This is a genomic window from Sulfurospirillum sp. (assembly GCF_036802865.1).
Classification (GTDB): domain Bacteria; phylum Campylobacterota; class Campylobacteria; order Campylobacterales; family Sulfurospirillaceae; genus Sulfurospirillum.
Genome location: NZ_DAIRVK010000006.1, coordinates 1 through 57,671, shown reverse-complemented (window position 1 = coordinate 57,671; position 57,671 = coordinate 1). Strand labels below are relative to the sequence as shown.

Sequence of the window (57,671 nt, the reverse complement as noted above, 5' to 3'; positions counted from 1 at the left end):
CCTCCTCTTTATACGCTACAAAACGATTGTTGTATGCATTAGATCATCAAAACCAATAACGCAACAACCAAACCAAGCGCTGCGGTTGTAAGACCTGTTGAAATTTTCTTAGTCATTTTTGGTAAACCATTCTCTTTGGTAATGCTCTCACCCACAACGATAACACCTACTTTTTTGCCATCCACATTCAGTAAAGGTTTAGCCAAAACAAAATAATCGTCATTGAGAAGATACTTATCTGCAATAATCTTATCAAAGTCCAATTCAGCGACCTTGCTTAAAAAAGTACTGTCTGCTCTTGTTTGCACACTCACTTCATTTTTACCAATTTTTTGATGTTTAAAAGTTTGCAATTTTTTCATATCTAAAAAATCTTTGTCCAAGAGAATCTGAAAGATTTTTCCATTGTTTTGGTAAGTATCAAATAAAAAATCTGCTGCACGTTTAACTTCTAAAATGCCGTTGGCTGTAGGATAAAGTGCTTTTAAAAACACTTGCCCATCTTGGTATTCAATCCCGCTAAGAGGCTGATTGGTAGCGACAACTTTACGTAAACTGTCCAGATCATAGGCTTCCGTCGTCAACACAGGCGAGGATGAAGAAGAGGCGATTTTGACAAAGTTTTTCGTATAAAGCTCTATCACGACACTGTTCTTTGCAATCACTTTCAAATTAGCATCCAACATATTGAGCTTTTCCATCATCGCAGTCGTATTATTCTGCAAATTAATCGCTGCAATAAACTCTGGGTTGGACAACAACATACTGCCGATGATCTCAAGATTAAAAAGAGAATCACCAATTTTTGAATCCAAGTCATTAAAGTAACTGGCGTTTGTCGCCTCATAAAGGTTCTTAGTCGAACGATGTGTCATTGAATTAAGATAATAAAGTGTGCTCAAAATACCAAATAATGCAAGTGCCGTAATGGTCGTAAACCAAAGTGCCTTACGTTTTTTAAGTCTTTCAAAGAAGGCTTGAAGTTTGAGTATCATACTAAACATTGCATCTCTCCATTTATAGCTTCTGTATTTAAATTTTTAGGTACTGTATTGTTATACATGATGATAACATTCTCTTTCTAAAATCTCTCTTCATGCCCATTTTATGGGCTTTTTAGAGAAAGATTGGAGTCTTTTTTTGATCGCTTGTATTGGGATATCCCAATCACCACGAAGACCTTGCCTAAATAAAACCAAACTGTCATACCACGGTGTTTTATCTCCTTCTGGCATCCAACGCCAATCTGCGGGCTTTGGAAGTAAAACCCATGCCTCTTTATGCAATGCACCACATAAATGCGCCACTGCTGTGTCCATCGTAATGACAAGATCGAGGGAGTGAATAACCTGCGCGGTTGCTGAAAAATCGCGCAAAGAAGCAGATAAATCAATGATCTTCTCCGCTAAGCCTTCCTTTTCTATTTCCAAAGCATCTTCCCCGACTTGAAGCGAATACCACGCAATGTTGGGGATTTCTAAAAGCGATCTCAAATTTGAAAGCCCAAGATATTTATTGTTAAAATCTTTATTGGTGCGACTGGAACTCCATACAAGACCGATGTTTAAATGCTCTGTATGAAAGCCTTGTGCTAGGGCTTCATGCTTTACATGTAAATACGGAAATAGATTTGGAATCGTCTCAAGCGTCGTTTTAAAATAAAAAGCAGCCGAGAGTAATGGCAGATAATAATCATGCTCAGGAATTGCATCTTCTTCGCTGTAAACAGCCTCTATTCCTTCGACCATCGTAAAAAGAGTGACCAATTCGGGGCGTGTTCGAACGATCACTCTTGCTCCTATTTTGACAAAAAGAGGTACATAGCGGATAAACATAATGTTATCGCCATAGCCTTGCTCATTTTGGAGAAGTACTATTTTTCCCATCAAAGATTCACCTCTCCATAGAGGCGTTTTATACGGATGAATTTTGGCAACCAATTCACTCATGTGAAGTCTATGCTCATAGCGCTTCCAACCATTTTCATAATTTCCAAAAAAGAGTTCCATAAGTGCCATATCAAAATTAGCGTTGGTATGATTGGGATTAAGCGTCAATGCTTTTTGATAATAAGGAATCGCCGCGTTATAATCTTTTGCCTCTTTGTAAACAGCGCCCACATTACTGTACGCATCTGCATAATCAGGATTAAGGGCAATGGAATGATTTAAATGTTCAAGTGCCCCTTTTAAATCGCCCATATTTCGGCACAAATTACCCAAGTTATTATAGACAGCAGCATCTTTAGGATTGAGCACTAATGCGCTCTTGTATGCCTCTAAAGCTTCGCTATCGCGTCCTAATTCTTTATACACAACACCTATATTATTGTACGCCTGTGTCTTTGCTGGATCGAGTGAAATGGCTTTACGATAAGGCTCTATGGCTTTTTCATAGATTTTAAAGGAGGCAAAAAGATTGCCCAAGACAAGATGTGCTTCATACTCTTCAGGGAATCGTTTAACAACCTCGTGAGCAATACTGAGTGCCTCTTGAGGCTTTTTGAGGAATTTTAAAAATTCAATCAGTGTTACATAATCATTAAGGTGATGGCAGAGGTTTACCACCGCAATCAGCATATCAAACGCTTCTTGATACCGTTTTTGCAACCGATACACCGAAGATAAATTCGAATAAAATGCCGCATAGCTGGGGTCTATTTCTATGCCTTTTTGAAACATTGCGATGGCATTTTCAAAAGAGGATTGACGCTTATACGCAATTCCCAAGTTGTTGATAACTTTAACACATGTCTGCTTTTCAAGTTCAAACATCAATGCTTTTTGGTAACAAGCAATAGCAGAAGTATTATCTGCATCTTTTAAAAAAAGATCTCCTGACATAATTAAAGCATTTGTATTAGCGTCCATGATTTCTCATCTTAGTTTATACTCTAAAACCCAAAGTATTCTACTAATTTCCCCTGCTTTCCAAGCAAGGAAAAATAATCTACAATGCGCGCTTTTTCACTGCGAAGCTTTTCAAGCTCTGCGCTATTAACTTGTCTTTGTGCTTGCAATAGCGTAACCAAATCTTGGCTGGAGAGCCTAAATTTTTCCCAATACGCCTCAGCCATTTTTTTGCTCGCATCAATCTCCATACTCAGCGTATCGACTGTTTTGGAATTGGTTTGAACCGAATTAAAAAGCTTTTGTGAATTCCATTTTGTGTCTTGTTTGGTATATTCAAGATTGTAAATCAATGCAGACGCTTCGCTCATAAGTTTGGCTGCTTTTGCTTCCGTCCTACCGCCATCATAAAGGTTATAGCTAAACGTTAACTCTGCAAGAAAATCACGATTTTTACCTTCAGATGGGTTAGATGTGGGGAGTCTATCATCCTTGTAACGCTTCGAATTTGTCATTGAAAAATCTATTTTGAGTCCATCGGTAGCATTATTAATGATCACATCTTTTTGCTTACCTTTGATTTGTGTTTCTAAAATATTAAGATCTGTATTACGTTTTTTAATATCATCAAAGAGTTCATCAAAATTGGAAAGCTTTGTTTCAAAGTTCATCTCATAAGGATTAAGATCTTCTACTTTTGAACTGGTTAAAAATTCATAATAATCTTTGGCGTTGTTAAAAGAAGATTCTGTATTGATCAATGCCGTTTTAGCATTGGAAACACTCGCTAAAATAGAGTTTTCATCTCCTGCAGTTGCAGCACCCAACTCTCTTTTAGTTTTAACAATATCAAGAATTTTGAGCAATTTATCGTAATTGCTTTTATTGACCTCAACAGCCAACCTTCCGTACGCAACACTAAAATAAGCATCAATAATTTTATTAATCTCTTCTTCCAATGTACCACGCAATCGCTCTTCTTGCTCTTTTTTTGTAATATACGTTCGCTCCACAGTTTCACTGTGCATGCCTGAAGAGTAAAGATTGTAAGAAGTGACAAGATCGCCTCTGGCTTGCCCATACTTTTGGGTATCAAAGCCACTGCTGTCTTTGGACGTTCCTGTTGAGGAAATATCTACTTTGGGTAAAAAGTCTGCATACGCTTCTTTCGTTGAATGCTCAGCTTGATAGATACGTTCTTGCGCTTGACGAATACGATAATTTGATTTGATCGCTACGGCAACAGCTTGTTTGAGCGTGACGTTATTGGGGTCAACGACTTCAGCGTCTTTTTGTGCTAAAAAGGCATTGAGTCTTGCAATGCTGTCTGCTTCATCAGCCGCAAACAGGGAAGTTAAAAAAAGACTGCAACCTAAAATCACAGTAAAAAAAGCATTAAAAAACTTAAAGCGCACTCGCATTCCTTACTTTACATCTACTTTAAGATAACCAAATTCATGTTGAATCTGACTTTGCTGTTTGTAGTTAATTTGAATTTTATTTTTTAATTCGGGTACCGCTTCAAGGCTATTTTTAAAACTAAGCACTCTTCCTAGCGAGATCTGTTTTGCTTGCGTTGAACTGATCAATTTTTTAGAATCCCCCACGCTAATCACAAATGTAGCATTGGGCTTTGTTTTAAGTATTTTTTCCATTGTTTTCACCAGTTGAGATAAAATATTTTTCGCGACAAAGTACTCGTTATCTTTGAAAACAACCATGAGGTCTGACTCTTTATAATCAACAGGGGACGGTTTTTCAACTGCTTTGGTAAGCGAACGCTCACCCACATCACTACTGCTTTGGCTTGTGGCTTCTTTACTAGGATCTTTTGCTGTTACAAATACAATATGAGAGGACTCTGCACTTTGCATTTGAGGGGCAACCTCTGCGGGGGCAGGCGATGCTGTCGCATTTTTAGAGTTAAATTGCATGTAATAACCCACATTGACAAACATGATTAACATAAAAAGAAGCAAAACAAGAATAACAGATGAAAAGAGATCAACGTAAGAGATAAAAGGGTTCATATCGCCTTGATCAGTACCAGCAGCCATACGTTAGTTCCTCAATTTTGCGAATTTTTATGAAAAAGTGAACTAAAGAAGCCTTTGATTTCATCGGCAACACCACCACCATGAAGCGTATTGTGTTTATCAAGACGATCAATGACTTCCTCAATATTTTTTAACGATTGTGCCATCGTTTCAAGATGTTGCTGTGTCTGTTCAATTTTCTGACTTAATTCTGCAACAACGTAGGTTTGTTTTTCATCACTGTGTTTAAAATAAGCCGCTTCAAACTCTTGTTTATGCTCCATCGCTGATTGATTCAATGATTCAATACGTACCAACTCAGCGCTTAATTCCCCGAGTAATTGCCTCTCTTGGTCTGCATTGATTTTTTGCGTTTCGTGAATATGTGTTGATGCTTTTAAAAGTTCTGCGCTAATGTGGTTTTCGGCTACAACACTCTGGCTGATCTGTTGTAATGTATTTTTTGTTTCACTTTGTGCGTTGAAATAACGTGTATGAAAATTCTCATGTACCCCTAAAAGCGTTACTAACGACTCTTTGTTAAGTGCCAATGCTCTTTGAACTTCCACAACAGCTTGCAGTGATTCATACGCAGACTCTTTGGATTCTGCTTTGAAAATCTCCTGAACATCCAAAAGCGTTGCTAATGTCTGTTTGGTTGTCTCAACAGTGGAAGCGATTATCTCGAAAACAACCTGTGCTTTGTCCTGATTTTCAACAATCACCTGATGTTCTTGTGAACGTTGAGTGCGTAAAGCTTCCAGTGTTGTGATCTCTTGGTTGAGTGTTACATCTAGTTTTTGAATCTGCTCTTGCAACACGCCATACGCTTTTAGTGTTTCATCAAAATGATGTTCTTGCGTAGAAGCAATGTTAAGTAACACTTGACCGCTCGTGTCTAATTGTCGATAAATCTCTAAAAGTGTTTGCGAGGCGGTACTTAGATTTTCTATCATATGGTCAAGTTTTGTTTCATGCTGATTTAAAACACCAACAACACGCTCAACACCATCTAAAACATTAGAGGATAACTGTTCTACCGTTTTAACTGTCTCTTGATGAATCGTTTCACTTTGAAGCAAATGTTGCTCATTAAGCGCTACAATCTTTTCAGATGTTTGATGGTGAAGTTCCATTTTATGGTGCATGTTGACAACGCCATTGTTGAGGGCTAAAAGTGTATTGCCACTTTGTGTCAGAAGGTGTGTATGCTCTTCCAGCATTGCTTGCATGACCACTTTATCTTCATGCAGTTTTAATGCTTTGGCCTCATCTGCTTTTTGAGCATATTCAAAAAATGCATCAAATTTGCGCAAAGAGGTCTCTTGCGAACCTGCAATCTTCTGAAATGTCACATGTTGTGCATCCATAAGCGTTTTCATTGATGTTAATGTTTCAGACATTGCATGAAAATTTTCATTGGATTTGGTAAGTTTAGAAATCTCACTTGTAAAATTATTCATCTGCTCAAGGAAAATATCCATAAAACTTTTACGCTGTTCTGGTAAATCTGTTGAGGATGACGCTGTGCTTCGACCCAGTACTTCAGGTGCAATATCAATAATACGGTCCTTGAGCCAATCCTCAACACCACTAATAAGGGTATCTTGTGAGCGAAATAAAATATAGCCATTGATACCTAAAATAACCGCACAGACAACCCCAAATAATGACGCGCCAAAACCAATAGCCATGCCAGAAAGAGGTCCAGAGAAATCTTGCATAATTTGCTTAATATCAATATCGCCATTAAGCCCTAAAATAATCTGTCCCATATTATCGATGGCTTCGACCAAACCTACGAAAGTTCCAAGCAATCCTATGAGCATCGCGGTATTAATAAAGAAGTTAATGTACGACTTTTGCTTGCGGAATTTCAGGTCAAGCCATTCGATGATGTTGCGTGACTCTTCTTGTGTAAAAAGCATTTTCTGCTGACTTTTACGCATCTTGAGCATATGTGCAATATTGGCGGGCAATAGAGAATCTATACTTTTGATGTAAAACTCATACCCAGTCTTCTTATACGCAAGAGCGCCAAATGTTCCACCAAGCATCGTAATGTCATATCCGCTGACAAATTGGTAGAGTGTTCCAACCGCTAAGAGACCTACAATTGCGGTACTGAAAATCACCGTTGCCATAAAAAAGGTACTGAGCAGTTCAGCGTTAGTGTAAATAACATAATCAATAAAGAGCCAGATAATAAAATACGCTTTAAGGACTTTAATTCGTTTCATGGGCGAAAATCACTTCTTTCTTAATTTTGCAACTTTGATTAATTTTAATAAATGTATGAATGCAGATTTTTTTACGTAATTAAATTAAAAACCTAATAATTCTATCAATATTTTTGTACGAGAACCCTTAATCAAAACCTAGAAGTTAAATTGTTACAAATTCATTTCAAGGATGCATACGCATATTAACGATTTTAACGTTGTTTTAAAGCACATTTGTTTTCGTATCCAAAAATTATCTTTGTTTCAAAAGTAATCTTTTCCTCTAAAGATTTTGCAGTGTATATCTATTATAATAGTAATAGAAAAATAGACGTCAATCTAAGGAGCAAAAACGTGTCAACCAGAATCGAACATGACCTTATCGGTGATAAAGAGATCTCTAATGAGTGTTATTATGGTGTTCAAACAGCGCGCGCTGTAGAAAACTTTCACATCACAGGCGTCACACTTGGAAGCTTCCCTACCTTTCTTGAATCCATCGCCAAGGTTAAAAAAGCCGCGGCTCTTGCCAATTACGAGTTGCAACTTCTTGCTGAGACTAAAAAAAATGCCATTGTTGAAGCGTGCGACGCCATCATTGCGGGCAAGTTCCATGATCAGTTTGTAGTCGACATGATCCAAGGAGGTGCAGGAACTTCTACCAATATGAATGCCAATGAAGTCATTGCCAATATTGGATTGGAGATTTTGGGGCATAAAAAAGGTGAATACACATTTCTTCATCCCAACAACGATGTGAACCTTTCACAATCCACCAATGACGCTTACCCAACTGCCCTTCGTGTAGCCCTCTATGAAAAGCTAGGTGAATTGGGCGAATCCATGGGTATCATCAAAAATTCTTTTGCAAAAAAAGCATTAGAATTTAAAGATGTCATCAAGATGGGTCGTACTCAACTCCAAGATGCTGTTCCCATGACGTTAGAGCAAGAATTTCGAACCTACGCCGTTATGATCGGCGAAGACATCCAACGCGTTCATGAAGCAAGGCAGTTGGTACGCGAAATTAACATGGGAGCAACAGCAATTGGAACAGGCATTAACGCGCATCCCGATTATGCCAAGACGGTGGAAGCCAAACTGCAAGAGGTGACGGGTCGTCCTTTCATTACTGCGGGTGATCTTATTGAAGCGACACAAGACACGGGTGCTTACGTGCAAATCTCGGGTGTACTTAAACGTGTTGCGACCAAAATGTCTAAAATCTGCAACGATCTCCGCCTTTTAAGCTCTGGCCCTAGAACAGGCTTTGGCGAGATTAATCTGCCTGCGATGCAACCTGGTAGCTCCATCATGCCTGGAAAAGTAAACCCTGTCATTCCAGAAGTCGTGAACCAAGTCTGTTTTCAAGTCATTGGTACGGACATTGCCGTAACACTTGCGTGTGAAGCAGGACAACTCCAACTCAATGTTTTTGAGCCACTGATCGCCTACAATCTCTTTAACTCTATTAATATGATGAAAAATGCTTTTGAGACACTTGCCTATACCTGTGTCGATGGCATAACGGCTAATCCTGAACGATGTAAGGCGCTGGTACTAAATAGCATTGGGCTGGTCACCGCACTCAATCCATACCTCGGGTATGAAAACTCTACGATCGTTGCCAAAGAGGCTTTGGAGACTGGCGGTTCAGTTTATGACATCGTTTTATCCAAGGGTTTACTGGATAAAGAACAACTGGATGAGATCATTAAGCCTGAAAATATGATACAACCCCATAATTTTGGTCTTTCTGAAAAAAGTAAATTCATTAAACTTTAAGATAGCAGGGGAACTTTCCCCTCTTCTTTGCCTTATATGTAACCTCTCGTATCACTTAATTTTTTACATCTTTTAATTAATTCTCTTACTTCAATATTTTTTAAAATATTTTCAAAAAAGTCATTTTCAAGTCTCTTTAAAGGTTTAAACTTTCATCACCTTTAAATCTTAAGGAGACAAAATGTCAACTAGAATGGAACACGATCTAATCGGTGATAAAGAAATATCTAACGAATGTTATTATGGCGTTCAAACAGCTCGTGCAGCTGAGAACTTCCACATTACTGGAATTACACTTGCAAAATTCCCAACGTTTATTACTTCTCTTGCAAAAGTAAAAAAAGCGGCAGCTTTAGCAAACTATGACCTTGGTCTTTTAGCTGAAAACAAAAAAAATGTGATTTGTGAAGCTTGTGACGAAATCATTGGTGGTCAATACCATGATCAATTTGTTGTTGATATGTTCCAAGGTGGAGCAGGTACATCAACAAACATGAACGCGAACGAAGTTATCGCTAACATCGGACTTGAGAAAATGGGTCACAAAAAAGGTGAATACAAATTCCTTCACCCAAATAACGATGTTAACCTTTCTCAATCAACAAATGATGCTTACCCAACAGCACTTCGTGTAGCTCTTTTTGAGAAATTAGGCGAGCTTACAGTTTCTATGAGCATTATCAAAAATTCATTTGCTAAAAAAGCACTTGAGTTTAAAGATATTATCAAAATGGGTAGAACTCAACTTCAAGATGCTGTTCCTATGACTCTTGAGCAAGAATTCAGAACCTATGCAGTTATGATTGGTGAAGATATCCAACGTGTTATCGAAGCGCAACAATTGATGCGTGAAATGAACCTTGGCGCAACTGCTATTGGTACAGGTATCAACGCTCACCCTGACTATGCAAAAACAGTAGAAGGAAAACTTCAAGAAGTAACAGGTCGTCCATTTGTAACTGCGGGTGATCTTGTTGAAGCAACCCAAGATACAGGTGCTTATGTACAAATCTCTGGTGTTCTTAAACGTGTAGCAACAAAAATGTCAAAAATTTGTAACGATCTTAGACTTTTAAGCTCAGGTCCAAGAACAGGTTTTGGCGAAATTAATCTTCCAGCAATGCAACCAGGTAGCTCAATTATGCCAGGTAAAGTTAACCCAGTTATGCCTGAGGTTGTAAACCAAGTATGTTTCCAAGTTATCGGTACAGACGTTGCGGTTACAATGGCATGTGAAGGTGGTCAACTCCAACTTAACGTATTTGAACCAGTCATTGCATTCAACCTTTTCAACTCTGTTAACATGATGAAAAACGCATTTGAAGCATTGGCAACAACATGTGTTGATGGCATTACTGCAAATCCTGAGAGATGTAAATCATTGGTACTTAACAGTATCGGTCTTGTAACAGCTCTTAATCCATTTATCGGTTATGAGAATTCAACTTCAGTTGCTAAAGAAGCCCTAGAAACAGGCGGTTCTGTATATGACATCGTTCTTGCACGTGGTCTTTTAGCGAAAGCTGAGCTTGATGATATCATCAAACCAGAAAACATGATTAAGCCTCGTACATACGATAAAAAATAGAGTTCTACTGGAACTCTTTACGTAGTTTTTTAGTGTTACCGTGCCACAAGGGAGTCGACAACTTCCTTTCCCACACTACTCCTTCCTTGTGGCACACAATTTCTTTGATCGTTTTTTGATGAGCGATGAAAGAAGTTTATGAAGATATATTAAAAGGAGTTTCCATGTTATGGTTAGAAGTTATCGTCGTTCTTGCCGCCATCTTTTTTGGTGCACGACTAGGTAGTATTGGTATCGGTTATGCTGGAGGTTTAGGTGTTTTAGTTTTAACACTAGGACTTGGTCTTAAATTAGGATCGATTCCTATCGATGTTATTTTGATCATTATGTCTGTTATTGCAGCCATCGGTGCTATGCAAGTTTCTGGTGGACTTGACTATATGGTCAGTATCGCAGAAAAAATCTTGCGTAAAAATCCTAAGCAAATTACGATTCTTGCACCTATCGTAACGTATATTATGACATTCTTAGCAGGAACAGGACATACTGCTTTTGCAACACTCCCTGTTATTGCAGAAGTGGCAAAAGAGCAAGGTATTCGTCCATCTCGTCCTCTAAGTATTGCCGTTGTAGCTTCTCAAATCGCTATTACAGCTTCACCAATTTCTGCGGCAGTTGTTTTTGTGAGCGGTGTTCTAGAAAAACAAGGTATTGGTTATTTAGAACTATTAGCTATTTTAATTCCTTCTTCTTTCCTTGCATGTATCGTTGCAGCATTTGTTGCTAACTTCTTGGGTAAAGAGCTTAAAGACGATGAAGTCTATCAAGACAGACTTGCAAAAGGTCTTATTAAAACAAGAGGCGCTACCAAAGTTGAAATTAAACCAGGTGCAAAACTTTCTGTTGCTATTTTCCTTATCTCTATCGTTGCTGTTGTTATCTATGCAACATTGATTAGTGATAAAGTTGGTGTCATCAAAAACCCTGTCCTTCCTAGAAATGAAGCCATTATGCTCTTTATGTTTGCAGCGGCTACATTAATTTCATTTTTCACTAAAATTGATACTGCGCAAGTTCTTAACTCTGCAACGTTTAAATCAGGTATGAGTGCATGTATTTGTGTACTTGGTGTTGCATGGTTAGGTGATACATTTGTTGCGAACCACATCAAAGAGATCAAAGCATTTGCAGGTGATTTACTTAACGTATATCCATGGTTACTTGCTGTTGTACTTTTCTGTGCAAGTACACTTCTTTATTCACAAGCAGCAACAGCAAAAGCGCTTATTCCAAGTGCTATTTTACTAGGTGTTTCTCCACTTACTGTTGTTGCTTCATTTGCAGCTGTTAGTGCGCTTTTCGTACTTCCAACATACCCAACACTGATTGCAGCAGTTGAGATGGATGATACCGGTTCAACACGTATTGGTAAATATGTCTTTAACCATCCATTTGTTATTCCTGGCGTTATCGCTATCGCTCTTTCTGTTATCTTTGCCTTCGCTATCGGCGGCATGATTCTGTAAAAAAGACCTTACAGGTCTCTTTTGATAACCGGCTTTGGAGTCTCCTCCAAAGCCTCCATTAAAAACCATAGAACTTAAACTTGCCTCATTGAGGTAAAGTGAATTTTGCCTTCTCGCTCGGGGCTTTTAGTCCCGATTTGTTTTACATGTCAAACAACTTTTTATAAGGAGAGTATTGTATGAATTTTTTTAACAAATCTATCGTAGCGTTGGCACTAATTGGTGCTTCTTCTTGTTTGATGGCAAAGCCTACTATTGCCATTTTAGCCACAGGCGGTACCATTGCGGGTGCTGGTACATCTGAGATCAAAAGTTCTTATTCTGCGGGTGCAGTTACTGTTGATAAATTGCTTGCAGCAGTGCCTGCAATCAATGACATTGCAACGGTTAAAGGTGAGCAAATTTCTAGCATTGGTTCTCAAGAGATGAACAACAAAGTTTGGTTGAAATTGGCTAAAAGAGTCAATGAGCTTCTTGCACAATCAGACATTGATGGTGTTGTGATTACTCACGGAACAGACACAATGGAAGAGACTGCTTACTTCCTAGATTTAACAGTTAAAAGCAAAAAACCAGTTGTTCTAGTTGGTGCTATGCGTTCAGGTACTTCTATGAGTGCTGATGGTCCTATGAACCTTTTAAATGCTGTTAATGTTGTTACAAGCAAAGAGACAGCTGGAAAAGGTGTTGTGGTTGTTATGAATGACGAAATCCACAGCGCACGTGAAGTGACTAAAGTGAATACAAGTTCAGTCAATGCATTCGCGTCTCCAAATGCAGGTAAAATCGGTACAGTGTACTATGGTGATGTTAAATACTTAATGCAACCAACACGTAAACACACTGTAAACTCTGAATTCGATATCAGCAAACTAGAAGACCTTCCACGTGTTGACATTTTATTTGCTCACCCAGAAGATACAGACAGTTTAGTAAAAGCTGCAGTTGCTGGCGGTGCTAAAGGTATTATTCACGCTGGTATGGGCAATGGAAATCCATTCCCATCTACAGAAGCTGGTCTTGGCGAAGCGGTTAAAAAAGGTGTTGTAGTCGCTAGAAGTAGTCGTGTACCAACAGGTAGCACAACACTTGAAGGCGAAGTGGATGATAAAAAATTTGGATTTATCGCAGTTGATAGCCTCAATGCACAAAAAGCAAGAGTACTTTTAATGTTAGGTTTAACTAAAACTAACGACAAAGCAGCTCTTCAAAAAATGTTCTTAGAATACTAAGACATTTTCCATCTCTCCTCTTGGGGAGATGGAGCCATTTCAGTTATATGTTATAATATCTATTAAAAAGAGAACACTCCTATGAAGAAGTTTGTGCTATTTTTAATGGTTTTTGTTTTCTTTTCCTCCCCTTCTCTTTTTGCTGCTGACGATAAAAAAATTCTTATTATTAACTCTTACCATAAAGGCTTTCAATGGAGTGATGATGTCCTAGCAGGAATTGAAGAGATTTTTTACAGTCGTACTGACATTACGACCAATATTTTATACATGGATTCTAAGCGCATTAACTCTGATGCGTATTATGCAAAACTTCTCGAGCTTTATAAGCTTCAACTCAAAAATCAAAAATATGACCTCATCATTGCTATTGATAAATTTGCCTATGACTTCCTCATCAAATACTATCATGAGCTTTTTACAACGGAACCTATTGTCTTTACAGGTCTTGAACAATTTGAACTTGAAGAGATTCAACAACAAGGTTTAGAAGATCGTATCTATGGAATCTTGGAAAAGAGGGCTATCCCTGAAACAATTCCTATGATCGCTCATATGATGCCGAACCTCAAAAAACTGTATCTCGTCAACGATGCTAGTGCGAATGGTGATGACAGTGAACCTTTTATTCAGCAAGCAATGGAAGAGTATAAAGATAAATTCCAAATCGAATATATTCGACAATCAACACTTGAAGAACTCGAAGAGCGTTTCTCGACACCTAAGGATGATGAAGCAGTTTTCTTTATACGCTTTTATAACGACAAATATGGCAATCTCTATAAAAACAGCCAAATTGCCAATATGATTGATAAAAGTGCTTTGCCTGTTTTTGTAACGGACACACTTTTCATAGGCAAAGGAGCACTGGGTGGAAAGCTTGTGCCTACGAAAAACATAGGCACAGATACCGGAGAAATGGCGATTAACGTACTAGATAAAAAAATTGACCCCTTACACGTGCAAACAATGATAGAGTATCAATATGAGTTCGATGCTCAAAAAATTAATCAATTTGAACTTTCACCGTATGCTGTCAGTAAAGAATTTGAACTTGTTAATGCCCCTCCAACTTTTTTTGATAAACACCGAAAATTCATTGATGCTGTTTTTTTAATTTCACCTTTTTTGCTCTTTTTGATTGCATGGCTTATTCACAACATTTACATGCGTATTCGTAGTGAAAACGAGCTCAAAGCCATTGAGCTTCAAAAAAACAAACATCAGCAATTTATTATTCAACAATCAAAATTGGCAGAGATTGGTGAAATTTTCTCTTCCATCGCACATCAATGGAAAAATCCACTGGTTGAGATAGCAACCATTACGCAAGAACATTTTTACAACAGTAAAGATGGGAGCAATGAGCAAAATAATCAATACGTACATGACATCATGGTGCAAGTACGTTATATGACCGATACGATCAATGATTTCCAAAAGTTCATTATGCCCTCCACCACTAAAACTGTCTTTGATGTCAGTGAAGCCATTGAAACTATGCTTAAAATCATCAATCACAACATCAAATACAATTACATTGATGTCAAAATTGATATCAGTCATTCAACCAACCTTATAGTAAGTGGTTATAAAAATGAATTTATGCAAACACTACTCAATGTTGTCAATAATGCTAAAGATCAAATTAAAGAGATGCGTGAAACAAAACATATTAAACGTGGTTATATTTTTATTCAAATTTATAACCATGCTAAAAAAGTCATTATTGATATTAAAGATAATGGAGGAGGAATTCCTGCTGAAAAGTTAGCCAATATCTTTGATGCATACTACACCACAAAAGATCATGGTCATGGTATTGGACTTTATATGTCAAAACTGATTATTGAAGATAAAATGGGTGGAAAAATTCAAGCAAGCAATACCCATGAAGGTGCGTGTTTCACTATAACACTAGGAAATGTAACATGAAAATATTAGTTTTAGAAGATAATGAGCGTTTAGCCAATGTCATTAAAAGTGTGCTCATTAAAGAGGGCTATCAGGTTGATCTTTTTATGGATGGAGAGCAAGCATTGGATGCCTTGAACCGAGGTTATCATTGTTTTATTTTAGATATCAATGTCCCGTCTATTGATGGACTCTCCATTTTAGAGACTATCCGTATTTATCACAAAGATATCCCTGCTATCATTATGAGCTCAAACCATGATCTGGAAAAAATCCAAAGCTCCTATGAAATCGGTTGCGATGACTATCTCAAAAAGCCTTTTTTTATTTATGAGTTAGTGCAAAAAGTCAAAAAGCTCTGTCATAAACCCTCTTCAACGATTGCTTTATGGATCGGATACAGTTATGACTATGTCAATCACCGCTTGTTTGACCCCAATAATGAAGAGATAAAACTTGCCAAAAAAGAGGGGATGTTTTTAGACCTTTTCATTAAAGATCGCCACCGTGTCATCACCTTTAATGAGTTAGAAGAATATGTCTGGGAAGGCGAAGAAACGAGCGTTCTCAATATGCGAGCCCTCATTAAGCGCTTGCGTAAAAAACTCCCTGAAGGTGCTATAGAGATGATTAAAGAAGTGGGATACCGCTTAGGTGAACTATAAAACTTACGAAGGGTCGCGGTAGTAGAGTTTGGTTTTGTCTTTTTGATACGAACTGTAGAGTTTTTGAAACTCTTTAAAAACTTTGGCAGAGTAAGGATTGTCATTGATCTTGCCATTGTAAGCATTGATGGCATCTTTGTTATTTTTATGTCTCGCAAAACATGTTGCTAAGATGTAAGCGCCTACTTGGATGTTTATTTTTGGTTCAAACAGATCATACAACGAGATATTGGCTTTATCCAAAAGAGGCTTGTGAATCGAGTTAATCTGCATAATGCCCATGTCAAAACGTGGGTAGTTATTGGTGTAGAGAAAATGCACCACATGACTGGCTTCGTACTTATTTTTGCTTTTAATCGCGATGACTTGGGAGTACTGCTTACTCTCAATCCCTTTTTGTTTTAAAAACAGACTCAAATCTTGTGCTTGTTTGGGAGTCATCTTACTTGCCGTAAAGGCAACCACATAACGGTCAAGATCGCTTTCAACTTTAGCAATAGAATACAAAAGACGTGGCTCAATGCCGTAAATCTGCCCTACTTTCACCCAAATATTTTCACCCTGATTTGCCTGCGCCGCCCATAAAAAAAGAGGAAAAAAAATGAGCATAATGACACGAAACATTTTGACATTCCTCCTTTCTTACAGTTTCTTTCATTATAAGTTAAGCTAACTTTATTCTCTATAAAGCATATCTTAGTTAGAATATTTTTCCTTTTACGGGGGGTATGTGACTCTGGTGTGCACCACGGCCTTCAAAGCCGATTGGGTGGGCGGTTGACCGTTTGCCGGTAGGTTCGATTCCTACACCCTCTCGCCAAGTTGAAATCTGATACACCCGCCAACTTTCAAACAACAAAAAAATATACTACTTGAAATGCCTGATTCCTAAAGATTTACAATTAATAATAGGTCTAAATGAGCTTAGATAAAGAGTAAAACTGAAGCCAATCACCTAGCTATTTCTCATACATGCCAATATTATCAGATCATGGAGAAGGTTCAAGGATTAAATAAAGTCGTCTCAGATGCTCTCACAGAGCTGTTACCACTAGCAAGGCAGTATGATAAGATGTTAGGGTGAGGTAAGGGGCAGACTATTTGTCTGCTTTAGCCTTTACTTCTTGATGAATACTCCCAAAGCTCTTTTGAAATATTTTCCTCTTTTCTTCTTTTTTCTTTGCTTCTATTTTTTCATCCAAAATAACTTCTATCCCCATTTTTAATGTATCAAAATACTTCAAACATTCATTTTCGGTCAGTTCATGGATTCCTTTACTAACAATACTATAATACGTTTTATGTTCGACTAGAGTTTTAGGTAGATAGTTAGACAACAATTCTATTCTTTCATCCATTCTTTTGTGAATAAAGTCATCTTCAGTTATAGCTTTGTCTTCGATAGCTTTATCTCTTGCTTGAAAAATAAAATCTTCAAAAATCCTTCTTAGATAAACAAATGAACCAACACCTACACTATGACTAGCCAAACCTATTGCTTTATGAAACTCTCTTCCTTTATCTTCACCAAGCTCTTTTTTATACTCGTTAAGCTCTGTATTATTTTCTAAATCAAGTATTGTTGGGAATTGTTCTACTTTTTGAATAGTATTATTATAAATAGTAAATGTAAAATATATTCTGTGTTCATGGTTATGAGTACAGTAAAATTCTAATGTATACGTTTTATTTTTAGATAGATATTCTTCTCCATTTTTACGTGTAATGTATGTAGAAAAGTCAATAGGACGGGTACTATTAAGAGGTATATGTTATTAAATCCTTACTTTTTATTCTATCATTTCTAAAAGTTCTATCTTGTTTACATTGTGGGCAGTAGCATTGAATTGCATCATTAAAAAACTCTAAATCTCTTAATCTTATATAATCATTGTCATTTTTTACATTAAATGGAAATTCTTGGTACAAATGAGTTTTTAAGAAAAATGTCTCAGCATCAGGTATCTTACTCTCAACGTCTGTATCTTTTTCAGCCATTTTATAATCCTAAAGTTTTCTTTTGATTATATTCCAAAAATCTTAAGCCTATGGGTAATATTGCAATATGAAATAATAAGCACTTTTGCAACAGATGTTTATGTAAAAAATCAAAAAAATGACCCATTTTCAAAATACTTGGGTAAAATAATGAAAAAATTACCCATGTTTATATGATATGGGTAATTTGATACAAAAATGACGCACATTAAAGGGGTTTCATGGCTGATGAGTACATTCCCGCACTGCTTCCGCTCACCATTGAGTTAGAGACAAAAGCGATTCTTAAAAAAGTCATCACCGCGAATCGTGCCTTAGCCGAACTCAAAGGCGTAGCGAACTCCATCCCCAATCAGCACATCTTAATCAATGCCCTCTCTTTGCAAGAAGCCAAAGACTCTTCGGAGATTGAAAATATCATCACCACGCACGATGAATTGTACCGCGCGAGTGTGAGCAGTGCCGCTATCGCACAACAAGCCAAAGAGGTACAACGTTACCGTGAGGCACTTTATACGGGGTTTTCGTTGATTGGGGAGCATCGTTTATTGCTCAAGAAGCATATCATCGAGATACAAAAAGTGTTAGAGGGCAATGATGCTGGTATGCGTTCACAAAGTGGAACGGTTCTTAAAAATGAACAGAGCGGCGAAGTCGTTTTTATGCCACCACAAAATCCACAAACCATCCATACTCTGATGGATAATTTGGAGCGCTACATCAACACGCCCAAGCTCGATGAGCTTGATGCGCTCATCAAGATGGCGATTGTGCATTATCAGTTTGAGGCGATTCATCCTTTTTACGATGGTAACGGAAGAACGGGGCGCATCGTCAATATCCTTTTTCTAATGCTCAGTGGACTTTTAGAGATACCCATTTTGTATCTTAGCTCTTACATTATCAAAAACAAGTCGGATTATTATCGTCTTTTACGCTCTGTGAGTAGTGATGGAGCATGGCAAGAGTGGGTGATGTATATACTTGAGGGCGTAGAACAAACAGCGCAAAAGAGCATCGTGCTTATCAATGCTATTAATGCAACCATGAAAGAGAGCAAAGAGGTCATTTTAAAAGCCTTGCCAAAACTCTACTCAAAAGAGTTGTTAGAGTTGCTTTTCAAACATCCCTACACCAAAATCAACTTTTTAGTCGAAGAACTTGGCATCACACGCAAAACTGCCGCAAGTTACCTCAAAGCATTGGAAGAGATAGGTATTTTAGCGAGTGAAAGAAAAGGTAGAGAAGTTTATTTTATCAATAAGCGTTTGTTTGAACTGCTTAAAAATAGCCATATTTAAGGACTGTACATAAAAGAGCTACTTACACGCTACAACCTAAAACCTCCGCATGAGCTTGGCAAAGTACTTTATGTGCAATCGCTTGACATTAAAAAGCGTATACGCTCAGAGCTTAGTGTGCGCATTTTTCAACTTCTTTTTTGTACGTTTGGTTTTGCCATTTCTTTGCTGATGCTTTACAGTGGTTGGCAAAAAGAAGCTATAGGGCATGGTCTCATCGGTATTTTATTTTTCCCATTTTTATTTGTGATTATTCTTATAATAAAAGATTTATTGCGTACCACGCTCGTGGTTGTATGCGACAAAGGCATCGCTCGTTATACCATTAATTACACACTGAAAGTTGTTCAAAGTGAGTTTCTATACTTCACAGACGTTACACATTACACAGAAGAAGAAGGGTTTGTTGACCCACACAGCCCTGTGAGCAAAAAAGGTTATTTATACACTACTGCGTGGTTTAATGGCAATGGCAAACGCTTTGATATCCGTCATTTTAGAGAAGATGAGATCGAAGGGTATCATCTTGACAAAGAAGCAGCACAAGAGGCGAAAAAAGCCTTTGAGCTGTTTTGTGCACGAAAATCATTTTAGAGTTTTTTTCGAGCTTGATACACCATTCTACGCCCTATGAGATGAAAAGGAATGCCAAGTCCAAAAATCGTAAAGCTTTGTATCATGCTCAAACGCAATGTGCCGTTGGTTATGGATTGCCATACACCTTCTAACGAAAATTCGATGGGATAAACCAGTGCGAACAGCGCTAAGGCATAAAAAAAGAACCCTACAAGCATGAGACTGTATCCGTAAAATGATTTCATTGGCTAAACTCCTAGGCTGTTTAGTTTCATGACGAATCATACCAATACCTAAGGTATCACGAAGCTTAATGCACTACTTTATACTTTTTTAATATGCTACATTGGGTATTAAAGTTTATTGTTAGCAAGCAGTGAATTGATCATTGGATTGAGCAGGGTTTCGCCACGCAGTGCAAAAAGCTCTACTTCGTTAAAATAATAGTCCGCTGTACCGTAAAGATGGTACTCGTACGCTCCAAAGCCATACCCCATCGGAGTGATCTCTACGCGTGAGTACCATGCATCTTTGGCTAAAACATAACGTGCAGTATCTTGCGCATACACCCAAACAACAACCTCATTTTGGTCTTTCTGACGTCCTAACCAAAGCAGGACATTGCCAATGTCGTTAAAAAAATAGGTATCGCCATTTGGCAAAATGGCTTGTGCAGAATTAAAAAGATCGACAATGGGCAGACGACTTTCCGTACAAATGTACTTCTCTAAAACAATCTCCAAAGGCTCTTTTTGGGTATTGCCATGACGGACTAAAACACGTGTTTCACTGATGTCCATGGTAAAAATAAGCAACCCAATAACGCCTAAAAGCAAAAGGCTTGCAAAGGTTGATTTCATCATAGAAACACCCCTGTCATGAGGTAATAGCGCACGACATAGAAACTACATATAAGTGCCGTCACTATCAAACACATTGAAGAGTATTTGAGCAGGTAAACATACGATTTTTGCGTAATGCGTTCAATTAAAAAAGGCATGATTCCAAAGAAAATGCCTAAAAAGAGCGACCCCCAAATCAGATAACCGATGTAATAATACTCCTTTTGAAGCATACAGTACGGGCATTTATGGTTGGGCATTTCGTAGATGTAAAGCCCAAAAAAATAGGTAATCGCATAGTATGCAATAAACAAGAAAAGTAAGTTACAGGTAAAACTTGCCATCGTTTGTTTGAGATGATTTAAAAGAATAATCGCACCCAAAAGAGTGTAAAAAAAGAGTACTAAAAGCGTTTGTGTATAGCCAAAAGGAAGTCTTGGTGCTTGAAATACGACCGAACAGCAAAAAACAGGAACGGTGAGCGGGATATTGGAAAAGTAGAGCATTTCCAACACAAATTCACCTAAAACACCCAGAAATAAAACGGTAAAAAGAGTGTATTTGCGTTTTAAATAGGGAAACGTGATATGAAGAAGATCCAGTTTATTGATAATCAGCCAAAGTCCAAAACCAAAGATAAGCAGTAATTTTAAGAGTAAGAGGGCATTACCATAATGATTTGAACCTACAACACCCGCAGAACACATAGCACCAGGGACGATGCCTGAAAGCGCATTGAGGGATTGGATGAAAAAGAAAAATAGAACCACTTTGCAGGTAACGGTAAAGTAAAGAATGGTGTTAACCAGATAATTCTTTTTTTCAAGTGCGTATTGCAAGGGTGTGGTTGCGTTAAAATCCCAATGGCGTAAAATCGTGATGATGTTAAACTGTGAGATCGCCATCAAAACAACGAGAATGATCTCAATCAGTAAAAAAACGATGATCTCATTGGATAAAAAGATACTCATTCCAAAAGCTCACCATCGCGCATCTGTACACATCGGTCGATGACACCAAGATCGTCAAACAACGTGTCATGTGTGGCGATAATAACGGTTTTATGAAGTGCTTTAAATTTTTTAAGAATCTCAATAAAGATCAAAGCGTTTTCTTTGTCTAAATTTGCAGTAGGTTCATCGGCTAAAATGATCTCAGGCTCCATTACAACAGCCCTTGCTATCGCACATCGTTGTCTTTCTCCCCCGCTTAAGCTGCCTACATTTTGGTCTTTTTTATGCTCAATATTCGCCAATTGCATCGCACGGCTTACTTTTTCGTGTATCGCCTCTTTATCCAGAGTCGTAAGCGCCAAGGGTGCTAAAATGTTTTGGTAAACACTAAGTCCTTCTAAAAGATTGAACGATTGAAAAATAAACCCTATCTCTTTGTGGCGAAAGGCTGAGCTCATAATGTCGGGCAGTTTTGCGATGTTTTGCCCATTGATCACAATTTTGCCTTCACTTGGTTTGCTAAGTCCACCAATAAGCGAGAGTAGCGTACTTTTACCGCTACCACTGACACCTTTTAAGATCACAATTTGGGCATCTTCAACAATGAGATTGATATTTTTAAGCGCATAAAATGCATTAGGCTTGTTTGGATTGTAAAGCTTATGCAGGTTTTGAATGAGAATTTTACTCATGATTTCACCGCCTCACTCATGTCGCTAATCGCGATTTTCCATGCAGGTAAAATCACAAACGCCAAGAAAGGAATGACCCCAAAAAGAAAGATAAGAAAGAGCAAATTGACATCTACCACGGGGGTGAGCGATATGCTATTTTCAAGCTCATTTCCTAGAAAAATAGTGCGAAGATAAGGCGCATTGAACATGAAAACATAGATGTAGGAGAGCGCTACACCTAAAAGATACGCACTCAGAGAAACCACCGTGTTTTGAATAAATTTGAGCGCAATGATGTCTTTAATGCAAAAGCCAAGACTGCGCAAAATAGCAATCTCTTTTTTCTTTTCACCGTACACCAAGCCGATCTGATTTTTAAGCAAAATGAAAAAAGAGACCAAGCTCACGACGTAAAGAATCATGAAGATGCCACCTTTGTAGTAGTACAAATGACGTACAGCACCTATAGCGTCAGCTTGGGTCGTGGCTTTAGCAGTGGGATAAATCTCTACAATTTTAAGTGCAACATTACCCACTTCATTAGGGTTGGGCACAGAAACATAGAGTTTGGAGTACTCATCCATCTCCATTCCTAAAACAGCGCGCGCGGTATTAGGATTCAAAAAGATCGCATCATTGGAGAGGATGTTTGTCCCTTTTGGAGCAATTTTATTAATTTTAACTTTGATCAGGCGCTCTTCGGTGAGAAAATGAAACTCATCTTTGTAGTAAAGCTCTGCCATTGCTTTTTGAACACCCTGTCCTATGAGCATCTCATCTTTCGCCAAACGTGCATCGCCAATGATGTGAAACCACAGACGTTTTTGCGCGAAATAGTAATAGCCTTCTACCACACCTTCAACACTGCTCACACCCGTAATTTTGGAGGCATCATACACATACCCCTCGTGCATCTGATACGCCCTACCCGCTCTCGTGTTTTCCACGACAATTTCAGGTTGAGATTTGATACTTTGAATGAGATCATACTGTAACGAATCAGAGATAAACAGAACCGAACTTAAGATAAAAACAATAAACGAGAAAATCAAAAAGCTAAAAAGATGGTCATTTCTGTCTTTAAAGAGCAATAAAATAGCATACTCAACAAAATTTTTACTGAGCATACACAAACCTTTGGTATGCATTTGTTGGAAAACTGAGCGAAGCCTTAGCATCTTTAACATGCAAAGAGAGTGCTTGGATCTCTTCTGCTTTCTTTTGAGTAGGAAATTGCACCATATGTACCGCCATAACACAATAGATCAGTGAAAAAGAAGCGGCAAGCATAGCTAAAAATTTCATAGATTTTTTACCATAACTTCCGTAATTTCATCATAGGAGATGACCTTTTGACCGTTGTGGTCGCGTGAAAAGCTCAAGGCTTCTTCTTGGGTTGCAAACGGAATAAGTTCATTGCCCATAGGGCCATACACGTTTGAACCTAGCACATAAAACGCTTTGGAAGCTTCCAGTTTTGAAAGCTTATAATAATCACTGACGTAAAACTTATCATTACTTAATTTTCGAGCAAAGGCATATTTCATCATGTCTTTCACGCCATCAAAATAAAATGTTTTGTCCCCATCATACATCGCAACCCACTGAGGATATTTGGCAACGAACATACCACAGATAGGGCATTTCGCATCTTTAGGCACTTCTATTTTGCTCAAAGGGGCTAATGAGGAAGCTGGTTTGGCAAAATCTTTAGGAAAATCCTCTGAAGCCACCGCATATGCCTCTTTAAAATTCATCACTTTTCCACCATTTTCTGAGACAAAAGCAAGTGCGTCTTTTTCAAGACCAAACGCATAACTGCTGGTACGGGTCATCGTACCTCGCACTTTACTGCCTACTACATAAAACGCCTTTTTAACATCAATAAGCTCTAAACTCATCGTATCTACAACTTTAGCATCTTCTGGGATTACCCCTTTGGTTGATTCATAAAGGCAGTGAATAGAGCAATACTGGTGGTTCTCATGCGTGTGGCTGGTTTTGTAAAACTTCACCAAGTGCATTCCACAATTAGGACATGCGTATTTGTCTTTGCCAGACTGAATGAGGGTGGCATTGGCTTCTGGTACGCTTTGAAACATCTCAGCATTAGAAAAACTCAAAAAGCAAAGTAGTGTAAAAATGACTCGAAACAACATTTTTTATCCTTTTATATCGAACTACTATTTTGTAATTTTCTCAAGTAATTGAGCATTTTCACAACTCTCTTTGAGTCCTTTGTCACAACTACTTTTAAAAAGTTCTTTGGCTTTGGTGTTGTCCACGCTCACACCTTTACCCTCAGCGTATAAGATACCAAGGTTGTTACATCCTTTGTCATAACCGCTGTTACAAGCTTTTTCATAAAATTGACTCGCTTTTTTATAGTCTTGTACACTTCCTTTACCCAGTGCATACATGAAGCCAAGGTTGTCACATCCCATTGCAATACCACCGTCACATGCTTTTTGGTAATACTCATTCGCTTTTTTGTTATCAAGGGAAACACCGCGACCTTGCGCATGCAAGAAACCTAGGTTATTACACCCCATCAAGTCTTCATTCTTACATGCTTTTTTATAAAATTCTGCCGCTTTAGCGTAGTCTTGTTGCACACCTGCCCCATTGGCATATAAAAGACCTAAATTGGTACAGCCTTCATCCTGCGCACACGCTTTTTCATACAGTTTAACCGCTTGAGCAAAGTCTTGCTTCACCCCGTTGCCACTCTCATACAAAAAGCCCAAGTTATAACAAGCAGAGGCGAAGTCGGCAGAACAGGCTTTTTCATAAAGCTTAACCGCTTTGGCATAGTCTTTGGTAACATTGCCAGTACCCTCAGCGTATAATACGCCAAGGTTGTAGCATCCCGAAGCTTTACCTTCGTTGCACGCTTTGTCATAAATCTCAACGAGTTTTTGATGGTCACCATTTTCTTTGGCATCCATACCTTCTTTGATAAATCCAGCGTTTGCCATCACAGCACACGCTATTAAAATGAGTAGTTCTTTTTTCATTGTTTATCCTTTTTTGATTAAAAATAGAGTTCTTGCAGAACTCTAAACACGCTTTTAAAGCAAAGCTCTAAAAGCTACGTTAACACTGAGTTTTCTTCGGCAGAATGCCCACACACATTTGGTGCTAACTTCACTAAACTGTTTTAACATCTCTGCCCTTATACGCCAAGGCAGCTAACCCAAACAAGGCTACCAAGAGATAATAAATAAAACTTGGCAAAGAGGCATGTTCCCCTGATGCCGCGTAAGAGTGCATCCCCGTAAGATAAAAATTAACCCCAAAATAGGTCATCATAATGGAGCTGTAACCCAAAAGCGATGCAATTGAAAACACATAAACAGAGTTCAACTTTGGAATAAAGCGAAGATGCAAAATAAGTGCATACACGATGATGGAAACAAAAGACCATGTCTCTTTTGGATCCCATCCCCAGTATCTTCCCCACGATTCATTCGCCCAAATGCCTCCAAAAAAGTTCCCCACAGTAAGCATGGAAAGCCCTATAATAAGGCTTATCTCATTAATGGCAATCAAATGTCTGATTTGTTCATTCATACGTGTTGCATTCTTTTTGTTTTTAAGCATCATCAGCACCAACGTAATCAAACCAAGCAATGCTCCCATACCCAAAAAGCCATAACTTGCTGTAATGACGGAGACGTGAATGGTGAGCCAATACGATTTTAAAACAGGTACAAGGTTAGTGATTTGTGGGTTTACAAAACTCATATGCGCTACAAGCATCACGATAGCCGCTAAAATGGCTGCGGCAGAGAGGGAGAGAATGGATTTTCGAAAAACCATAACACCTGCCAAACTTGCTGACCAACCGATGTATACCATCGACTCATACGAGTCACTCCAAGGTGCATGACCTGAGATGTACCACCTAAGAGCCAAACCCAAACTGTGTGCGATAAAGCCCGCTATAAAGAGGGATAAAACACTCTTTTCCACGGTAGGGTAATTTTTGCATTTAAAGATAGAAAAGACGGCTAAACTAAACGCGCCCAAACCAAGCAAAAAGTAAAAACCAATCAGTTTTTGAAACATCCCTAAATGATTGTAAAGTACTTCTGCACGTACACGTGTCTCACTTGGCATGATCTCCCCGCTAAGGGCTCGTTGGTTTTGCTTAAGCCCAGAAAGTGCATTATTGGCATTTTCCCAATGATTGGTGGTAATGCCTTCTTGAAGTGCCACAAAGTAGTCATTGAGCATACTTTTGACATCACTGCCTACTTGTGGATGACTAAAGGCATCATTGGGAGCAATCCACGTATGCATAGCATCGTTTGGAATAGGAATAAATTTAAAAAAGACCCCTTTGAGGGTAAGGTAAGCAATATTGAGTTTTTCATCAAATTTAATGACATCATTATCAAAAGTATCACGTTTGGACCCAGCTTTTTGATTGGCGGCATTGACATGTTTTGCAAGCTTGTAGTACCCCTCATCATCAAACATGGAAGCAAAGCTCACATACTCCGTTTCGGGTGGTAAATTAAGTGCTTTTTTAATGCTTGCATTGGAGAGCTTAATGATGTTCATCTCTTGCCAAAGCGCTGCGTTAGAGCTCATACCTAAGATCATCTGCTCAGGCGTAAGCCCAAAGAGAGAACTTTGACCTGTTATTTTATTGACGATTTCCATAGCTTCGGTACTGATGGGCTTAATTCTTCCCCTATAATCTTGTACCAATAGTGTACTAAACGCTCCGTTGGCATGTTCATAAGAATTTTTACGAAACTGCTCAAGCGAATCTGTGGTGTCCGCTTTTAAAAGCGTTGTCGAACACAAGAGCAGTGGTACAAAAAACGATAAAGCACTTTTTTGCAAAAAGGCACGAAGTTTTAAAAACCTGCTTCCTTTGGTAAAAAAGTTTCCGATAAACCCTACACAAAGTAGAAAATAACCAAAATACGTTGGCCATTTACCAGGGTCTTTATTCACCTCTAAAATGGTACCCTTTTCATCTACATCATACGAAGATTGAAAAAATTTATACCCTTTGTAGGAGAGAGGATGGTTCATAAAAATGCGGTAAGGTAACACGTCTTTTTCAGCACTATCCACCACTTCAATGTCGCTCGCGTAAGAAGAAGGACTTTGTGAGCCAGGGTATCGTTGTAGCTCAAAATCGATCAGTTTAAATGCAAAAGGAAGTGCTATAACTTTAGAACCCCACGCCAGTTCAATCTCAACATCATCAAAAGAGAGCTTTACAGGTGGTTCTATCCAACCCGCACCGCCTTCAATTTTTGCCGTTTTGAGTTTGTTATCGTAACGTGCTTCCACGATGAGGGTACTTAGTTCGCCTTTGGCACCGGCATGGTAACTTTTATAGTTCACTTGCAAAACTTTACCACGCACCATCACATCGTAAGAAAAATCGTTATTGCCAATTTGTCCTAAAGCAAGCGGATACTCTAAAAAATCTTGCTCCGTTTTGATGCTAAAATAGGACTTCACCGTCAGCATCTCATTTTCACTCAACCCTTCTCTGATATGAATAACCCCTTCATATCCAAAGTAGCGCGTCATCGCTGCACCAATCAAAATGGCAACGAACGCAAGATGGAGCGTAAATGCACCTACTTTTTTCCACATCTTATTTTTATAGATAATGCCAACCAAAGAGAGGGTCAGCAAAAGCATCACCCCCTCATACCAGAAAGCATCATAAACAACTATTTTAGCGCTTTGGGTGTCATAAGCACTCTCGATAAACGTAGCAACACCTGCACCCAAACCCAACAAAAACAACATGAAGAGCATAAATTTATACGAAAAAAAGAGTTTTCCTAAGGTAGATATGTACTTCATGTTAAACCTTTAAATCAAATCTGCATACATCACACGCCAAACGTTTGTCCCGCGTAAATAATAAACATTCTAAGGCATAAAACGCCTACCACACTTGCCAATCCTGAGAGGTAAAATGCGGCATGTGAATGCGCTAGCTTTTTACCTAAAGCAAAATTGAGTACCAAAGGAAGACCAAAGCCAACTCCCATGACACCCACCCAAAAGAGTGTCGCGAACACACCGCTTTTAAACGCAACCGTCGTAGTTTGTTGAAACTCATTGCCGACTAAAAGTGAAACAAATAACATTGCAATGAGCATAATCTCAATCGCCATAATAGGCCACTCAATCGTATGCAATGTTTTCAGATCAGATGAATGCGTCTCTTCTTTGAAAAAATACGAAGCAATCATACTGGCAGACGCCGTTCCAGCGGAGAGACCCGAAACCACAAAGAGTGCTGGAAGAATTGCTGTATTGAGTATGGGAAAGCGTACCAAAACAGAAATTAAAAACCCTGTATACGCACAAATAACCACTGCAAAAATAACGCTTAATACTTCAATAAGTGGGCGCAATTTTCTCAAAATTCCCATAATGACAACAAAATACTCTACTATTTTCGCCCAACTTTGTGGAATGTATGAAAGAATCTCTTTCTCAAACATATAAAGACACATAATCAGTGTGAGTGGAATATAAACCGAAATTGCCATAACACCAATCGACATAACCGATGTAAAGTTATAGTGAATGAGAATTTTCCAAAAATAGAGTGGTTTTTCAAGATCACCCACCAAAAAGACCATACCAAAAGCAATGGTGACAAAGGACACCAACGAAGCCGCTTTTAAAAGCGGTGTATCAACATGTTGTTTTTTGTAAAAACGTACCAACAAAGCGACAATAAGCGCTCCACCTGAAATACCCGCAAGCAGAAGATAAACCGCGATCGGCCAGCCCCACTCAACGCCATGCGAAAACCCGTATGTATAATTAATGGCACCGTTCATATCACACCCCCACCTTGACAACAGGTATATAGCGCAAACTTGGTTTTGTTCCATACGTTGGCTTCATACGCACGTGATCTTTGACATGTAAAATTTGGTTTATATAAGACTTTTCATCGTTTAAATCCCCAAAAACAAGCGCTTTATATTTGCATGACTCCACACAGGCTGGCTCTTTGCCTTTGGCTAAATTGGTACCCAGACAAAAGTTACAATTTTCTGCTGCTTTAGTCTTATGGTTGATAAAACGCACATCATACGGACACGCCACAATACAGTATTTACAAGCGATACAATCATCAGGATTCATCGTAACAATGCCAGTTTTAGCATCTTTGTGACACGCACGACTTGGACATACTGCCACACACGGAGCATCTTCACACTGCTGACACGAAACACGTACGTATCTCTTTTCCATTGGTGTTGCAGGATCTGTTTTATTTTCAACGTAAAGCCGTACCTGCCCTTCTGGCACTTCATTGACTTTTCGACACGCTACTTCACAATCCGTACAACCCACACATTTGTTTTGATCAAATATCATCCCGTAGTGTGGTTTTTTTTCTTCTTTTCCTGCTTCAATGGCAACACTGTAACCCGCAGTGCCCAATGTCACAGAACCAAGACCCAAAACTTTTAGAAAAGCTCTTCTTTTCCCATCATTTTCCATCTTCCCCTCCAATTCGTGTAGATGAACACTCTTGCTCTACAGTTTCTTTTTCTCAATACCACCGTGAGCTTGTTTCATTTCTTCTTCGCTAAGTGGCTTTGCACTATCTGTAAGTTCGCCTGGTTTAAGCACTTTCACCAACTCTACCTCAAAAACAACGGTTGAACCAGCAGGAATCTCTTGCATATCTGCATTGCCATACGCTAGTTCACTTGGGATAATCAATTTATATTTTGATCCCTCAGGCATAAGCATTAACCCTTCTTGCAAACCATCAATAATATTAATCATCGAAAGATGCGAAGGCGTTTTACGCTCATAGGTATCATCAAATACCTTACCGTCTACCAAATAGGCTTTGTAATTCATCATAACAATGCTCTCTTTTTGCGGTTTTGAACCACCGCCAAGCGTAAGCACTTCATATTGTAAACCTGATTTGGTTGTTGTCACTTTTTTATTTTTAGCATTTGCTGCCATATATTTTTTGCCGTCTGCAATATTTTTATCCAAGGCTTGTTTAAATTTATCTTGACTGACTTTATTTAACACTTCTGCGCGGCTATTGAGATGCGTTATAATCTCTTCATCTTTAAGTTTTTGTTGTTTTTTCAAGGCATCAATAAACCCATCAATCACCGCTTCAATATCAGATTTTGCACCCATCTCCGACTGTTCAAAAAGTTGATTTGAGATATAGCTTCCTGTGGATACACCAATACTGTATGACTCTTTTTGTACTTGTGTTTTTAGCTCACCAGCAGTCGCCCCAGAAACCAAACAAATAAATACAAATAATCCTGTTGAGAGTTGTTTACGCATCATCTTAATACCTTTACATGTAAAATGAAGTGGGCTACAAACGCTATAGCCCACTTAAAAATCGCACTTTACTAAAAGTGCGACACCGCTATTTTAGATTTTTATTGACAATTCTTTGTGCTTCATTGATATACTCAATAGCCGCATCAAGTCTTTGTTTAGTGTATTTGAAACCGTGCATACCCCATGAACCGTCTTTTTCAACGAGATCAACAGCTTGTTGCGCTTTTTCGATCAACTCGTACACTCTGGTTTTATCCGATGGTGAGAGTTTTTTCACTTCAAGCAATGAGTAAAGTCCTTGGATGCCTACTTTTACCTGTGTGAATTTATCTTTCACAGGTGTTTGCCAACCCATAACCTCATCGTACGCTTGTTTTTGATCTTTAAAGTGAAGTGTCTCTTTGAGTTCTGAAACAACAGGACTGTGACAGCCTTTTGCCTCTACTTGCTCTTTATCTGCCCATGTTGTACGTGCACATGACCACATAAGATCTACAAAGTTACGACCTTCATCGTTCCTTTCAAAATGCCAATCTTTTGTATCTCTTGGTCCTGTTGCAGCTGAACTTGGTACCAAAGATTTACGTTTTGGATCTACATCAATTTTCCAGATGTGTGAACGTCTTTGAGTATCCATACCTGCTTGGTCTTGGAACTGAACCGCATACCAGTTTTCACAACTCATCATAAACGGCATGTGACATGTCTGACATGAGTTTTTACTGTGTGTATCTGATTTAGACTGGATATATCCTTGTTCTTTATGGCAATCCACACACTGTTTTTTGAGTTTTGGTTTGGTATAAAGGGAACTTAAATAGCCTTGATTTGCATTGTAATTGGTACCTTTAAGATCTTTTTCGCCCGTTACAGGTCCTGTGACATCGTGAGGATCATGACAGGTTGCACAACGCATACCTTTTTCATAGTGTGCTGTAAAGTAAGTTTGAGAACCTTCACTACCACATCCTGGTCCCATTGATTTGAATTTTGAACTCAAAGCAAGATCTGGCTTACCTACATTGGCAGGGTTTTTAGCAAGATCGGGGCTGTAGTTAAAGCGTTGGTGACATCGTTCACAATTTGAGGTAAGAAGCCCAGAACCACCCTCTAAGTGACCGCCTGCGCCATGACACTCTTCACACGAAACACCTTTAGAGATGGTGTGCTTTTGAAGCTCTTTTGCATTACCAAGAGCATTGTAAAAGTCGTTTTGGTTTTTAAAATCAAACTTCCAAGGGTGGCACACTTCACAATAAGAAGAACCTGCTTGGAAATCCATTGATTTTTTGTATTTTGCCGCATACGAAGCCAAACCTCTGACATAACCACCATTATCACCATAATCAGCCAATGTTACAGGAAAATCTGGAATCCATTTTTTGATTTTTTTTGCAACTTCAGGCGTTAGGTTCAGTGCCCATGTTCTTTGCCATTGGTTTGCACCTGCGGTAATTTGACCCGTACCATTTTTAAGAAGTCCGCCTTCTACATGGTAAGTTCCACGAAGTAACCACGCATCCAAATAGCCTAATTTTGTTCTAACATGCCCTATAGTACAATAGATCACATCAGGGGTAATTCCTTTCGGAAGAATTGATGCTGTGTCTTTATCAAAAACTGGATCCACCAAGTTGTTGTTAAACTCTGGATGTTCTCCTGGGAATCTGATTGTAGTTGAGTGTCGTGACCTGCTCCATGTTTCATATTGTGCAGGGTGGCACTCGCCACATTTTTCTGGTCCAATAAATTTGTTTGGAAATGCAAGTGTTGAAGTTCTTGCAACCCTATACATCATTGAACTTACACCTTCACCGCCACTACGTTTACTTGCTTTTGAAAAGTCTTTACCATGACCTTCCGCAATAAACTCTTTACCACGATCAGCAACATGCATTTCGCCAACCGTTTTACCACCGTATTTGGTAAAAATAGGGTGATTCTTAAAGAGCCAGTCATACATAACCTGCTCTTCGACAATATAGTCTTGCAACGAAGTAACGCCTCTGCTCTCCTTAGTACCCTTCGGATTAGCAATGATGCCCTTTGCATCCTTACTCATTTGCATCCCCTCCATGCCCTCAGCGTTTAAGCCGATGGAAAAGAGATTGATACACATGAATAAACCAAGTAACACTTTGTCCCAATTTTTCATGTATCCTCCTTTGAAAAATCGAATCTCAAATCATCTACGTTTCTTCATATACATGAAAAAACGTCAATCATTTAAAGACCAACCAGCACGAATGCCTCACTAAGAATACTATCAGTAAAAAAGGGGGGAAAAGGGGGAAGTATTAAATTTGTGTTAAATATGTAAACTAAAAAATAATTGTAAAAATTACACCTTCATCTGAATTTTCAACGCGCAATGTTGCACCACTTTTTTCAATAATCATCTGGCTCATATAAAGCCCTAGCCCGCTGCTAGACTCTTTGGTTGTAAAATAAGGATCAAAAACTTTCTCGATGATTGCAGGATCAATGTGCCCCGCATTGTTTTCAAGCGTCATAATAGGCACGCCATTTTGTAAAAATGCTGTGATTTTAATCTGTTTATCTTTACTATGATGTGTCATAAATGCTTCTTTGGCATTATTCATAATGTTGATAAGCACTTGTACGATCTCATTGGCATAACCTGAACGTATAAAGTTGTTTTGAATATCGATACTCACGTCAATCGCATATTTTTCAAGTGACGCACTGAGCAATTTTTTGGCTTGAAAAATCACCTCTTGGGCACTGAACTCTTTTTTAGCCTTGTTGGGTAAAAAGAAGTTTTTAAAATCATCAATGGTATTGGACATAAAGGCAAGCTGTGCGTTTGCCTCTGCAATTTTTTTCGTTACTTTTTCTTTGGTGAGTTTATCTTGGTCGCTGTGCAGTTCAAGGTTAATTAAAATAGCACCCACTTGCGCCAGTGGCTGTCGCCATTGATGCGAAATGTTCCCAATCATCTCGCCCATAGATGCCAAGCGGTTTTGGCTCATCATCAACATATTCGTTTTTTCTTTGAGGCGTAATTCGTTTTTATAAATTTTGTAGATAAACAAAATAAAGATAACAAACACAATGAACATAACAAATCCACCTACGATAAACTCTTTAACATGATAGGTTAAAATGCTGTAAACAGGGATTTTGAACGAAATCATTGCAATGACATCGCCTACTTTACTTTGAAAATCAGGAATCGTATGGTACTGCTCCACCATGCGCTTTGGAGCACTATTTGTGGTATGGCACTGTAAACACGAGGGGTGAGAATTGTGAATAGGAAGTCCCACGAAAAAATAGGGTTTATTGTTTTCTTTGATAATTTGAGAATACTCTTGGTATTTGCCCTCTTTAAAATCGTCCAAAATCTCATTTTCAAAGCTGTTGCCCTCATGTTCAGGATTGAGAGGGTTTGTAGCGATCAATTTGTAGTCGTAATTAATGTTCTTTTTGGCACGTTGGATGTTGTAGATTTCACGCGTAATATACGAAGATGAAAGCAACCTCGGATCAAAAAAATCCTCTGCCAACATCTTTTTTTCTTTAAGTTCGTCTATCAAAGGACGTTGTACCACGGAGACGTAATCTCGAATCGCATTCATGGTATCTAAGATAAAAATGGCTTCTTGTCTGGCATCTTTCATCGCTAATTCGCGGTAAAAATTGAAAAACAAAAGTGTTATGATTGAATACATAACGACAAAAAGCGCTACGATGATTTTAAAGCTATATTTCACACACGTATCCTACACCGTAAAGGTTTTTGATGAAATTATTATCGATTTTTTTACGAAGTTCTTTCACAATGGACTTCAGGGCTTCTTTACTGGGTTGTTCAAATTCCCACATATAATCAAACAGTTGCTCATATGTAACGGTTTGATTTGAGCGTTTTAAAAAGTATTCTAAAAGCCTACTCTCGCTTTTAGAGAGATGAATGAGTTCACCTTGATGGCAAATGGTTTTTTTGCAAAAGTCATACTTGCATTCAGAGGTTATTTGAAGCATCGGCGTATGCCCGATCAACTCCATAGCCACATCTTCTAAAGCTTTAATAAGCATATTTTTATCGTAAGGTTTTACCAAATAACGTGTAATTTTAAGCTCAACAGCGCGCCAAAGATACTCTTGTTCCGTATGAGCAGAGAGGATTATAATTGGTATTTTTTTGTCAAACTCTCGGATTTTCTTGACCACTTCAAGTCCATCCATATGCGGTATAGAAATATCAAGCATTAACACATCATAAAGGTTGCTTTTTGCTTCATCAAGCGCTTCAATGCCATCACTGACACCAACAACCTTCCCAAAAAAAAGCTCTAATGACTCCATGATATTGTTTAAAATACACGCTTCATCTTCAACACACAGCACTTTTTTATTGGAGAGGACATCTAAAAGATTGCATTCACTCATCATACCAACCCTATCACATTATTTAACACTCATGCGTGAATATGGTAACGCATCGAAGCTTATAAAATAATTTTCTAAGTAAATTATAAGTTTAAGAGACAAAAAATATAACGCAATTGCAACAAGAATGGACCAAAGCATCGCTACAGCATGGGCAATAATGCATAATGCCCTTACAGGTAGATCTATCGCTTGATTTTTAATCTAACCTATTTTCTTGTTTCTCCACACCACTACGAATAATGTCAACACCATACTTGTCGCGCAGTTTAGTGAGCTTTTCAGACAAGCGTTTAGACTTTTCATCTTCGTTTACATGTAAAAGGGAAAAGGTTTTGGTTTGTGTGGGTGTAATAAAGTTTGAAACAGCAAGGCTGATATAATGAACGCCATAATGCGGATGAGAATCAAGCGATGTAAAACACTGCACCACCAATTCACGGTACATATGCTCGCTAAAGGCACGGTCAATGGTTTGAGAAGCTTTGGAGGAGATACCATTTTCATATTTAATCGCGAAAAAATAAGTGGTAGGATGCAACCCCAATTTGGCAATTGTATAGGAGAGATGACGTGAGAGAATAATGGCACGGCGTACCATTTCATCACGATTATGTATAACATGAAAATTACGTGAAATGCCGATGGAACGACGATCTCGTTTGGTGATGACAGGTTCATTATCGACTCCGCTAATACGTGCTAATAGGTCTTTACCGATGGTTCCCCACCCTGAAACCAACTTTTGATGTTCCAACACTTCACCCAACGTGGCAATGCCATAACTGGCAAATTTTTTCTGCAACATTTTTCCAATACCGGGGAAACTTTCAATAGGCATCAATGAAACAAATGAAATAATTTCATGTTTACGAACCAAGGTAAGCCCATACGGCTTATTAAAGTCCGTGGCAAGCTTGGCGATCCATTTAGAACTCGATGCCCCAATAGAGATAGGCAGATTAAATTTTTCTAAAATCTCTTTTTGCAACGAAGCAACAAAATCATACGTCTCTTCTTCTTTAACCCAGCCTTTAAGATCACCCCAAAACTCATCAATGCTGTACTGCTCTAAGATGGGAATTTTGGTTTGCAAAAAGGCTTTGAGCTTGGTGGAAAGCAGTTGGTAAAAGAGATGATCACTGGGAACGACAAGAAGTTTTGGACACATAAAAAGCGCATCGCGCAAAGAAGTTCCTGTTTTAATGCCATACTTTTTCGCTTCATAACTCTTAGCGATGACAATGCCATGCACCCTGCCCCTTTCATCCATAAATTCGTTCTTCCATGCATTTTTATCAAACCCCTGAAACATTTTTTTATGTTGCATTAGTCCATTAAACCCACCCACAGAATCCGTCATCATGCTTTCGGTGTCTTGTGTGCTGAAAATTTTGGTATCACCACTTTTACACACAACAACAGCTCTATCCCTAAGTTCAGGAATTCTTGTGCGCTCAGCGGAGACAAAAAAACAGTCTAAATCAAGATGAATAATCACATAAAACCTTTTACATATGCAAGATTAAAGACAGTATAACGTTCTGTGAAAAAAATACTTCAAAGTATGGCAGTATGAAATATATATCTATCCTTACCTCGTTGAAAGCCATAAAAAAATTTGTAACCAACTATTTCAAAAAATAAGATAAAATTCCACACGTAAACACATCACAAGAAAGGACGCTACATGGAAGATCATCCCCCTAGTTGTAAAGTCCGCTTATTTCTTGGTGATTTATTTTGCGCTGCATAACAATTGAAATAAGCTGACTCTAAACATTTAAATCACCTTTTTACCGTCACAATTACTAAAAGGAAATGATTATGTTTAAGTATGATTACTTTTTTCAAACCCTAGTGCCTGCATTTTTGCCAAAAAACTTTAAAGCTTCAAAGCAAAACATTGCAAATGCACAATCCAGCACCCATAAACTTCAAGAGCTTGCGACCTGTTCCAAAGATGTTTTATTTGAAAAGCTTCAAAGCTCAGAAAGAGGCTTAAGCCATCATGATGTGAGAAGACGTATTGCCAAATTTGGGCATAATGTTATTTCAGAAAACAAAAAAGCAAACCCTTTTCTTGTTATCCTTGAAAATGTCAAAAATCCATTGACACTGATGCTTATCGTACTAGCAAGCGTCTCACTCTATATGAACGATATGCGAACAGCCATGGTTGTCGGAGGAATGACACTGCTAAGTGTTATCTTATCTTCTGTGCAAGAACTTCGATCGAGTAAAGCAGCTGATAAACTCAGTAAAATGGTCTCTTCTACTGTCACGGTACTAAGACAAGAAACGGAGACTATTCCTCCAGAAATTCCTGACAAATTTGGAATTAAACTCTCCGAGCCTCATTCCATAACACTTGAAATACCCATCAAAAATATAGTTTCGGGAGATATTGTCCACCTCAGCGCTGGCAATATTATTCCAGCAGATTTAAGAATTCTCAGTGCAAAAGACCTCTTTTTAAATCAAGCTTCCTTAACGGGAGAAGCAATGCCTGTCGAGAAATTTGCTATCAATGAACCTTACGAGGTTACGTCGATGCTAAGCGCCCATAATATCTGCTTCATGGGTTCGAGTATCGAAAGTGGAACGGCGATTGGTATTGTGTGTACCACAGGGAAAGAGACGTACCTTGGATCTATCGCAAAAGTTATCGAAAGTGCGGCAGAACCTACCAGTTTTGATATAGGCATCAAAAAATTTACATGGCTTATGCTTAAATTTATGTTCGTCATGGTGCCTGTGGTCATGCTCGTCAATGGTTTTTTAAAAGATGATTGGATGGGAGCATTTTTATTTGGTCTCTCTGTTGCTGTTGGATTGGCTCCTGAGATGTTACCGATGATCGTAACGGTCAATCTCAGTAAAGGTGCTTTTGCCCTCTCAAAACAAAAAGTCATTGTCAAAAAGCTCAGTGCTATCCAAAATTTTGGGGCAATGGATGTCTTATGTACCGATAAAACAGGAACGCTTACGCAAGATAAAATCATACTTGAACAGCATGTCAATATAAACGGCGAAGCATGCAACCACGTTTTAGAATTAGCTTACCTCAATAGCTTCCATCAAACGGGTTTAAAAAATCTTCTCGACGTTGCCGTTTTGGAACACTCTGAAATTGAGGGGTTGGCAAAAAATGAATTTCCTAATAAAATTGATGAGATTCCCTTTGATTTTAATCGTAAAAGAATGTCAGTTGTCGTTGGAAAGACCGATAATTCACATCTACTGATTACCAAAGGTGCTGTTGAAGAAATGGTAAAAGTGTGCAGTCATGTAGAACGCAATGGTGAAATTTTGCCATTGGGTAGCACCATGCACGGTGAGATTTTCAATCTGGTCAATAGCTATAACAACGATGGCTTTAGAGTCATTGCCGTTGCCTATAAAAACATACCAAGTTCACAACAAGCTTACGCAGTATCAGACGAATCTGAGATGATCTTAGCGGGCTTTATGTCATTCCTTGATCCTCCCAAAGACAGCGCACGCGAAGCCATTAAAATATTGAATGAATATGGTGTTTCTGTCAAAGTTCTCACCGGTGACAATGAACTTGTGACAAAAAAAATCTGTAAAGATGTAGGATTAGATATAACAGCTGTTTATCAAGGCTCTGACATTGATGCCATGAGCGAAAATGAGCTCAAAATTGCTGTTGAAAAAGCCAATGTATTTGCCAAACTCTCCCCCGATAATAAAGCGAGAATTGTAAGCGCTCTCAGACAGAACGGTCACACGGTTGGTTTTATGGGTGATGGCATCAACGATGCGCCCGCACTCAAACTTGCCGATGTGGGTATCTCGGTCGATACGGCTGTTGATATTGCTAAAGAGACAGCAGACATCATCTTACTTGAGCGAAGTTTGCTTGTTTTGGAGCAAGGAGTCTTACTGGGAAGAAAAGTCTTTGCTAACATTATTAAGTACATCAAAATGGGCTCAAGCTCAAACTACGGCAACATGTTTAGTGTCGTGGGTGCCAGTGCCATTTTGCCTTTCATCCCAATGCACCCGATTCAAATCGTCACCAATAACTTTTTATACGACCTCTCTCAGTCCACAACACCCACCGATCATGTGGATGATGATCTCATCAAAAGCCCTAAAAAATGGGATATTGCAGATATTAAAAACTTTATGCTTATCGTTGGACCAACGAGTTCCGTGTTTGATTATATTACATTTGGAGTTATGATTTATATCTTTGATGCTTGGCATAATGAAGCACTGTTTCAAACAGGTTGGTTTGTAGAGTCTCTCATCTCTCAAACACTGATTGTGCATATTATTAGAACCAATAAAATTCCATTCTTTCAAAGTACGGCAAGTTTACCGGTTATCTTAATGACAGCAAGCATTATGTGTTTTGGAATTTGGTTACCTTTTTCTCCTTTTGCCTCAGCCCTTGGGCTTGTTGCACTTCCTATGGAATATTGGAGTATTTTAGTTGTGATGATGATAGCGTATATCTTTCTAACGCAAAGTGTTAAAATGTACTATATTAGAAAATTTGCTAAATTTTAAAGCAACCGCATAAATACACACCCTATAACAATGCTGCGACTTCTCAAAACATAGAAGTCGCACAATTTTTCTCCATTGACTTTTTATTTACTAAAGGTTAACAACACGTTTAATCTATTTCTCTATACTTTCATTACCAAGACAAAAACCTCCTTTTTGTGTAGAACTCAAACATTTTTAATAAAGATGCACTCAGATTGCCCGGTCTGAGTGCTACTTCTTTTTTCACAATCCAAAAACCTCTTCTCCATTTTGCAAATCTCTCAAAAACCACTTTTATTATGTAATCGAAAAAATAAAAATTTCAAGTACAATACGGCACTTAAAATTAACGAGGACATTCATCATGCGCGCAATAGGTAATTTTTTATGGTTCATTTTAGGCGGTGTCTTTATGGGACTGTGCTGGTGGATCGTAGGCGTATTGGCATTTATAACGATCATTGGCATTCCTTGGGCAAAAGCCTGTTTTGTTATAGGTCAATTTACATTTTTTCCCTTTGGGAAAGAAGCAATAAGTCGCAAAGAACTCTCCAACAAAGAAGACATTGGTACAAGCGCTTTAGGTGTTATTGGTAATATTTTTTGGTTTTTCTTTGCAGGTATTTGGCTTGCATTGGGGCATATTGTCTCTGCCATTGCCTGTTTTGCTTCGATTATTGGTATTCCTTTTGGATTTCAACATCTTAAACTTGCTGCCATTTCACTTTTCCCCATCGGACAAACCATTGTCGATAAAGAAGTTGCCGCGGCGGCTCGTAAATACAATGCAGAAAATGTTGTCTCGCAAATGCGTAACAACAGCTAAATAGAGACCGCATGGAAGAATTATTTTTATCATTAATGAGAGAATACGGTTATGTGATACTCTTTTTATGGAGTATTTTAGAGGGTGAAAGTGGTCTGGTTATGGCAGGGCTTTTTACCCACACAGGCGACATGAATCTTCTAACCGCTATCGTCGTTGCAGGTCTTGGTGGTTTCGCAGGCGATCAGCTCTATTTTTACATTGGAAGATTTAATAAAGCGTATGTCCATCGCAAACTCAAACACCAACGAAGAAAGTTAGCCCTTGCGCATCTTCTGCTTAAAAGGCATGGTTGGCCCATTATCTTTATGCAACGGTATCTTTATGGGCTTCGAACCGTTATTCCTATCTCTATAGGACTGACAGGATACAGCGCCAAGAAATTTGCGCTTATCAATCTCTGCTCGGCACTCTGCTGGAGTAGTATTATCATTATCCCTGTATGGTACTTTGGAGATGAGATTCTAGGCGTTATCAAATACGCACGTGCACATTGGTATTTCGCATTGCCTTTTATTGCGACACTCTTAGGTGTTGCTTACTACTATATCAATGCGCTAACCGATAAAACCCTAAAAACAAAAGCACATCGAATTTAGCATTTTTTTTGATAAAATACGCGCGATTTATTTAGATAAAAAGGAGAATGGGATGGAAAGTAACGCAATTGAAGAGCATTTAAAACAAGTTGAAGAAGCGATGGAAGAGGTCAAGCATAAAGAAAAAGAGATGGAAGGTTGGCTTTCATATATTTCGCTCAGTACGGCTATCATTGCTATTCTCACCGCACTGGTTGGTTTGTATGAATCTCAAATTACATCCAAAACGATTCTCACCAAAAACGAAGCGGTACTTTACCAAAGTCAAGCATCGGATCAATGGAATTTTTACCAAGCTAAAAGTGTCAAATCGCATATTTACGCTGTAAATGCAGAAATATTCCCTGAAAAAGCGGAAGATTTTAAGAAAAAAGTTGTTGTATACAAAAAAGAGCAAGAAGAGATTAAAGCTGAGGCTGAAAGAATTGAAAGGCTTAAAGAGCTACGCAATGCGGAGAGTGACCACTATTATCACATTCACCACATTCTGAGCTTTGCCATTACATTTTTACAAATTTCTATTGCATTAGCCTCTATTTCAGCGCTCACACGCAATAAAAAGTTTTGGATAGGCTCTTTAATTCTCAGTACGATTGGTGCGGTGATTGCTGGGTACTGCCTTGTTATCTAAAAACGCTTTTCGCCCCCTTCTGTTTCTTTTTATCGTCCTATGCCATACTGCCCTTTTGGGGGCAGAGCACTATGGGGCTATCGAGATAGGGGGAAAAGGTGTTAAGGCATATGTCATTGACATAGAGTCTAATCTTACCAAAATCAGCTATCGCAATGGGTTGAACACCTCCCCACAAAGTGGTATAACAGAGCATCAAACCATGAATAACGAAATGGTCAAACAAGTCACTTCTGACATTGTTACGCTTAAAAAGATTCTGGTGAGTGAACAAAAGATACCTGAACACAATATCTTCATTATCGCAAGCAGTGCCATCAACAAAATCAATAACAGACCAGAACTGGAAGCCAATGTCAAAAACAGTACACATTTAGTACTGCATTTCATTGATGAAAAAGAGGAGAGTACTTTCGCTTTTTACGGCTCCGTTCCTAAAGAACAATGGCATAAAGCTTCTATGATCGACATTGGTGGTGGTAACACGAAAGTTGCTTGGCTTGATACCAATAATACGATAGATTTTTTTGAAATTCCTCTAGGAACTGTCTCAACAACCCAACATGCCGATATACTTGACACTAATGCTTCTTTTCAAGAAAAATGCTCACATATTATCAACAAAGAACTCTCTGTCATCAAACTCTCCAAAGGGAAAGAGACACTCTTCGCCAGTGGCGGTATTTTCTGGGCGACAGCTTATTTGAAAACAAACGGTCACTTGGAGTCGTTTGTGCTCTTAGAAAAAGCAGATTTTGAAAACCTCATCGCTCTTTTTTCGCAAGAGCAAAGAAAAGAGTGCACCGATGCAACAGCACAATGCTATTTACTAGGCTATTATGGTGCTAAAAATTTAGTTGCTGGTGCATTATTGGCAAAAGAGACCATAGAGACTATGCAATTTTTCAATCAAAAAGTCTATTTTGTCAAAGATGGTGCATGGGTTATCGGGTGGCTTTTAACGCATACCCAATAACGTCATACGACTTTTTTTAAAAAAGCACTCCCGCATTTTGGACAATTCCCATCCCACTCCAACAAATGGCTTCCATGGCATTTATAACATGAAGGTTTTTGCAAAAGTTTGGAAGGATTATGCTTCCGTCCTTTGGAAATAAAATGCTTTGCATTGAGCCACAAAACTTTTAATGCTTGAATTAAAAATCGCTTTGGATGAGGCTTTTCTTGGAGTTGATGGCATTCAAGGCAGACCATCCATTTTCGTTGTAAACTGATGTGGCGATAGGTACGAGCAAGTGTAATATGCTCTGTTTCATAACTACAAAGGGGACATAACAGATAATACTTTGCTTCCATAAAGTGTCCTTTATAAGCGATCCCTGCTTCTGTGATATATTCTATCACATATTAGACTTCTTGCGTAATCTAATCATTCAAAGCATTTTAAGTTCCATGTATAACTATACAGGAAAAGCAAAATTGCCGATATAGTTATAGCTCTACATAAGGAGTAAATTATGGACGCGCTAAACAGTAGCATCCCTTCAAGCACAGAAATCTATGCAATGAAGCAGGCGATGAAGGTTCAAGAACAGATGGTTTCAAAGCTTTTGGAATCTATGCCTCAACCGACAGATACAGCATCAACGCAAGTCTCTGGGCTGGCATCAGAGGGCATTGGGTCAAACCTTGATCTCAAGGCGTAATCCAACTCAGAGATAACCCATTTGGGTTATCTCATCTTTTTTCATCTAACATTTAAAATCTGTAACGAAGATTAGCGTAAAGGTAGCGACCTGGCTCATTGATGAGCATAACGGCATCATCAACAGCTGCATTATTAAGTAATGTAACATCTTTGTATGTGTTCGATACCGCATAGGTTTTATCAAAAATATTATCCACTCCCAGCGTAACATCAAAGTGTTTGGTTACTTTATAATTGTACTTGAGATTAAACACCGCGTAGCCTGCAAGCTCTTGTTCACCATTGTCCATATCCACATTATTCCAACGTTTTGCTGCAATCATTTCTGTTTTTAATGCATGATCCCCTACATGATACGTCAAAGATGTCATAGCACGAAGAGGAACAATGTCCGCTAAATCTTTATCGCTCTGGCCTGCCAAAGGTTCATCTTTTTTACCTTTAAGATAACTCATGCCATACCCTAGCGTCAATGTATCGCTAATATCGTAGTACGCATCCAATTCAGCTCCATAAATGGTTGCATCAACATTGACGTATTTCAAAGCATCTGCGTTATAGTAGATATAATCTTTTAGGATGGAATAGAAGAGTTTTCCTTTCACACCAAAACCATCGTAATGCGTTTTAAAACCCATATCTGCTTCATAGTTTGTCACTTGATCTAAGATAGCTGTCGAATTCGTTGGATGGTACAACTCTCGTGCATCTGGTACACGAGATGCTTTACCAAATCCAATAAAATAGTCCACATTGTCATTGGCTTTATACGTCACAATCGTATTAGCAGAGAGTGCTTCATAGTCATTATCGTATCTTTTAATAGTTGCTAAGCCTGTACGATTGGCTTTTATAGAGGTATCATCATAACGAGTGCCTGCTTGAATATTAAAGTCACCTACACTCGTCATGTACTTTGCAAAAATAGCTTTATTGGTCGTATCAACATCAGGGATATTAAGAGATGGTGTTGGAGCGGTATTTGCGCCTGTCGCCACGGTTGTTGTATAGCTTTCGCCATCCCAATTTCGTCTGCTGACATCTATACCGTAAACGAACTCTCCACCTGCAAAATTCATTTTATTTTTGAGTGTTGCACCTTCTATGTTAGTATCCATTTTAGCTGTCATATACTTACCTGCCATCATTCCTGCAGTAGGTATGACTCTTAATCTTCCAGACATTGGATGATCCACTGTAGATTTATACGCTTCAAGGCTCAACTCTTTTGAAAAAGCACCTAAATCGTAAAGACTGTAACCAAATGTGTAGATATCACTATCATCATAATCTGCATCCATACTGCGCGATGGGTACAACACATTGTCACTACGATTGAGCGTATAGCCTAAACGTATCTCTTGATTTTCCACAGGATTGATGAAAACTTTACCCATAAAGGTTTTCTTCTCATACGCTTTTTGATCGCTATTTCTGTATTGATTTGTAGAAGCCGCCTTCCCTTGAGCGATAGCATGGGCAATTTGATCATAGAAAGTATCACCATTTCCATCTTTGTACTGGTCACTCTCCTCTGTTGATGCGCTAAAAAGAACACGCACAACATCATTTCCGCCACTCGCACTGGCAGATGCTTTTTTGTAACCATAACTTCCCATGCCAAGGTTCACTTCGCCACTTGGTTCTTTGGTTGGATTTTTAGTCTCAGCAACCACTAAACCGCTTAGTGTTCCAAAATGCTCTACATCGTAAGGACCTTCAATAATTTTGACATTTTCAATATTGTCAGCGTTAATATGTGTGATAGCAGGATCCATACGATTTGGACATCCGCCGTAAATCTTAGCCTCATCCATTAGAATATTGATATTGTCTCTTTTTTGCCCACGCAAGAGAATATCATTGGCAATACCACTGCTACGAATGACCGTAATGGATGAACTGTTACGCGAAAGAGCGTCGGCAAGATCAGCAGATTTTAACTCTTCGCCATTAATGTCTTTGACTTCTTTAGAAAACGTTTCTCCTACAACGGTTACAGGCTCTAAAACACCTGTCTCAGCAAATAACATCGTCGAAACTACCAAGGAAAGACCAATTGCCCTTTTCATATTACCTCCAGATATTTATAAAAAATAAGTATAAGAAGGGTGTGTTAAATACGTGTTAAATTTGTGTCAAATTAATGTTAAATACTATTTTATGACATAAATAATTGGTATTTTTATCGTCACATTCTCTGTTGGTCTTGGAAAAAATACTTTGGCTTTATGAATAGTTTCTATGGCACTGTTAGAGAGGATTTTATATTTAGAAGATGCTCTTAGCTCCTCGATTTCACCTTGTGTTGTGAGTGTAAAACTGACCTCAACATTGTCAGAGAGAGCGCGTTTACGAGCAATTTCAGGGTATTCTTTATTTTTTTCAATCATCTGTCTTATGACATCACCGTAAAGCGCCACATAGGTTTGTTTTACAGGTTCCATCTCAGAAATTTCTACCGTACTTACTTTGGGGGGTTTCTCTTCGGCAAAAGAGGTGGCATTGCTCTCAGACACTTCTCGTGCGTCTTGAACCAAAGAAGGCGTTGGTGTTTTTGAGGCGATTTTATCTCTTTTTTTTGGAAGAGGTTTCGTTTCCTGGAGTGGCTTACTGGGTTCTTGCATTACGTTTTTTACGACCTCTTGAGGCGCTATATCTTTTGGCTCATCTTGATGAACATTTACAGCACTCATACGTAGCGATACACGTTCACTTTTGGGTGTTTGCTTTTCATCCATCCATATATAAATCGTCATCAGTCCAGCTAAATGAACCGTCAAAGAAAGCAATAACGCAGTAGTCGTTCGCTTCATTTTTCGGTAATAATATCAATATTACGAAAATGCCGTACGGTCAATGCTTCGAGGACGCCCACAAAAAATTCAAAAGGTGTTTTTTTATCACAATTGATCGAAATATGCGTTTCCAATCCCAAAGGATCCAAGTGTTCACGAAGGCGCTCTAAGGAAATAGGCTCTTTTTCTAAAAAAAGTTTTCCATCTTCGTAAATACTAATCACGACTGTAGTGGATTCCATTTTCTCAGATGAAGCAGTTTTAGGAAGTTCGACGGGGATGATTCCTTTAGCAATAAACGTCGATGTCATCAGCACAATGGCGAGTAAGACAAGCAGAATATCGACAAAAGGGATGACGTTAATGCTATCAAACTTCTTCATCATAATCTGCTAAAAAACGCTCAGAGTAACGCACTAAAATGTTGTTAAATACCATCGATACAATAGCCACTACAAGACCAACAGCTGTTGTTTTAAGCGCTAAGGCTAAAGAGCTCATTATTTTGGTAGCTTCAATGCCTTGTTCTGACATATTCATAAACGTTAGCATAATGGCTAGTACTGTTCCTAAAAGCCCTATATAAGGGGCATTTGATGTGATGGTTGCGATGGTAGTGAGATGGTTACTGAGTGCAATTTCCAGTGATTTTTTGGTTTTGTAAGATGAAAGAACCAGTGCTTTATAGAAAAAAACACGTTCAATAAACAGTCCAAAAGAGAGAATACTCATACAAAAAAGCAGTCCCATAATGCCATAATCAATGCTAAATTTTAAATACTCCATACCCACCCCTATTTTCTAAGAGATGAGTTTATAGAGCATGTGTTAAATTAGTGTTAAATTTTTTACATATAACGCAGTGGTGTTTCACCCAAAGGTAGAATTTCAGCGATGATAGCGCTGTAACTAAGCCCTTCATCTTTAAGATGCTGAAGCAATTTTGGCGCATCATTTTGTGACACCGCCATTAAAAGCCCACCCGAAGTTTGGGCATCGTACAAGATAATTTCATCTTTATGCACTACGATCGCTTCTACTTTAGAACTCAAATAACTCTTGTTATTGTACGCTCCTGCTGGGATGATGCCCATGTCCGCCAAAGCCCTCGCTTCGTCTAAAATCGGAATATTTTTAAGATCAAACGCGATGGTGACATGATTAAAACTCATCTCATACGCATGTCCAAAGAGTCCAAAGCCCGTCACATCGGTACAGGCACTTACATCGTACTTACGCATGATTTGAGAGGCTTTATGATTTAAGGTTGCCAAGATGGAAGCTACCTTTTCAATGACCTTAGACTCCAACATATCTGCTTTAATCGCTGTTGTGAGAATGCCCATTCCAAGGGGTTTTGTAAGAATCAGTACATCGCCAATGCGCGGTGTATTGTTACGGTAAATTCTCTTTGGATGCACGAACCCCGTGACACTCATGCCATACGTCATCTCAGGTGCTTCGATGGTATGCCCACCGATGATGATACCACCGCACTCTTTGACCTTGCTCTGGCCACCTTCCAAAATTTCTTTGAGAATGGAACGTGGCTGATGACAGCCATCAAAGCCTACAATGTTCATAGCCGTAGCCACTTCACCGCCCATGGCAAATACATCACTTAATGAGTTTGCTGCTGCAATCTGACCGTACACAAACGGATCATCCACCACAGGGGTAATAATGTCTACTGTTTGTACAAGGGCTCGTTCGTCATCAAGATAATAGACACTGGCATCATCACTCGTATCCATGCCAACCAAAACGTTTTCGTGCGTGCAAGAAAGACCACCTATGGCTTCTGTGAGGTCTCCCGGACCCAGCTTGGCAGCGCAACCCGCAGCTTTGACGTACTTGGTCAATTTTGCTTCGTTGTTCATCGTTTTCCTATAGACTAATTGTGCCTTCTCCGCCAAACAGCATCTCGATGGTACCAAAGGCATTACCGATTTTGCCCACTTTAAGCTTGTCGGTCACACCAAAATACTCTAAACAAACACCACACGAGTAAATCTCTACACCTTTAGCTTCAAGCGCTTTAAGCACCTCAATAATAGGCGCACTCTCTTCTGCTGTCGTTAAAAGAACGGCTTGATTGACACAGACAATGCGCTTTGGTAATTTTGGAAGCTCTAGAGTTGATTTTAAAAAGCCAACAATGAGTTTTGCTCCAAGCTCACCCTCGCCTACTTTGTCACTTTTGAGAAACAAAGTTTTATCTAAAAATGGCTCATCGCTTGTTTTTGTTGCAACATTGCATGCAAACCCTTTTACGATGGTAATGAGGCATTTGCTCTCGCCCAAATCTTCAGCTCTTACATCAAAACCGCCATTTTGCGCAAAACGCATCACATTTTCTTTTGATGCTAGAGAGCTTACGACCACTTCCAAAACAGAGTCATTGGGAAGTATTTCTAATGCTTTTTTTGTTTGTAATACTGGCTCTGGACATGCCAAGCCACTGCAATCTAGTTTCATGATTTTCCTTTGGTAAGTTAATAAGTTAGTCTAAACCTTAGACCTAAAAAAGAGGGAAGAGAGGCTTTCTTGCCTCTCTTATTTTGCGTTCATGATTTTTTCAACCCATGCACCAGCTTTTTCAACAGTGTCAAATTTATGGCTTTTTGCCACTTGGTTTTGACCTTCGTAAAAACGTACACGGATACCATCTTGTACTTCATCAATCTTGATACGTGTAATGCGATCCGCATTAAGATAAACTCTCTCATTTAATTTAACAAACATTGTAAACTCCTTCATCTTGATTGGCTCTATTTTAGCACGATTTCAGTAAATTGTGCATTTAAGATATAGTTTTGTGTTATACTTAAAAAAATGATAAAAGGCTGTGTCATGGCACGTATACTTTTACTCTTTATTATGACGGCAAGCCTTGCCACTTCACTCTTTGCCGATACGCTGTCATCTATTTTTGAGGCTAAAAAAATACGTGTTTGTATCTGGCCTGAATACTATGGTATTTCCTACGTCAACCCTCGTACGCAAGAGCTCGTTGGCATCGATGTCGATCTCGCAAAAAAGTTTGCCAAAGAACTTGGCGTAAGTGTTGAATTTAAAGAAAGCTCCTTTGCCACGCTTATCCAAGATATTACCACTAAACAGTGTGATATAGCGATGTTTGCTATTGGTCAGACGCCTGAGCGTAAACAACATCTCACTCTAACATCCGCACATCTTGCCAGTGACGTGTATGCCATCTCTTCTAAAAGTAATCGACGTATCCAAACGTGGGAAGACATCGATAAAGAGGGTGTCATAGTTGCCGTAGCCAAAGGAACATACCATGTTACACTCATGCAAAAGAGCCTACAAAAGGCAAAACTTTTAGTCGTTGACTCCTTCCATGCCAGAGAACAGGAAGTTGAAGCGGGGCGTGCCGATGTCTTTATGACCGATTATCCTTTTGGTATACGCATGATGGAAGAGCGAGAATGGGCAAAACTGATCAAGCCTAGCAAACCATTTAACATAACGCCCTACGGTTGGGCAATTGCACAAAATGAACCCGCTTTGCTGGAAAAAGTTGAAGCATTTATTGTTGCTATCAAACACGATGGTAGGCTTTTAAATGCCGCTAAACAACACCATTTAGAACCGATTGTTCTTACAGAGTAAGTCTTATGAAACAGTTTCTTGAAACAAAACGAAAAATAACACGGTATTTTTTAGCAGGTTTTATAATGGCTGGCATGATTATTGGGCTCATTTTTTGGGCATTAACCAGTTTGCGCCAAGAAGCCATTCAAACCCATCGGCATATTGCAAATCTCCATGCAAACACCCTTGAAGAGCATTTTTCACAAATTCTTCAAAGTATTAGCCTTACCATTGATCGTATTCCACTTTTAAGCAATGAAATACCTACCAATGAACTCCTTGCGCCTATTTTTTTAGAGCTTTTACACAATGCACCTAGTCTGCGTTCATTCTCTTTATTAAACGACGAAGGGGTTATTGTTGCGAGTTCCAATAGCGCAAATATGGGAAAAAAAGTAATTCTTGATAACTTTTTACCCATTCCTTTTGGTGAAAATCCTTTGCTTCGTATTGGTGTTCCTTGGGCAGGAAGAGATTTTGAGAATGCCCGTGCTAGTACGCCCCAAATGCCTATTAATTCGCAGCATATTACTTTTTTACCTTTACTCAAAAAAGTATTTTTTGAAAAAAAGCTCTATTATGTTATAGCCAACATCAATACCGACTATCTGGAAAATCATTATACGACGATCTTTCCGATTGAACAGGGCATTGTCTCTTTGTGGAGGATAGATGGTATTTTGCTCTTCACAACAGACCCTGCCATCAACCTTGGAAGTTCACACTATAGCATTGCACATCCGATGAAAGATGAAGACTTTTTTTCACATATGAAAACCCATACACGGAATATCTTAGATGTTTTTCGACTCGCTAAGTTTTTGCCTTTTATTGTTGAAGTTCAAACCAATGAAGCCAATGCCATAGGATATTGGGATCAAGAACGCAGTAAAATTCTAGCCATTACGACATTATTGATTGTTCTCTCAGGTGGATTAGCACTGATGCTCATTATTCGATACTACAAAGAAAATGAGCGTCAAAGAGCTCAACTCTCTTATGAAAAACAGTTCCGCGTTGCAATGGAAGCAACCCAAACAGGGCTTTGGACATGGAACCTTGAGGTAAATCGCATCACATGGGATCCCCAATGTTTTCTTCTTTTGGGCTTTACACCCAATACGTTTGAGCCTTCCTGGAAAAAAATTATAGAGCTTACCCATCCTGAAGACTCAAAAGATATGCTTTTATCCATCCAAGAGCAAATCGCTGCACATTCGAGTTTTTTGATTGAACGTCGTATGAAAACAACTTCGAATGAATGGGTATGGATACAAGTACGGGGTAAAGCAATTGAATTTTCACAAACACATGAACCCCTCCTCCTTACAGGTGTTTACATCAACATTGACGCACAGAAAAAAGCCGAACAATTACATCTTTCCGCTGTTGCTTTTGAGACACAAGAAGCCATTTTAATTACCGATGCTAAAGAGCACATTGTGAAAGTCAATGAAGCTTTTACTCGTATTACAGGCTACAGCGACCATGAAATTATTGGAAAAACACCACGTATTTTAAAATCAGGGTACCATGATAAAGCCTTTTACGATGCCATGTGGGAAACGCTTTTAACACAAGGTTTTTGGCAAGGTGAACTTTGGAATAAGCGTAAAAACGGTGAAATCTATGCAGAATCCTTGACCATTACAACCATTCGTGATGGAAAAGGGAAAACAACACATTTCATTGCAAATTTTAACGACATTACAACCCATAAAGTAGCACAACAACAAATTCAAGAGCTTGCTTACTACGATCCACTCACCCATCTTGCTAACCGTCGCCTCCTCGAAGAGACACTTTTGGATACACTTAAAAACAGCGTTAATCAGAAGTATTTTGGAGCACTGCTCTTTATAGATCTTGACCATTTTAAAGAGTTAAATGACACTTTTGGACACGATGCTGGAGATATGTTGCTCATTCAAACGGCTTCAAGATTGAAAGAGAGTATTAGAGAAAGCGATCTTGCTGCACGCCTTGGAGGCGACGAATTTATCGTTTTACTTAAAAATTTGGGCAATCAGAAGGGCATTGCACATCACTTAGCACAAAGCATCGCTCAAAAAATCCTCTCGCTTTTGCGAAAACCTTACTCATTGGCAAATGGGAACTATATACTAGGAGCCAGTATAGGTGTGACACTTTTTAGCGATCATCTCATTAAAGATGGCGCTACGCTCATCAAAGAGGCTGATCTTGCGATGTACCAAGCCAAAGAAAAAGGACGCAATCAAATCTGTTTTTATGAGCAAACCACCTAAACTGGATCAAAATTTGCTTAGTATTTGTATGATTTCTGCTTTCTAAGGAGTATTCATGCATGTGCAAAAAAGTGGAACATTTTACGATGTTTATGTCAAAAACGACACCTATTACCAAAAAATGCTTGATATGTGCAATGAAAAAAACACCACTATTGACACAAGCTTCAATGACTATATGAATGAAATTCAAACCAACATTTCGGAGCTTAGTAACGTCTCAGTGGGTGATATTCATATTAATATTCTCCCTGAAAGTGCTAACGACAAAAGCAGTAGCAGTACCGCAGATGTCAGCGATGATATTATTGGTATGAGCACGTCTAAATACTACTACGAAGCAGATGAAACCATTAGCCTTGGAGTAACAACGTCTGAAAATATGATTTTTAACATTACCCCCGATAAAACATCTGTACATTCGGTTATCGATAAACTTCAAGCCACCTATAAAGACGATACAAAGCTCAGTGCAACACTCAATCGCTACTCCAATCCTGAGACATTTGTCGATGATTTTCTAACGTTAGGAGTTGATGAAAATGGAGAGAAAATTTATACTCTAAGTGCCATAGAAAATCCTCTAGCCTATGCTATAGCAAATCTTAACACCGAGTTAACGGGTGAATCACTAGGAGACATCATGGATGGAAAGTGCTTTTTTGGGGCAGAGTCTATTAAAAAGATGCTGGAAGAACTTGCCGAAGAGAAAAAACGAGAAAATGAAAAAGCTCTACTCAAAACCACTAATAGTTCAAATGATGGATTAGAAGTGAGCTAACGGTTGATCAATCTTTACAGGTAAAGGAAAATAGATGATAAAAATCTACGGAATTTTGGCAATGATCGCATCTTTTTTAATGGCCGATCTTGCCTACTTTGAACGTGATGTCAATGTAGCGCAACTTGCACAGTGTAGAGCATTTTTCACTGCTACAAACGATGTTAAAACCATTCACTTGATAAATGGGGAAAAACTAGAATTCAAAGATGAATATATTGGCAATGACCCAGAGTATAAAACCTTACTCTACACACTCAAAGGCTGTTTTTTTAAAGAAAAATATCTCATTTACAGCGATTTTATGCCCGATAGTGAAGCGTACCACGCCATTGATCTACGCAATGGCAATGACATACCGCTGGACGGAATGCCCCATCTATGCCCAAACCAACGCTATTTTGTAACCGAAGCAGCTGAATCTCCACGCCTTAGCGTTTATACATTGAGTGAAGAGCGTATTGTCAAAGTTTTTACCCATAAATTCCCTTCACATTGTGTTGTACAAAATGTCACATGGATAGACGATCAGTCGCTCAATTTTGAGATTGAGTGTGATGGGTTATTTGATAACGATACCAATACCACCAAATTAGGGACAAAAGAGACACTGAAACTCATTCAAAAAAATCTCCAGTGGGAAATAATTCAGTAACGTTGATAAAAAACCATTGCCTTCTTTACGGCTCTTTAGAAGGTACTTTTATCGCCGATTTTTCAAAACTTACCGTGACATATTGAGATGGATAAAAATGGTGGCATTCAAATTGTTCAAAACTTTCGATACATTCAAGCAGATGATTGCCTATCATGATTTTAAGTGAAATTTCATTGGTTTTCGTTATATGTAAAACGTCACGGATGGTACCGTTGAGATAAACCCTGTTTTCTTCACACGCATTGGGTGTGCCAAACGACACTGAAATATCGCGAGGGTTGATCGCAACACCTCGTTTTTCACCAATACGATACGACTTTGGTAGTGACATGCTCTGCGTCGCATCAAAGTCAAAAAAGCGTTCATCCCCACTTTCACGCCATTTTCCTACAATCAAATTGGTTGTCGAAAAGTCCATCATACGACCAAAATGAAGCCCTATTTTTCGTGTCGCGATTTCACTAAGCCACGAAAGATCGTGGCTAGCAATGACGATGGTCGTTCCCCACTCACGATTGGCATGTAAAATGGCATCAGTAAATTGCGGAATGCCACTGTAATCAAGGCTGTTCGTAGGCTCGTCAAGAAGCAGTGTTTTAGGGTGAAGAACGAGTCTTGAAGCAAGGGCTACACGTTGCGTCTCACCACTGGAAAGCTCATGCCATGAACGGTGCATAAATTTTTTAGGCAAAAGCCCCACGAGTTCTAACGCTTCATGGACACGTTGATCTGCATTGTGAGCTTCACCTCGTACTTTCAACCCAAAAAGAAGATTTTCTCGCACAGTACGTTTGAGCAGATAAGGCTCTGGTAATAAAATACTAATATCACGTCTGGTTGCAAGGGGCAAAGAAGCTGCATCAAACCCACAATAATGCAGCTTCCCACTTTGTGCCGCTTCTAAAAAAGCAAGGTGGCGCAACAGAGTGCTTTTACCACTGCCATTTGAGCCTACAAGCCCTAAAATCTCGCCTTCGTATACACTAAGCGACTGAATATCTAAAACAGGTTTTTCACCGTAAAGCGTTCGTAAATTTTGCAGTTCATACATAGAAGATTTCATACGGCTATTCTCGCGCGTTTTTTCAAAAAGAAGAGCATAAAATTGAGTAAAAAAGCGATGCTTATCAGCACTAAGCCAAGCGCAATACCTGTTGCAAATTCACCTTTATTTGTTTCCAATGAAATGGCTGTTGTGATGGTACGTGTAAACCATTTAATATTTCCACCGATCATCATCGCAATACCTACTTCTGCCACCACTCTACCGTATGCGGCAACTGCTACAGCAACCAGTGCATGGCGAAGCTCCCACACGACACTTTGAATCATCTGAATCGTGGTTAAACCAAACGAAGCCAAGGTGAGGTAAAGCTTTTTTTCCATCCCTTCAACAGCTGTAGCACTTAAGGAAACAATAATAGGTAACGCTAGAATCGTTTGACCAATGACGATACCCGGTAAAGTATAAAGAAGCTCATAACTTCCAAAAGGTCCACGGTTAGAGATAAAAGCGTAAACAATGAGACCAACGACAACCGTAGGAATGGCTAAAAGTGTATCGGAAAGTAGTTTAAGCGCTTTGCGTCCAGGGAAATTAAAAAATCCTAAGCAAAAACCCAATGGAAGCCCAATCAGAATGCTAAAAACAATCGATAATGTTGAACTTTTAAGTGTCACATCAATGGCAGATATGGTTTCGGGATCAAGGTTGATGAGCAACCCAAATGCCTCTTTTAAACCTGATAAAATAAAATCCAAAATCATTCCTACTTTTTACATATAATTTAAAAAAGATACGCTAAACTACAAACATGCTAAATAAACATATTCGGAGGATTATTCAATGTTTTCAGTAAAGAACCGCTTAATGAGCAACGTTCTCTTTTCTCTTTTTGCCCTTAGCTCACTTATGTGTGCAGCTGACCTTAAAATGGCAACAACTACCAGCACAGGTGACACAGGACTTCTTGATGTTCTTGTTCCCAAATACAAAGCTGACACAGGCGTTGATCTTAAATGGGTCGCCGTTGGAACAGGCAATGCCTTAAAGCTCGGCGAAAACTGCGATGTCAGTGTACTTTTCGTCCACTCACCATCGTCTGAAAAAACCTATATGGAAAAAGGTTTTGGTGTTGAGCGAACCCCTGTTATGTACAACGACTTTGTGCTTCTTGGTACACCTGAAATGAAAGCAAAATTTGCAGGTAAAAGCATTTCTGAAGCATTCAAAATCATCGAAACAGAGCAAATTAAATTCGTCAGCCGTGGCGATAAATCTGGAACACATGATAAAGAAAAAGGTGTCTGGAAAGAGGCTTTGGGTCATACACCTGAAAAACAACCATGGTACCTTGAAGCAGGTCAAGGCATGATCGCAACCATCAATATGGCAGCAGAGCAAAAAGGTGTCACACTAGCGGATCGCGGAACCTACATCAAATACGAAGCGAACCACAAAGGTAACCCACCATTGGTCATCGTGTATGAAGGTGCGGACGCGCTTAAAAACTTCTACTCGGTCATCGCGGTCAACCCACAAAGATGTGCAAACACCAACTATAAAGGTGCTTTACAATTTATTGAATGGGTAACATCCGATAAAATTCAAACCGAAATTGCTAACTTTAAACTTATGGACAAACAACTCTTCTATCCAGACTTTCAAACACGCGCTAAAAACTAAATAACACTCAGGTTTGCCCTTATCGGGCAAACCTAAATCCTAATACAAAAGAAATCTTACATTATTTTCGTAGCACCAAAATAGCTTAGATACTTTCGTCTTTAAACTCTTTTTTATTACGAGGCTTTAAAAACAACTCTTTGAAACGCTCATTGGCATAATTTTCAATGTCCGCTTGAAGTCTGCGATAATTCTCCATAAATTCACGCGCTACTGGGGTGAGTGTTGTACCAGCATCTTCGCCACCGCCTTGTTTGGTTTGCACCATCGTATCGTTTATGTTGCGTTGTAAAATTTTGATGTGCGTCCACGCTTTTTTATAGTTCATACCTATTTTTTCAGACGCTTTCGAGATAGAACCCTCTTGCTCAATGAGTTCTAATATTTCTGTTTTACCTTTGCCAAAAAGAAGTTCTCCCTCAGCATTTTCAATCCACGTTTTCGTCTTAACGTATAAACGCGGTCGTAGCTTCTCTTTAAAACAGCCCAGTTCACAAAATGTCACATCGTAATTTTTCTCTTTCAACGTACCTCGAATTTTTTTCAATCCAATGCCCGCAGCTTGGGCACGAGCTGCTTTACAGGTCACGCGATTTTTTTCATCCAGTAGTGGCTTTAGACGATTTTCTGCTTCTTCATCGTAAATACCACCCTCTAATTTTCCAAACTGCCCCAGTTCACAAGAATCGATACGTATATCCATTGCTTTGGCACACTCACCTACTTCAAGGGTAGAACATTTGAGTTTTGTTGCGATTTTAAAGCCATCAGAACAATCAAGTTTGCCTTTTTCGTTCAAATATTTTTTAATCAGCTCTTCCATCTCAGACATGGATTCTCCTTGGATGACGGTAAATATTCATCGTGTCACCTCTCACAAACCCAATTAATGTAAGTCCAAATTTTTCAGCGATCATCAAACCCAAACACGTTGATGCGGTACGTGATGCCAAAATAGGAATTTGGTGCATTACCGCTTTTGCGACCATCTCAGAAGAGAGGCGACCACTCACCATTAAAAAAGCATTGCTCACATCAATGCCCGCTATTTGGGCTTTTCCAACAACTTTATCGATGGTATTGTGCTGTGCAATGTCTTCACCAATAAAGTAAGTATTTTCATCGGTAAAAAGTTTTGCCGTATGCACACACCCTGTTTGCTCATACAAAGGACATTCGGTATAAAATTGACTCATTGCGTTGCTCAATCTCTCAGCACTAATGCTAAAATCGCTCTTGATGACCTTCGCTTCAATCGCTTCAGGATCAATGTTTGCGGTCATACTCTTACCACAACCGCTAATGACAACACCTTCGGCATTGAGCTTTTTGATGTTTTCAACATTCACTTTCGCTTCGATTTCAACACGCATTCCATCATTGAGGAGCTTGAGCGAAGTGACATCACTGAATTTTTCAATAATATTCTCACTCATCAAATAACCAATAGCAAGGGCTTCTTGATCGACAGGTGTTGCCATAACAGCACCTATTTTTTCGCCATTGACATAAATTTCTAACTTGATTTCACGAACAAGAATATCCTCTCGCTCAAACTTCTCTTTGCCTTTGATTTTGGTGATCGTTGTTTTAAAAACTGGCTCCATACTCTTCCTTTGACGTGCTTATTACGCATATTGTACCACTAAAAAATAAATAAAGGCACAAGAAAATGATCTTTCTTGTACCTTTACATGTAAACATATTCTGCCTCGGAAGAGGCAAGCTTCAGTGCCTAGTGTAACGTAGCTTTTCAAGCT

55 protein-coding genes and 1 tRNA gene are annotated in these 57,671 nt (G+C 38.8%); 20 read left to right on the top strand and 36 right to left on the bottom strand.

Annotation, left to right across the window (positions count from 1 at the left end; genetic code table 11):
• Positions 1 to 38: 38 nt before the first annotated feature.
• The 5 genes from V7Q04_RS12195 to V7Q04_RS12175 form a co-directional block, all read right to left on the bottom strand.
• A complete protein-coding gene (locus V7Q04_RS12195; RefSeq protein WP_333805439.1) occupies positions 39 to 1,004 on the bottom strand; it encodes a hypothetical protein in 966 nt (321 codons plus the stop codon).
• 90 nt (positions 1,005 to 1,094) lie between these two features.
• Positions 1,095 to 2,870: a tetratricopeptide repeat protein gene (locus V7Q04_RS12190; protein WP_333805438.1), complete on the bottom strand. Its 1,776-nt coding sequence runs from the start codon at positions 2,868 to 2,870 to the stop codon at positions 1,095 to 1,097.
• Between the two features lie 23 nt (positions 2,871 to 2,893).
• A complete protein-coding gene (locus V7Q04_RS12185; RefSeq protein WP_333805437.1) occupies positions 2,894 to 4,264 on the bottom strand; it encodes a TolC family protein in 1,371 nt (456 codons plus the stop codon).
• A 9-nt stretch (positions 4,265 to 4,273) separates the two neighbouring features.
• Positions 4,274 to 4,906 (bottom strand): hypothetical protein, encoded by a 633-nt coding sequence (locus tag V7Q04_RS12180; protein ID WP_333805436.1) that lies wholly within the window; start codon positions 4,904 to 4,906, stop codon positions 4,274 to 4,276.
• A gap of 11 nt (positions 4,907 to 4,917) precedes the next feature.
• Complete coding sequence (locus V7Q04_RS12175) at positions 4,918 to 7,125, bottom strand: MotA/TolQ/ExbB proton channel family protein (RefSeq protein WP_333805435.1); 2,208 nt, start codon at positions 7,123 to 7,125, stop codon at positions 4,918 to 4,920.
• Between the two features lie 336 nt (positions 7,126 to 7,461).
• Here V7Q04_RS12175 and aspA (V7Q04_RS12170) point away from each other — a divergent pair, with 336 nt between their 5' ends.
• The 6 genes from aspA (V7Q04_RS12170) (at position 7,462) to V7Q04_RS12145 (ending at position 15,757) form a co-directional block, all read left to right on the top strand.
• Positions 7,462 to 8,892 (top strand): aspartate ammonia-lyase, encoded by a 1,431-nt coding sequence (aspA, locus tag V7Q04_RS12170; RefSeq protein ID WP_333805434.1) that lies wholly within the window; start codon positions 7,462 to 7,464, stop codon positions 8,890 to 8,892.
• A 181-nt stretch (positions 8,893 to 9,073) separates the two neighbouring features.
• The gene (aspA, locus tag V7Q04_RS12165; protein WP_333805433.1) at positions 9,074 to 10,480 is read left to right on the top strand and encodes an aspartate ammonia-lyase; all 1,407 of its coding nucleotides are present in this window, start codon (positions 9,074 to 9,076) and stop codon (positions 10,478 to 10,480) included.
• 164 nt (positions 10,481 to 10,644) lie between these two features.
• Positions 10,645 to 11,946, top strand: a complete 1,302-nt coding sequence (locus V7Q04_RS12160; RefSeq protein WP_333805432.1) for an anaerobic C4-dicarboxylate transporter — start codon at positions 10,645 to 10,647, stop codon at positions 11,944 to 11,946.
• A gap of 179 nt (positions 11,947 to 12,125) precedes the next feature.
• The gene (locus tag V7Q04_RS12155) at positions 12,126 to 13,178 is read left to right on the top strand and encodes a type II asparaginase (protein ID WP_333805430.1); all 1,053 of its coding nucleotides are present in this window, start codon (positions 12,126 to 12,128) and stop codon (positions 13,176 to 13,178) included.
• An 81-nt stretch (positions 13,179 to 13,259) separates the two neighbouring features.
• Positions 13,260 to 15,113: a sensor histidine kinase gene (locus tag V7Q04_RS12150; RefSeq protein WP_333805429.1), complete on the top strand. Its 1,854-nt coding sequence runs from the start codon at positions 13,260 to 13,262 to the stop codon at positions 15,111 to 15,113.
• A complete protein-coding gene (locus V7Q04_RS12145; protein ID WP_333805428.1) occupies positions 15,110 to 15,757 on the top strand; it encodes a response regulator transcription factor in 648 nt (215 codons plus the stop codon). Before V7Q04_RS12150 ends, V7Q04_RS12145 begins: the two co-directional genes overlap by 4 nt.
• 3 nt (positions 15,758 to 15,760) lie before the next feature.
• Here the strand turns inward: V7Q04_RS12145 and V7Q04_RS12140 are convergent, their stop codons facing one another.
• Positions 15,761 to 16,381 carry a lytic transglycosylase domain-containing protein gene (locus tag V7Q04_RS12140; protein ID WP_333805427.1) on the bottom strand — a complete coding sequence of 207 codons (621 nt, stop codon included), beginning with the start codon at positions 16,379 to 16,381 and terminating at the stop codon, positions 15,761 to 15,763.
• 97 nt (positions 16,382 to 16,478) lie between these two features.
• On the opposite strand from V7Q04_RS12140, the gene V7Q04_RS12135 reads away from it, so the two are divergent.
• A tRNA-Sec gene (locus V7Q04_RS12135) sits at positions 16,479 to 16,577 on the top strand.
• 277 nt (positions 16,578 to 16,854) lie between these two features.
• On the opposite strand, the gene V7Q04_RS12130 is transcribed toward V7Q04_RS12135, so the two are convergent.
• Together V7Q04_RS12130 and V7Q04_RS12125 are read right to left on the bottom strand one after the other, a co-directional pair.
• The gene (locus V7Q04_RS12130; protein ID WP_333805425.1) at positions 16,855 to 17,247 is read right to left on the bottom strand and encodes a hypothetical protein; all 393 of its coding nucleotides are present in this window, start codon (positions 17,245 to 17,247) and stop codon (positions 16,855 to 16,857) included.
• A gap of 268 nt (positions 17,248 to 17,515) precedes the next feature.
• A complete protein-coding gene (locus V7Q04_RS12125) occupies positions 17,516 to 17,755 on the bottom strand; it encodes a hypothetical protein (RefSeq protein WP_333805424.1) in 240 nt (79 codons plus the stop codon).
• Between the two features lie 221 nt (positions 17,756 to 17,976).
• Between V7Q04_RS12125 and V7Q04_RS12120 the strand changes: the two genes are divergently transcribed.
• The gene (locus V7Q04_RS12120) at positions 17,977 to 19,056 is read left to right on the top strand and encodes a Fic family protein (RefSeq protein ID WP_333805423.1); all 1,080 of its coding nucleotides are present in this window, start codon (positions 17,977 to 17,979) and stop codon (positions 19,054 to 19,056) included.
• A 72-nt stretch (positions 19,057 to 19,128) separates the two neighbouring features.
• The gene (locus tag V7Q04_RS12115; RefSeq protein WP_333805422.1) at positions 19,129 to 19,650 is read left to right on the top strand and encodes a hypothetical protein; all 522 of its coding nucleotides are present in this window, start codon (positions 19,129 to 19,131) and stop codon (positions 19,648 to 19,650) included.
• On the opposite strand, the gene V7Q04_RS12110 is transcribed toward V7Q04_RS12115, so the two are convergent.
• From V7Q04_RS12110 to V7Q04_RS12035, 16 genes are all read right to left on the bottom strand, one after another.
• Positions 19,647 to 19,877: a hypothetical protein gene (locus tag V7Q04_RS12110; RefSeq protein WP_333805420.1), complete on the bottom strand. Its 231-nt coding sequence runs from the start codon at positions 19,875 to 19,877 to the stop codon at positions 19,647 to 19,649. The two genes, V7Q04_RS12115 and V7Q04_RS12110, sit on opposite strands and share 4 nt — an antisense overlap.
• Before the next feature lie 108 nt (positions 19,878 to 19,985).
• Positions 19,986 to 20,495, bottom strand: coding sequence for a hypothetical protein (locus tag V7Q04_RS12105; protein WP_333805419.1), 510 nt, complete (start codon positions 20,493 to 20,495; stop codon positions 19,986 to 19,988).
• Positions 20,492 to 21,445 (bottom strand): hypothetical protein, encoded by a 954-nt coding sequence (locus V7Q04_RS12100; protein WP_333805418.1) that lies wholly within the window; start codon positions 21,443 to 21,445, stop codon positions 20,492 to 20,494. Before V7Q04_RS12100 ends, V7Q04_RS12105 begins: the two co-directional genes overlap by 4 nt.
• Positions 21,442 to 22,119, bottom strand: a complete 678-nt coding sequence (locus tag V7Q04_RS12095) for an ABC transporter ATP-binding protein (protein ID WP_333805417.1) — start codon at positions 22,117 to 22,119, stop codon at positions 21,442 to 21,444. Before V7Q04_RS12095 ends, V7Q04_RS12100 begins: the two co-directional genes overlap by 4 nt.
• A complete protein-coding gene (locus V7Q04_RS12090; protein ID WP_333805416.1) occupies positions 22,116 to 23,228 on the bottom strand; it encodes an ABC transporter permease in 1,113 nt (370 codons plus the stop codon). Before V7Q04_RS12090 ends, V7Q04_RS12095 begins: the two co-directional genes overlap by 4 nt.
• Complete coding sequence (locus V7Q04_RS12085; protein WP_333805415.1) at positions 23,218 to 23,406, bottom strand: hypothetical protein; 189 nt, start codon at positions 23,404 to 23,406, stop codon at positions 23,218 to 23,220. The genes V7Q04_RS12090 and V7Q04_RS12085 overlap by 11 nt, the downstream gene beginning before the upstream one ends.
• Positions 23,403 to 24,260 (bottom strand): nitrous oxide reductase accessory protein NosL, encoded by an 858-nt coding sequence (locus V7Q04_RS12080; RefSeq protein WP_333805414.1) that lies wholly within the window; start codon positions 24,258 to 24,260, stop codon positions 23,403 to 23,405. Before V7Q04_RS12080 ends, V7Q04_RS12085 begins: the two co-directional genes overlap by 4 nt.
• A 24-nt stretch (positions 24,261 to 24,284) precedes the next feature.
• The gene (locus V7Q04_RS12075) at positions 24,285 to 25,118 is read right to left on the bottom strand and encodes an SEL1-like repeat protein (RefSeq protein WP_333805413.1); all 834 of its coding nucleotides are present in this window, start codon (positions 25,116 to 25,118) and stop codon (positions 24,285 to 24,287) included.
• 133 nt (positions 25,119 to 25,251) lie between these two features.
• Positions 25,252 to 27,945 carry a cytochrome c biogenesis protein gene (gene ccsA, locus V7Q04_RS12070; RefSeq protein WP_333805412.1) on the bottom strand — a complete coding sequence of 898 codons (2,694 nt, stop codon included), beginning with the start codon at positions 27,943 to 27,945 and terminating at the stop codon, positions 25,252 to 25,254.
• Positions 27,946 to 27,974: 29 nt separating this feature from the next.
• Positions 27,975 to 28,940 carry an NrfD/PsrC family molybdoenzyme membrane anchor subunit gene (nrfD, locus tag V7Q04_RS12065; RefSeq protein ID WP_333805410.1) on the bottom strand — a complete coding sequence of 322 codons (966 nt, stop codon included), beginning with the start codon at positions 28,938 to 28,940 and terminating at the stop codon, positions 27,975 to 27,977.
• Between the two features lies 1 nt (position 28,941).
• A complete protein-coding gene (locus V7Q04_RS12060; RefSeq protein WP_333805408.1) occupies positions 28,942 to 29,613 on the bottom strand; it encodes a 4Fe-4S dicluster domain-containing protein in 672 nt (223 codons plus the stop codon).
• Positions 29,614 to 29,649: 36 nt separating this feature from the next.
• The gene (locus V7Q04_RS12055; RefSeq protein ID WP_443070043.1) at positions 29,650 to 30,435 is read right to left on the bottom strand and encodes an FKBP-type peptidyl-prolyl cis-trans isomerase; all 786 of its coding nucleotides are present in this window, start codon (positions 30,433 to 30,435) and stop codon (positions 29,650 to 29,652) included.
• 88 nt (positions 30,436 to 30,523) lie between these two features.
• Positions 30,524 to 32,593: a multiheme c-type cytochrome gene (locus V7Q04_RS12050; protein WP_333805405.1), complete on the bottom strand. Its 2,070-nt coding sequence runs from the start codon at positions 32,591 to 32,593 to the stop codon at positions 30,524 to 30,526.
• A gap of 166 nt (positions 32,594 to 32,759) precedes the next feature.
• Positions 32,760 to 34,175 (bottom strand): c-type heme family protein, encoded by a 1,416-nt coding sequence (locus V7Q04_RS12045; RefSeq protein WP_333805403.1) that lies wholly within the window; start codon positions 34,173 to 34,175, stop codon positions 32,760 to 32,762.
• Complete coding sequence (locus V7Q04_RS12040; protein WP_333805608.1) at positions 34,165 to 34,854, bottom strand: response regulator transcription factor; 690 nt, start codon at positions 34,852 to 34,854, stop codon at positions 34,165 to 34,167. The genes V7Q04_RS12045 and V7Q04_RS12040 overlap by 11 nt, the downstream gene beginning before the upstream one ends.
• A gap of 199 nt (positions 34,855 to 35,053) precedes the next feature.
• Positions 35,054 to 36,355: a DNA polymerase Y family protein gene (locus V7Q04_RS12035; protein WP_333805402.1), complete on the bottom strand. Its 1,302-nt coding sequence runs from the start codon at positions 36,353 to 36,355 to the stop codon at positions 35,054 to 35,056.
• Positions 36,356 to 36,681: 326 nt separating this feature from the next.
• On the opposite strand from V7Q04_RS12035, the gene mgtA reads away from it, so the two are divergent.
• From mgtA to V7Q04_RS12010, 5 genes are all read left to right on the top strand, one after another.
• Positions 36,682 to 39,396 carry a magnesium-translocating P-type ATPase gene (gene mgtA / locus V7Q04_RS12030; RefSeq protein ID WP_333805401.1) on the top strand — a complete coding sequence of 905 codons (2,715 nt, stop codon included), beginning with the start codon at positions 36,682 to 36,684 and terminating at the stop codon, positions 39,394 to 39,396.
• A 346-nt stretch (positions 39,397 to 39,742) separates the two neighbouring features.
• Positions 39,743 to 40,204, top strand: a complete 462-nt coding sequence (locus tag V7Q04_RS12025) for a YccF domain-containing protein (RefSeq protein WP_333805400.1) — start codon at positions 39,743 to 39,745, stop codon at positions 40,202 to 40,204.
• A gap of 11 nt (positions 40,205 to 40,215) precedes the next feature.
• Positions 40,216 to 40,803 (top strand): DedA family protein, encoded by a 588-nt coding sequence (locus tag V7Q04_RS12020; protein WP_333805398.1) that lies wholly within the window; start codon positions 40,216 to 40,218, stop codon positions 40,801 to 40,803.
• 52 nt (positions 40,804 to 40,855) lie between these two features.
• Positions 40,856 to 41,434: a DUF4337 domain-containing protein gene (locus V7Q04_RS12015; RefSeq protein ID WP_333805397.1), complete on the top strand. Its 579-nt coding sequence runs from the start codon at positions 40,856 to 40,858 to the stop codon at positions 41,432 to 41,434.
• Entirely contained in the window at positions 41,424 to 42,410 is a 987-nt protein-coding gene (locus V7Q04_RS12010) for a Ppx/GppA phosphatase family protein (RefSeq protein WP_333805396.1), read from the top strand. Before V7Q04_RS12015 ends, V7Q04_RS12010 begins: the two co-directional genes overlap by 11 nt.
• A 2-nt stretch (positions 42,411 to 42,412) precedes the next feature.
• Here V7Q04_RS12010 and V7Q04_RS12005 read toward each other — a convergent pair whose 3' ends face one another.
• Positions 42,413 to 42,751 carry a hypothetical protein gene (locus V7Q04_RS12005; RefSeq protein ID WP_333805395.1) on the bottom strand — a complete coding sequence of 113 codons (339 nt, stop codon included), beginning with the start codon at positions 42,749 to 42,751 and terminating at the stop codon, positions 42,413 to 42,415.
• A 161-nt stretch (positions 42,752 to 42,912) separates the two neighbouring features.
• On the opposite strand from V7Q04_RS12005, the gene V7Q04_RS12000 reads away from it, so the two are divergent.
• Positions 42,913 to 43,101, top strand: a complete 189-nt coding sequence (locus V7Q04_RS12000; RefSeq protein WP_333805394.1) for a hypothetical protein — start codon at positions 42,913 to 42,915, stop codon at positions 43,099 to 43,101.
• Positions 43,102 to 43,153: 52 nt separating this feature from the next.
• Here the strand turns inward: V7Q04_RS12000 and V7Q04_RS11995 are convergent, their stop codons facing one another.
• The 7 genes from V7Q04_RS11995 to V7Q04_RS11965 form a co-directional block, all read right to left on the bottom strand.
• Positions 43,154 to 45,175: a TonB-dependent receptor gene (locus V7Q04_RS11995; RefSeq protein WP_333805393.1), complete on the bottom strand. Its 2,022-nt coding sequence runs from the start codon at positions 45,173 to 45,175 to the stop codon at positions 43,154 to 43,156.
• 84 nt (positions 45,176 to 45,259) lie between these two features.
• The gene (locus V7Q04_RS11990) at positions 45,260 to 45,862 is read right to left on the bottom strand and encodes an energy transducer TonB (RefSeq protein ID WP_333805392.1); all 603 of its coding nucleotides are present in this window, start codon (positions 45,860 to 45,862) and stop codon (positions 45,260 to 45,262) included.
• Between the two features lie 53 nt (positions 45,863 to 45,915).
• On the bottom strand, positions 45,916 to 46,284 hold the full coding sequence (locus V7Q04_RS11985; RefSeq protein WP_333805391.1) for a biopolymer transporter ExbD: 369 nt from the start codon (positions 46,282 to 46,284) through the stop codon (positions 45,916 to 45,918).
• Positions 46,271 to 46,687: a MotA/TolQ/ExbB proton channel family protein gene (locus tag V7Q04_RS11980; RefSeq protein WP_333805389.1), complete on the bottom strand. Its 417-nt coding sequence runs from the start codon at positions 46,685 to 46,687 to the stop codon at positions 46,271 to 46,273. Before V7Q04_RS11980 ends, V7Q04_RS11985 begins: the two co-directional genes overlap by 14 nt.
• Positions 46,688 to 46,749: 62 nt before the next feature.
• Positions 46,750 to 47,781: a selenide, water dikinase SelD gene (gene selD / locus V7Q04_RS11975; RefSeq protein WP_333805388.1), complete on the bottom strand. Its 1,032-nt coding sequence runs from the start codon at positions 47,779 to 47,781 to the stop codon at positions 46,750 to 46,752.
• 7 nt (positions 47,782 to 47,788) lie between these two features.
• Entirely contained in the window at positions 47,789 to 48,379 is a 591-nt protein-coding gene (yedF, locus tag V7Q04_RS11970) for a sulfurtransferase-like selenium metabolism protein YedF (protein WP_333805387.1), read from the bottom strand.
• Positions 48,380 to 48,457: 78 nt separating this feature from the next.
• A complete protein-coding gene (locus V7Q04_RS11965) occupies positions 48,458 to 48,646 on the bottom strand; it encodes a sodium-dependent tyrosine transporter (RefSeq protein ID WP_333805386.1) in 189 nt (62 codons plus the stop codon).
• A gap of 108 nt (positions 48,647 to 48,754) precedes the next feature.
• Between V7Q04_RS11965 and V7Q04_RS11960 the strand changes: the two genes are divergently transcribed.
• The 4 genes from V7Q04_RS11960 to V7Q04_RS11945 are packed head-to-tail and all read left to right on the top strand — an operon-like array spanning position 48,755 to position 53,222.
• Positions 48,755 to 49,537, top strand: a complete 783-nt coding sequence (locus V7Q04_RS11960) for a substrate-binding periplasmic protein (RefSeq protein WP_333805385.1) — start codon at positions 48,755 to 48,757, stop codon at positions 49,535 to 49,537.
• 5 nt (positions 49,538 to 49,542) lie between these two features.
• Positions 49,543 to 51,786: a diguanylate cyclase domain-containing protein gene (locus V7Q04_RS11955; protein ID WP_333805384.1), complete on the top strand. Its 2,244-nt coding sequence runs from the start codon at positions 49,543 to 49,545 to the stop codon at positions 51,784 to 51,786.
• Between the two features lie 55 nt (positions 51,787 to 51,841).
• Positions 51,842 to 52,567 (top strand): hypothetical protein, encoded by a 726-nt coding sequence (locus V7Q04_RS11950; protein WP_333805382.1) that lies wholly within the window; start codon positions 51,842 to 51,844, stop codon positions 52,565 to 52,567.
• A 34-nt stretch (positions 52,568 to 52,601) separates the two neighbouring features.
• Positions 52,602 to 53,222 carry a hypothetical protein gene (locus V7Q04_RS11945; protein WP_333805381.1) on the top strand — a complete coding sequence of 207 codons (621 nt, stop codon included), beginning with the start codon at positions 52,602 to 52,604 and terminating at the stop codon, positions 53,220 to 53,222.
• 25 nt (positions 53,223 to 53,247) lie between these two features.
• Here the strand turns inward: V7Q04_RS11945 and V7Q04_RS11940 are convergent, their stop codons facing one another.
• Both V7Q04_RS11940 and tupB read right to left on the bottom strand, forming a co-directional pair.
• Positions 53,248 to 54,288 (bottom strand): energy-coupling factor ABC transporter ATP-binding protein, encoded by a 1,041-nt coding sequence (locus tag V7Q04_RS11940; protein ID WP_333805380.1) that lies wholly within the window; start codon positions 54,286 to 54,288, stop codon positions 53,248 to 53,250.
• Positions 54,285 to 54,986, bottom strand: a complete 702-nt coding sequence (tupB, locus tag V7Q04_RS11935; RefSeq protein ID WP_333805379.1) for a tungstate ABC transporter permease TupB — start codon at positions 54,984 to 54,986, stop codon at positions 54,285 to 54,287. The genes V7Q04_RS11940 and tupB overlap by 4 nt, the downstream gene beginning before the upstream one ends.
• 109 nt (positions 54,987 to 55,095) lie before the next feature.
• Here tupB and tupA point away from each other — a divergent pair, with 109 nt between their 5' ends.
• Positions 55,096 to 55,911 carry a tungstate ABC transporter substrate-binding protein TupA gene (tupA, locus tag V7Q04_RS11930; protein ID WP_333805607.1) on the top strand — a complete coding sequence of 272 codons (816 nt, stop codon included), beginning with the start codon at positions 55,096 to 55,098 and terminating at the stop codon, positions 55,909 to 55,911.
• An 85-nt stretch (positions 55,912 to 55,996) separates the two neighbouring features.
• Here the strand turns inward: tupA and V7Q04_RS11925 are convergent, their stop codons facing one another.
• Positions 55,997 to 56,743 carry a winged helix-turn-helix domain-containing protein gene (locus V7Q04_RS11925; RefSeq protein WP_333805378.1) on the bottom strand — a complete coding sequence of 249 codons (747 nt, stop codon included), beginning with the start codon at positions 56,741 to 56,743 and terminating at the stop codon, positions 55,997 to 55,999.
• Positions 56,736 to 57,518, bottom strand: coding sequence for a formate dehydrogenase accessory sulfurtransferase FdhD (gene fdhD, locus V7Q04_RS11920; protein WP_333805377.1), 783 nt, complete (start codon positions 57,516 to 57,518; stop codon positions 56,736 to 56,738). Before fdhD ends, V7Q04_RS11925 begins: the two co-directional genes overlap by 8 nt.
• Between the last annotated feature and the right edge of the window lie 153 nt (positions 57,519 to 57,671).

Coding starts and splice junctions, on each gene's coding strand:
- V7Q04_RS12195 (WP_333805439.1), bottom strand. CDS start 1,004: ATGTTTAGTATGATACTCAAACTTCAAGCCTTCTTTGAAAGACTTAAA.
- V7Q04_RS12190 (WP_333805438.1), bottom strand. CDS start 2,870: ATGGACGCTAATACAAATGCTTTAATTATGTCAGGAGATCTTTTTTTA.
- V7Q04_RS12180 (WP_333805436.1), bottom strand. CDS start 4,906: ATGGCTGCTGGTACTGATCAAGGCGATATGAACCCTTTTATCTCTTAC.
- V7Q04_RS12175 (WP_333805435.1), bottom strand. CDS start 7,125: ATGAAACGAATTAAAGTCCTTAAAGCGTATTTTATTATCTGGCTCTTT.
- aspA (WP_333805433.1), top strand. CDS start 9,074: ATGTCAACTAGAATGGAACACGATCTAATCGGTGATAAAGAAATATCT.
- V7Q04_RS12160 (WP_333805432.1), top strand. CDS start 10,645: ATGTTATGGTTAGAAGTTATCGTCGTTCTTGCCGCCATCTTTTTTGGT.
- V7Q04_RS12155 (WP_333805430.1), top strand. CDS start 12,126: ATGAATTTTTTTAACAAATCTATCGTAGCGTTGGCACTAATTGGTGCT.
- V7Q04_RS12150 (WP_333805429.1), top strand. CDS start 13,260: ATGAAGAAGTTTGTGCTATTTTTAATGGTTTTTGTTTTCTTTTCCTCC.
- V7Q04_RS12145 (WP_333805428.1), top strand. CDS start 15,110: ATGAAAATATTAGTTTTAGAAGATAATGAGCGTTTAGCCAATGTCATT.
- V7Q04_RS12140 (WP_333805427.1), bottom strand. CDS start 16,381: ATGTTTCGTGTCATTATGCTCATTTTTTTTCCTCTTTTTTTATGGGCG.
- V7Q04_RS12125 (WP_333805424.1), bottom strand. CDS start 17,755: ATGGCTGAAAAAGATACAGACGTTGAGAGTAAGATACCTGATGCTGAG.
- V7Q04_RS12120 (WP_333805423.1), top strand. CDS start 17,977: ATGGCTGATGAGTACATTCCCGCACTGCTTCCGCTCACCATTGAGTTA.
- V7Q04_RS12110 (WP_333805420.1), bottom strand. CDS start 19,877: ATGAAATCATTTTACGGATACAGTCTCATGCTTGTAGGGTTCTTTTTT.
- V7Q04_RS12105 (WP_333805419.1), bottom strand. CDS start 20,495: ATGATGAAATCAACCTTTGCAAGCCTTTTGCTTTTAGGCGTTATTGGG.
- V7Q04_RS12100 (WP_333805418.1), bottom strand. CDS start 21,445: ATGAGTATCTTTTTATCCAATGAGATCATCGTTTTTTTACTGATTGAG.
- V7Q04_RS12095 (WP_333805417.1), bottom strand. CDS start 22,119: ATGAGTAAAATTCTCATTCAAAACCTGCATAAGCTTTACAATCCAAAC.
- V7Q04_RS12090 (WP_333805416.1), bottom strand. CDS start 23,228: ATGCTCAGTAAAAATTTTGTTGAGTATGCTATTTTATTGCTCTTTAAA.
- V7Q04_RS12085 (WP_333805415.1), bottom strand. CDS start 23,406: ATGAAATTTTTAGCTATGCTTGCCGCTTCTTTTTCACTGATCTATTGT.
- V7Q04_RS12080 (WP_333805414.1), bottom strand. CDS start 24,260: ATGTTGTTTCGAGTCATTTTTACACTACTTTGCTTTTTGAGTTTTTCT.
- V7Q04_RS12075 (WP_333805413.1), bottom strand. CDS start 25,118: ATGAAAAAAGAACTACTCATTTTAATAGCGTGTGCTGTGATGGCAAAC.
- ccsA (WP_333805412.1), bottom strand. CDS start 27,945: ATGAAGTACATATCTACCTTAGGAAAACTCTTTTTTTCGTATAAATTT.
- nrfD (WP_333805410.1), bottom strand. CDS start 28,940: ATGAACGGTGCCATTAATTATACATACGGGTTTTCGCATGGCGTTGAG.
- V7Q04_RS12060 (WP_333805408.1), bottom strand. CDS start 29,613: ATGGAAAATGATGGGAAAAGAAGAGCTTTTCTAAAAGTTTTGGGTCTT.
- V7Q04_RS12055 (WP_443070043.1), bottom strand. CDS start 30,435: ATGCGTAAACAACTCTCAACAGGATTATTTGTATTTATTTGTTTGGTT.
- V7Q04_RS12050 (WP_333805405.1), bottom strand. CDS start 32,593: ATGAAAAATTGGGACAAAGTGTTACTTGGTTTATTCATGTGTATCAAT.
- V7Q04_RS12040 (WP_333805608.1), bottom strand. CDS start 34,854: ATGAGTGAATGCAATCTTTTAGATGTCCTCTCCAATAAAAAAGTGCTG.
- mgtA (WP_333805401.1), top strand. CDS start 36,682: ATGTTTAAGTATGATTACTTTTTTCAAACCCTAGTGCCTGCATTTTTG.
- V7Q04_RS12025 (WP_333805400.1), top strand. CDS start 39,743: ATGCGCGCAATAGGTAATTTTTTATGGTTCATTTTAGGCGGTGTCTTT.
- V7Q04_RS12020 (WP_333805398.1), top strand. CDS start 40,216: ATGGAAGAATTATTTTTATCATTAATGAGAGAATACGGTTATGTGATA.
- V7Q04_RS12015 (WP_333805397.1), top strand. CDS start 40,856: ATGGAAAGTAACGCAATTGAAGAGCATTTAAAACAAGTTGAAGAAGCG.
- V7Q04_RS12005 (WP_333805395.1), bottom strand. CDS start 42,751: ATGGAAGCAAAGTATTATCTGTTATGTCCCCTTTGTAGTTATGAAACA.
- V7Q04_RS12000 (WP_333805394.1), top strand. CDS start 42,913: ATGGACGCGCTAAACAGTAGCATCCCTTCAAGCACAGAAATCTATGCA.
- V7Q04_RS11995 (WP_333805393.1), bottom strand. CDS start 45,175: ATGAAAAGGGCAATTGGTCTTTCCTTGGTAGTTTCGACGATGTTATTT.
- V7Q04_RS11990 (WP_333805392.1), bottom strand. CDS start 45,862: ATGACGATTTATATATGGATGGATGAAAAGCAAACACCCAAAAGTGAA.
- V7Q04_RS11985 (WP_333805391.1), bottom strand. CDS start 46,284: ATGAAGAAGTTTGATAGCATTAACGTCATCCCTTTTGTCGATATTCTG.
- V7Q04_RS11980 (WP_333805389.1), bottom strand. CDS start 46,687: ATGGAGTATTTAAAATTTAGCATTGATTATGGCATTATGGGACTGCTT.
- selD (WP_333805388.1), bottom strand. CDS start 47,781: ATGAACAACGAAGCAAAATTGACCAAGTACGTCAAAGCTGCGGGTTGC.
- yedF (WP_333805387.1), bottom strand. CDS start 48,379: ATGAAACTAGATTGCAGTGGCTTGGCATGTCCAGAGCCAGTATTACAA.
- V7Q04_RS11965 (WP_333805386.1), bottom strand. CDS start 48,646: ATGTTTGTTAAATTAAATGAGAGAGTTTATCTTAATGCGGATCGCATT.
- V7Q04_RS11960 (WP_333805385.1), top strand. CDS start 48,755: ATGGCACGTATACTTTTACTCTTTATTATGACGGCAAGCCTTGCCACT.
- V7Q04_RS11955 (WP_333805384.1), top strand. CDS start 49,543: ATGAAACAGTTTCTTGAAACAAAACGAAAAATAACACGGTATTTTTTA.
- V7Q04_RS11950 (WP_333805382.1), top strand. CDS start 51,842: ATGCATGTGCAAAAAAGTGGAACATTTTACGATGTTTATGTCAAAAAC.
- V7Q04_RS11945 (WP_333805381.1), top strand. CDS start 52,602: ATGATAAAAATCTACGGAATTTTGGCAATGATCGCATCTTTTTTAATG.
- V7Q04_RS11940 (WP_333805380.1), bottom strand. CDS start 54,288: ATGAAATCTTCTATGTATGAACTGCAAAATTTACGAACGCTTTACGGT.
- tupA (WP_333805607.1), top strand. CDS start 55,096: ATGAGCAACGTTCTCTTTTCTCTTTTTGCCCTTAGCTCACTTATGTGT.
- V7Q04_RS11925 (WP_333805378.1), bottom strand. CDS start 56,743: ATGTCTGAGATGGAAGAGCTGATTAAAAAATATTTGAACGAAAAAGGC.
- fdhD (WP_333805377.1), bottom strand. CDS start 57,518: ATGGAGCCAGTTTTTAAAACAACGATCACCAAAATCAAAGGCAAAGAG.